The sequence below is a fragment of the Streptomyces sp. S07_1.15 genome (assembly GCF_020739505.1).
GTDB lineage: Bacteria > Actinomycetota > Actinomycetes > Streptomycetales > Streptomycetaceae > Streptomyces > Streptomyces xinghaiensis.
Map to the genome: position 1 here is coordinate 5,226,110 of NZ_JAJBZK010000001.1, position 57,671 is coordinate 5,283,780.

General features: G+C 73.1%; 45 protein-coding genes and 1 tRNA gene (2 of these 46 running past the window's edge). 30 read left to right on the forward strand and 16 right to left on the reverse strand.

The features are described 5' to 3' along the window. Window positions 1–304, reverse strand: partial view of a glycosyltransferase 87 family protein gene (locus LIX60_RS22365; RefSeq protein ID WP_227962870.1) — the start only. The gene continues 1,118 nt to the left of window position 1, outside the view; only the first 304 of its 1,422 coding nucleotides appear in the window; the start codon lies at window positions 302–304; its stop codon lies off the left edge, out of view. A gap of 415 nt (window positions 305–719) precedes the next feature. Here LIX60_RS22365 and LIX60_RS22370 point away from each other — a divergent pair. After that, window positions 720–792 (forward strand) — tRNA-Ala (locus LIX60_RS22370). Window positions 793–979: 187 nt separating this feature from the next. Here LIX60_RS22370 and LIX60_RS22375 read toward each other — a convergent pair. Both LIX60_RS22375 and LIX60_RS22380 read right to left on the reverse strand, forming a co-directional pair. Further along, window positions 980–2,551, reverse strand: a complete 1,572-nt coding sequence (locus LIX60_RS22375) for an NADH-quinone oxidoreductase subunit NuoF family protein (RefSeq protein ID WP_227962871.1) — start codon at window positions 2,549–2,551, stop codon at window positions 980–982. Beyond that, on the reverse strand, window positions 2,548–3,987 hold the full coding sequence (locus LIX60_RS22380; protein WP_227960075.1) for a hypothetical protein: 1,440 nt from the start codon (window positions 3,985–3,987) through the stop codon (window positions 2,548–2,550). The genes LIX60_RS22375 and LIX60_RS22380 overlap by 4 nt, the downstream gene beginning before the upstream one ends. Before the next feature lie 373 nt (window positions 3,988–4,360). Between LIX60_RS22380 and leuS the strand changes: the two genes are divergently transcribed. The 6 genes from leuS to holA all read left to right on the forward strand — a co-directional run bounded on the left by leuS (window position 4,361) and on the right by holA (window position 14,987). Next, window positions 4,361–7,267: a leucine--tRNA ligase gene (leuS, locus tag LIX60_RS22385; RefSeq protein WP_227960076.1), complete on the forward strand. Its 2,907-nt coding sequence runs from the start codon at window positions 4,361–4,363 to the stop codon at window positions 7,265–7,267. Between the two features lie 174 nt (window positions 7,268–7,441). Continuing rightward, a complete protein-coding gene (locus LIX60_RS22390; RefSeq protein ID WP_227960077.1) occupies window positions 7,442–8,260 on the forward strand; it encodes a hypothetical protein in 819 nt (272 codons plus the stop codon). A gap of 252 nt (window positions 8,261–8,512) precedes the next feature. After that, the gene (locus LIX60_RS22395; protein ID WP_125621835.1) at window positions 8,513–9,361 is read left to right on the forward strand and encodes a DegV family protein; all 849 of its coding nucleotides are present in this window, start codon (window positions 8,513–8,515) and stop codon (window positions 9,359–9,361) included. Window positions 9,362–10,261: 900 nt separating this feature from the next. After that, a complete protein-coding gene (locus LIX60_RS31790; protein WP_308101730.1) occupies window positions 10,262–10,744 on the forward strand; it encodes a ComEA family DNA-binding protein in 483 nt (160 codons plus the stop codon). Beyond that, window positions 10,741–13,905 carry a ComEC/Rec2 family competence protein gene (locus LIX60_RS22405; RefSeq protein ID WP_374117895.1) on the forward strand — a complete coding sequence of 1,055 codons (3,165 nt, stop codon included), beginning with the start codon at window positions 10,741–10,743 and terminating at the stop codon, window positions 13,903–13,905. The genes LIX60_RS31790 and LIX60_RS22405 overlap by 4 nt, the downstream gene beginning before the upstream one ends. 86 nt (window positions 13,906–13,991) lie before the next feature. Continuing rightward, window positions 13,992–14,987, forward strand: coding sequence for a DNA polymerase III subunit delta (holA, locus tag LIX60_RS22415; protein WP_227960079.1), 996 nt, complete (start codon window positions 13,992–13,994; stop codon window positions 14,985–14,987). 382 nt (window positions 14,988–15,369) lie between these two features. Here the strand turns inward: holA and rpsT are convergent, their stop codons facing one another. Further along, on the reverse strand, window positions 15,370–15,636 hold the full coding sequence (rpsT, locus tag LIX60_RS22420; RefSeq protein ID WP_227960080.1) for a 30S ribosomal protein S20: 267 nt from the start codon (window positions 15,634–15,636) through the stop codon (window positions 15,370–15,372). Between the two features lie 186 nt (window positions 15,637–15,822). Here rpsT and lepA point away from each other — a divergent pair, with 186 nt between their 5' ends. The 3 genes from lepA (at window position 15,823) to hemW (ending at window position 21,316) form a co-directional block, all read left to right on the forward strand. Beyond that, window positions 15,823–17,697: a translation elongation factor 4 gene (lepA, locus tag LIX60_RS22425; RefSeq protein ID WP_227960081.1), complete on the forward strand. Its 1,875-nt coding sequence runs from the start codon at window positions 15,823–15,825 to the stop codon at window positions 17,695–17,697. Window positions 17,698–17,929: 232 nt separating this feature from the next. Then, window positions 17,930–19,819, forward strand: coding sequence for a long-chain fatty acid--CoA ligase (locus LIX60_RS22430; protein ID WP_227960082.1), 1,890 nt, complete (start codon window positions 17,930–17,932; stop codon window positions 19,817–19,819). A gap of 264 nt (window positions 19,820–20,083) precedes the next feature. Then, complete coding sequence (gene hemW, locus LIX60_RS22435) at window positions 20,084–21,316, forward strand: radical SAM family heme chaperone HemW (RefSeq protein WP_227960083.1); 1,233 nt, start codon at window positions 20,084–20,086, stop codon at window positions 21,314–21,316. Between the two features lie 62 nt (window positions 21,317–21,378). Here the strand turns inward: hemW and LIX60_RS22440 are convergent, their stop codons facing one another. After that, entirely contained in the window at window positions 21,379–22,224 is an 846-nt protein-coding gene (locus tag LIX60_RS22440) for a DUF3097 domain-containing protein (RefSeq protein ID WP_227960084.1), read from the reverse strand. Between the two features lie 35 nt (window positions 22,225–22,259). Beyond that, window positions 22,260–22,982, reverse strand: coding sequence for an MBL fold metallo-hydrolase (locus LIX60_RS22445; RefSeq protein ID WP_227960085.1), 723 nt, complete (start codon window positions 22,980–22,982; stop codon window positions 22,260–22,262). A 193-nt stretch (window positions 22,983–23,175) separates the two neighbouring features. Here LIX60_RS22445 and hrcA point away from each other — a divergent pair, with 193 nt between their 5' ends. From hrcA to LIX60_RS22465, 4 genes are all read left to right on the forward strand, one after another. After that, a complete protein-coding gene (gene hrcA, locus LIX60_RS22450) occupies window positions 23,176–24,192 on the forward strand; it encodes a heat-inducible transcriptional repressor HrcA (RefSeq protein ID WP_227962873.1) in 1,017 nt (338 codons plus the stop codon). Further along, a complete protein-coding gene (dnaJ, locus tag LIX60_RS22455; RefSeq protein ID WP_043460094.1) occupies window positions 24,193–25,329 on the forward strand; it encodes a molecular chaperone DnaJ in 1,137 nt (378 codons plus the stop codon). It abuts the gene before it with no gap. Window positions 25,330–25,472: 143 nt separating this feature from the next. Further along, complete coding sequence (locus LIX60_RS22460; RefSeq protein WP_227960086.1) at window positions 25,473–26,657, forward strand: nitronate monooxygenase; 1,185 nt, start codon at window positions 25,473–25,475, stop codon at window positions 26,655–26,657. Beyond that, window positions 26,654–27,394, forward strand: a complete 741-nt coding sequence (locus LIX60_RS22465; RefSeq protein ID WP_227960087.1) for a 16S rRNA (uracil(1498)-N(3))-methyltransferase — start codon at window positions 26,654–26,656, stop codon at window positions 27,392–27,394. Before LIX60_RS22460 ends, LIX60_RS22465 begins: the two co-directional genes overlap by 4 nt. Before the next feature lie 34 nt (window positions 27,395–27,428). Here LIX60_RS22465 and LIX60_RS22470 read toward each other — a convergent pair whose 3' ends face one another. The 4 genes from LIX60_RS22470 to LIX60_RS22485 all read right to left on the reverse strand — a co-directional run bounded on the left by LIX60_RS22470 (window position 27,429) and on the right by LIX60_RS22485 (window position 32,516). After that, the gene (locus LIX60_RS22470) at window positions 27,429–27,941 is read right to left on the reverse strand and encodes a hypothetical protein (protein ID WP_227960088.1); all 513 of its coding nucleotides are present in this window, start codon (window positions 27,939–27,941) and stop codon (window positions 27,429–27,431) included. A gap of 134 nt (window positions 27,942–28,075) precedes the next feature. Beyond that, window positions 28,076–31,300 carry a S41 family peptidase gene (locus tag LIX60_RS22475; protein ID WP_227960089.1) on the reverse strand — a complete coding sequence of 1,075 codons (3,225 nt, stop codon included), beginning with the start codon at window positions 31,298–31,300 and terminating at the stop codon, window positions 28,076–28,078. A 177-nt stretch (window positions 31,301–31,477) separates the two neighbouring features. Beyond that, entirely contained in the window at window positions 31,478–31,693 is a 216-nt protein-coding gene (locus LIX60_RS22480) for a DUF397 domain-containing protein (protein ID WP_227960090.1), read from the reverse strand. Further along, window positions 31,677–32,516 carry a DUF5753 domain-containing protein gene (locus LIX60_RS22485; RefSeq protein ID WP_227960091.1) on the reverse strand — a complete coding sequence of 280 codons (840 nt, stop codon included), beginning with the start codon at window positions 32,514–32,516 and terminating at the stop codon, window positions 31,677–31,679. The genes LIX60_RS22480 and LIX60_RS22485 overlap by 17 nt, the downstream gene beginning before the upstream one ends. Before the next feature lie 182 nt (window positions 32,517–32,698). On the opposite strand from LIX60_RS22485, the gene LIX60_RS22490 reads away from it, so the two are divergent. From LIX60_RS22490 to LIX60_RS22545, 12 genes are all read left to right on the forward strand, one after another. Further along, complete coding sequence (locus LIX60_RS22490) at window positions 32,699–33,199, forward strand: ATP-binding protein (RefSeq protein ID WP_227960092.1); 501 nt, start codon at window positions 32,699–32,701, stop codon at window positions 33,197–33,199. A 142-nt stretch (window positions 33,200–33,341) separates the two neighbouring features. Beyond that, window positions 33,342–33,701: a histidine triad nucleotide-binding protein gene (locus LIX60_RS22495; protein ID WP_019712119.1), complete on the forward strand. Its 360-nt coding sequence runs from the start codon at window positions 33,342–33,344 to the stop codon at window positions 33,699–33,701. Window positions 33,702–33,706: 5 nt separating this feature from the next. Next, a complete protein-coding gene (locus LIX60_RS22500) occupies window positions 33,707–34,624 on the forward strand; it encodes a ribonuclease Z (protein WP_227960093.1) in 918 nt (305 codons plus the stop codon). A gap of 225 nt (window positions 34,625–34,849) precedes the next feature. Next, the gene (locus LIX60_RS22505) at window positions 34,850–35,914 is read left to right on the forward strand and encodes a PhoH family protein (RefSeq protein WP_227960094.1); all 1,065 of its coding nucleotides are present in this window, start codon (window positions 34,850–34,852) and stop codon (window positions 35,912–35,914) included. A 12-nt stretch (window positions 35,915–35,926) separates the two neighbouring features. Continuing rightward, window positions 35,927–36,424 carry an rRNA maturation RNase YbeY gene (gene ybeY, locus LIX60_RS22510; protein ID WP_043460109.1) on the forward strand — a complete coding sequence of 166 codons (498 nt, stop codon included), beginning with the start codon at window positions 35,927–35,929 and terminating at the stop codon, window positions 36,422–36,424. Then, on the forward strand, window positions 36,421–37,764 hold the full coding sequence (locus LIX60_RS22515) for a hemolysin family protein (RefSeq protein WP_227960095.1): 1,344 nt from the start codon (window positions 36,421–36,423) through the stop codon (window positions 37,762–37,764). The genes ybeY and LIX60_RS22515 overlap by 4 nt, the downstream gene beginning before the upstream one ends. 83 nt (window positions 37,765–37,847) lie before the next feature. Beyond that, the gene (locus tag LIX60_RS22520) at window positions 37,848–38,213 is read left to right on the forward strand and encodes a cytidine deaminase (protein ID WP_227960096.1); all 366 of its coding nucleotides are present in this window, start codon (window positions 37,848–37,850) and stop codon (window positions 38,211–38,213) included. A gap of 123 nt (window positions 38,214–38,336) precedes the next feature. Then, window positions 38,337–39,299 carry a GTPase Era gene (gene era / locus LIX60_RS22525; RefSeq protein WP_227960097.1) on the forward strand — a complete coding sequence of 321 codons (963 nt, stop codon included), beginning with the start codon at window positions 38,337–38,339 and terminating at the stop codon, window positions 39,297–39,299. A 328-nt stretch (window positions 39,300–39,627) separates the two neighbouring features. Further along, entirely contained in the window at window positions 39,628–41,415 is a 1,788-nt protein-coding gene (gene leuA / locus LIX60_RS22530) for a 2-isopropylmalate synthase (RefSeq protein ID WP_227960098.1), read from the forward strand. Window positions 41,416–41,798: 383 nt separating this feature from the next. Next, window positions 41,799–42,473, forward strand: a complete 675-nt coding sequence (locus LIX60_RS22535) for a TerB family tellurite resistance protein (RefSeq protein WP_227960099.1) — start codon at window positions 41,799–41,801, stop codon at window positions 42,471–42,473. A 76-nt stretch (window positions 42,474–42,549) separates the two neighbouring features. Beyond that, entirely contained in the window at window positions 42,550–43,296 is a 747-nt protein-coding gene (gene recO, locus LIX60_RS22540; protein ID WP_019712126.1) for a DNA repair protein RecO, read from the forward strand. Between the two features lie 14 nt (window positions 43,297–43,310). Beyond that, on the forward strand, window positions 43,311–44,150 hold the full coding sequence (locus LIX60_RS22545) for an isoprenyl transferase (protein ID WP_095757408.1): 840 nt from the start codon (window positions 43,311–43,313) through the stop codon (window positions 44,148–44,150). Between the two features lie 87 nt (window positions 44,151–44,237). Here the strand turns inward: LIX60_RS22545 and LIX60_RS22550 are convergent, their stop codons facing one another. From LIX60_RS22550 to LIX60_RS22565, 4 genes are all read right to left on the reverse strand, one after another. Beyond that, the gene (locus tag LIX60_RS22550) at window positions 44,238–44,690 is read right to left on the reverse strand and encodes a Fur family transcriptional regulator (protein WP_125621786.1); all 453 of its coding nucleotides are present in this window, start codon (window positions 44,688–44,690) and stop codon (window positions 44,238–44,240) included. Between the two features lie 84 nt (window positions 44,691–44,774). Continuing rightward, on the reverse strand, window positions 44,775–45,671 hold the full coding sequence (locus LIX60_RS22555; protein WP_227960100.1) for a metal ABC transporter permease: 897 nt from the start codon (window positions 45,669–45,671) through the stop codon (window positions 44,775–44,777). Then, window positions 45,671–46,441 carry a metal ABC transporter ATP-binding protein gene (locus LIX60_RS22560; protein WP_227960101.1) on the reverse strand — a complete coding sequence of 257 codons (771 nt, stop codon included), beginning with the start codon at window positions 46,439–46,441 and terminating at the stop codon, window positions 45,671–45,673. Before LIX60_RS22560 ends, LIX60_RS22555 begins: the two co-directional genes overlap by 1 nt. Before the next feature lie 104 nt (window positions 46,442–46,545). After that, entirely contained in the window at window positions 46,546–47,535 is a 990-nt protein-coding gene (locus tag LIX60_RS22565; RefSeq protein WP_227960102.1) for a metal ABC transporter substrate-binding protein, read from the reverse strand. 175 nt (window positions 47,536–47,710) lie between these two features. On the opposite strand from LIX60_RS22565, the gene LIX60_RS22570 reads away from it, so the two are divergent. Beyond that, complete coding sequence (locus tag LIX60_RS22570; protein ID WP_227960103.1) at window positions 47,711–49,093, forward strand: glycine--tRNA ligase; 1,383 nt, start codon at window positions 47,711–47,713, stop codon at window positions 49,091–49,093. A gap of 219 nt (window positions 49,094–49,312) precedes the next feature. After that, complete coding sequence (gene dusB / locus LIX60_RS22575) at window positions 49,313–50,440, forward strand: tRNA dihydrouridine synthase DusB (RefSeq protein WP_227960104.1); 1,128 nt, start codon at window positions 49,313–49,315, stop codon at window positions 50,438–50,440. 66 nt (window positions 50,441–50,506) lie between these two features. Here dusB and LIX60_RS22580 read toward each other — a convergent pair whose 3' ends face one another. Further along, window positions 50,507–52,000, reverse strand: coding sequence for a trehalase family glycosidase (locus tag LIX60_RS22580; protein WP_227962874.1), 1,494 nt, complete (start codon window positions 51,998–52,000; stop codon window positions 50,507–50,509). A gap of 618 nt (window positions 52,001–52,618) precedes the next feature. Between LIX60_RS22580 and ppdK the strand changes: the two genes are divergently transcribed. After that, window positions 52,619–55,369, forward strand: coding sequence for a pyruvate, phosphate dikinase (ppdK, locus tag LIX60_RS22585; protein ID WP_227960105.1), 2,751 nt, complete (start codon window positions 52,619–52,621; stop codon window positions 55,367–55,369). Between the two features lie 765 nt (window positions 55,370–56,134). Continuing rightward, window positions 56,135–57,190 carry a helix-turn-helix transcriptional regulator gene (locus LIX60_RS22590; protein WP_227960106.1) on the forward strand — a complete coding sequence of 352 codons (1,056 nt, stop codon included), beginning with the start codon at window positions 56,135–56,137 and terminating at the stop codon, window positions 57,188–57,190. Here LIX60_RS22590 and LIX60_RS22595 read toward each other — a convergent pair. Further along, window positions 57,168–57,671: the final stretch of an alkaline phosphatase PhoX gene (locus LIX60_RS22595; protein ID WP_227960107.1), read on the reverse strand. 654 nt of this gene lie beyond the right edge of the window; the window shows 504 of its 1,158 coding nt (coding positions 655–1,158); its start codon lies off the right edge, out of view; it ends in the stop codon at window positions 57,168–57,170. The two genes, LIX60_RS22590 and LIX60_RS22595, sit on opposite strands and share 23 nt — an antisense overlap.

Genomic DNA, 57,671 nt, shown 5'->3' on the forward strand with positions numbered 1-57,671 from the left:
GATGGACGAGCACCACCAGCAGCGCCAGGTTCCCCGCGGTCGCCAGCGCCCGCATCTCCTCCACCCCGAGCAGGGTGAGCGGCATGAACAGCAGCGCCGCGAACGGCGGGTACGTGTTCGGCAGCCGCGACTCGGTGGCGCGCATCGCGTACAGATCCGCCCCGGCGCGCGCGGCCCAGCCCTCGGCCCGGTAGACCATGAGGTCGATCATCGTGACGTTCGCCAGGCGCTGGGCGCACCAGAAGAGCGCGAAGGAGAGAAGGCAGCACGCCAGGGTGGTGAGCAGCGGCCGCCCCCGGATCAGTTCACGCGTCGCCGGGGGAAGGGAGGGGGCGAGGGCCTTGTCGGCCGACTCCGTAGCGGTCACGCTGCGGGGCTCCAGTCGGGTTCGGGGGACGGACCCGGCCGTGCTCCGGGTGCGGGGACCGATGCTAAGGGGTGTCCCGTAATCCCCGGTGGGCGCGCGACGCCGGCTACGGCACCTCGCCGCGTTGTCGGAACGTCCGCATACATCCAGTATGCGGACGCCCCTCCGCCTTGCGATGCACCGCATCCGACGCCGCGCGCTGCTCCACCGCGGATTACGGGACACCCCTTGGCCAGACGGTTACCCCGGCAGGGCCCGCGGATGATCCGCCCGCGGGAGAATGATTTGGCGCCGAGCGGTGGAGTCCGTGTAATGTTGGCGCAGCCGCCACGGGGAACCGGGGCGGGAGCGCGGGGCTATAGCTCAGTTGGTAGAGCGCCTGCATGGCATGCAGGAGGTCAGGAGTTCAATTCTCCTTAGCTCCACAGTGAACAGAGCGGGCCGTCCGATCGGACGGCCCGCTCTGTCGTTTCCGAAAGCGTCGTTCCCGCGGTGTCGTTCCCGCTGTCCGTGGGCTTGCCGGCGCCGGGTGCACGGGCGCCCGGCGCGCGGCGCCCCGCCCGCGTCACCGGGACGCGGGCGGGGCACCGGCGGTGGCCGTGACGGCCCGGCTCAGCCGCCGCCGCGCGGAAGCGCCTTGCGGCCGCCCGAGGGCGGTATGGCGTTGCGCGGGGCCGGGGCCTCCTCCAGCCGCAGTGCCAGCTCGGGACAGCGGCGGACGGCCCGCTGCGCCTCGCCCTGCAGATGCAGCGGCACGGGTGTGTCGGCCAGCACCGGGTAGCCGTCCGGGCCCTGCCGGACCAGTTCGGGCAGCACCCCCACGCAGATCAACTGGCCCTTGCAGAGGGTCCAGTCCACCATCAGCTTCTGCCCGCTGGGGATGCCCTCCTCCTGGTAGCCGGGCGACGGGAGGGGCAGCACGCCGTGGGTGGGCCGGCCGCAGCCGCCCTGGAGCGCGTGCGCCGCGAGGTCGTCGGTGAAGGCGCTCAGCGAGGAGGTGAGGAAGCGCACGGAGCCGTCCGGGTGGGCACAGGCGCCGCGGCCCTTCACCGACTGGGTGACCTGCCGGAGCGCCTCCAGCGCCGTACGGCCGCCGCCTCCCAGCACCTCCGCGAGCCCGGCCGCCGCCGCGGGCAGGCCGAGCTTGCAGGGGCCGCACTGCCCTGCCGTCTCCGCGGCCAGCCAGTTGGCGACCCGCAGGCACTCGCCCAGCGGGCAGGTGTCCGGGCTGAGGGGCAGCAGCGCGCCGGCGCCGAGAGCGCCGCCCGCCGCGTCCATCGAGGCCCGGGAGATGGTGGCGCCGTGCGCCGACATCCCGTCCATCCACTTCCCGTGGTAGCCGCCGGAGAGCACGCCCTGCGGCATCGGCGGGGCCCCGGCCAGCTCCAGGACGTACCGCAGCGGCACCCCGCTGGGCACCTCCATGACCAGCGGCCGCGGCACGGAACCGGAGACCGTGAGCATGACGGTGCCGGGCTCGGTGCTCAGGCCGATGCTGCCGTAGCGGTCGGCGCCGAGCCGTGCGGCCACGGCGAGTTGGGAGAACGTCTCGCAGTTGGACAGCAGCGTGGGCGCGTTGGCCACCCCCGAGTCGGAGGCGCGGACCTTGCGGCCGGGCGGCAGCGACGGCCCCCCGTTCGCCGCCCGGATCACCGCCGAGGACTCGCCGGAGACCATCCGCTCGGGCGTGCGCACGACCCGCGCGCGCAGCGGCTGCCCCCGGCGGTCCGAGAGCCCCCGCTCGGCCAGGGCCTGCCGCATGGACGCCTCGGTGGAGTCCCGGGTGACGGCGACGACGAGGGTGCGGGCGCCCAGCGCCTCGGCCGCCAGCAGGGCCCCGTCCAGCGGCAGATGGGGGGCCCGGTTCATGATCAGGGTGTCCTTGCGGCAGTTGGGCTCCCCCTCACTGCCGTTGATGACGACGACGGGGCGGACCCCGCGGCGTATCGCGGACTTGGCCACCGCCCGCAGCTTCTTGCCGAAGGGGAAGCCGGCACCGCCCTTGCCCTTCAGCGAGATGAGCTCGGCCAGTTCGGCCAGGCGCTCCCCGGGCATGGGCTGGAGTGGCCCGTGCACCTTCAGGTGCATGTCGAGATCCAGGCGGTGGGCGAGGTCCAGGCCGGCGGTCAGCTGGGGGGCTCCCACGACCCGGAGATCGAGTACGTCGGGCAGCTCGGCGTTTATGGTCGGCCTCCTGCGGTCTCTTGCCAGGGTTCACCGGGCGGGGGCGGATACGAGAATCCGGTCGAGGTGTCGGTCAGCGGGTCCGGCTGGGGCGCGGGCCTGATGTTCTCGGCCGGTGCGGGCGGCGGCGGGGACGGCGTCGGCCAGCGCTCGGATGATGCCAGATGGGTCACGCCGGAGAACGGCTCGGTCAGCGGATCGCGCAGCGGGTCCGGGCCGCGTCCGGCCGACGGGTCGCCCATCTGCCGCGGGAAGGGCTCCGTCAGCGGGTCGCCCTGGCCCGTCACCGAGCCGGTCAGCGGCTGGCCCACCTGGCCGGCCCCACCCCAGCCGCCGTAGCCGTCCGTCCCGCCGTAGCCGTCCGATCCGCCGTAGCCGCCCGTCCCGCCGTAGCCGCCGGTCCCGCCGTAGCCGCCCGTCCCGCCGCCGGAGTCCGTGAAGGCCGGCACCTGCCGGGTGGGCGCCTCGGCGAAGCCCTGGCCGGCCGGCGCCGACAGCGGGCTCCCCGGCCCGCCGGACGTCTGGTCGGACATCGCGCGGTAGCCCGCCGAGAGACCGGATCCCAGACCGCTGCCGATCGGCACCGCGCGGGTCGAGTCGAGCGGTGGCCGCATGTCGTCGCGGCCGCCGGCGGAGGCGGGCGCGGACGCTGCCGCGCTGCGCGGCCTGGTCCCCGCGCCCGGCAGCGGGGAGACCGAGGTGTCGCGGCGGGCGCCCTCCTCGGCCGCCGCCGCGCGGCCGCGTCCGGTGCCGGCGGCGTCCGGCTGCATCACCGACAGCACCAGCTGTGCGATCCTCCGCCGCTGCGGCGGGGGCAGCAGCCGCGCCGCCACCGCCAGCCCGACGGCCAGCAGGGACAGCCCGTACATGACGGTCACCCAGCCCGCGGCGGGACGACCCGCGTAGAGGCCGTGCATCACGGCGAAGCACCACGACGGGTAGGCCACGGCGTGGATGGCGCGCCAGCGGCCCGCGACCTCCCGGTTGGGCACGAAGGTGCTGCGCAGCGCGCCGGTGGAACCCGCGATCACCATGAGGTAGGCCGCCATCGAGCCCATCCCGATCAGCCCGCCCGTACCGGTGATCCCCAGGCTGAAGGGGATCAGCGCGGCGATCAGCGGAGCGTGGTCCAGCGAGACCTTGACCGCGACGTGCACCACCATGAATCCGAGTGAGGCGACGGCGACGGCGCGGTGGACCCCCTGCGCCAGCAGCCGGTCCCGCGGGTTCAGCAGCAGCCGGTGGGCCGCGATCAGGCCCCACACCACCGACGCGGTGAGAGTGAGGAGCGACAGAACGCCGGCACCGAAGTCCAGGAAGGCGCGGAAACGCTCACCCGTGGCCAGGGCCAGGATGAGCGGGATCACGATCAGGAGTGCGACCGACGCGGCGAAGACCTTCGTCTGCGACGCGGCTGGCTTGGGTAGGGAGGACATGTTCCGTGGAACCTTGCGGTGAGGTTTCATGCGAGGCGACTCCTGTGGTGCGAAGAAGGGGTCCCGGCTCCGCATGCTAAGTGGCCTGTCCGGCAACGTCCGGGCGAGTTGGATATTTGCTCGAACGACCAATACGGAGCGGGAGCGCCCGGCGTTCAATCGGCGGCTCGGTGCGTCGGCCGGGACCGCTGCGGTACCCTGACACGCATGCGTGCCGTACGCCTTCTGCTTAGCGAGCCGCGCTGATCAGTCCCGGCCGGTGGACGAACCACCAGGCCGGAATCGGCGCGGCGTCCCCTCCTGTGTGAGGGGTTTTTCCGTTTCCGGAACATGCCTCGCAGACGGCAGAGACGATCGATGGAGCTTTGAGACGATGAGCGACACCCATTCCGCCCCCGGGCCGGCCGCGGCGCCCTTCCGGTACGAGGCGGCCCTGGCAGCCGACATCGAGGCACGCTGGCAGGACTTCTGGGACGCCGAGGGCGTCTACGAGGCCCCCAACCCCACCGGTGACCTGGCCGCGGACGGCGGCGCTGGCGCGGCGGACCGGCCGAAGAAGTACGTCATGGACATGTTCCCGTACCCCTCCGGCGCGGGACTGCACGTGGGCCACCCGCTGGGCTATATCGCCACCGACGTCTACGCCCGCTTCAGCCGGATGACCGGCCACAACGTCCTGCACACCCTGGGCTTCGACGCCTTCGGCCTGCCCGCCGAGCAGTACGCCGTGCAGACCGGCACGCACCCGCGGGCCAGCACCGAGGCGAACATCGAGAACATGAAGGCCCAGCTGCGCCGGCTGGGCCTGGGCCACGACAAGCGCCGGTCGTTCGCCACGATCGACCCGGACTACTACAAGTGGACCCAGTGGATCTTCCTGCAGATCTTCAACTCCTGGTACGACGAGGCGGCGGACAAGGCCCGCCCCATCGCCACCCTGGTCGAGCAGTTCGAGAGCGGGGAGCGCGACACCCCCGCCGGATGGCGCCCCTGGAGCGAGCTGGACGCGGCCGGGCGGGCCGGTCTGCTGGGCGAGTACCGTCTGGCCTACGCCTCCGACGCGCCGGTCAACTGGTGCCCCGGCCTGGGCACCGTGCTGGCCAACGAGGAGGTCACCGCCGAGGGCCGGTCCGAGCGCGGCAACTTCCCGGTCTTCAAGGCCAAGCTGCGCCAGTGGAACATGCGCATCACGGCCTACGCCGACCGGCTGCTGAACGACCTGGACGCGCTGGACTGGCCGGAGGCCATCAAGCTGCAGCAGCGCAACTGGATCGGCCGCAGCGAAGGCGCCCGTGTCGACTTCCCGGTGCGCACGGCCGCCGGCGGTGAGCGCGCGATCACCGTCTTCACGACCCGGCAGGACACTCTGTTCGGTGCCACCTACATGGTGCTGGCCCCGGAGCACGAACTGGTCTCCGGCGACGACTCGATCGTCCCGGCCGCCTGGCCCGAGGACACCCACGCCGTCTGGACGGGCGGGCACGCGACCCCGGCCGAGGCCGTCGCCGAGTACCGCAAGCAGGCCGCGTCGAAGTCCGATGTCGAGCGGCAGGCCGAGGCCAAGGAGAAGACCGGCGTCTTCACCGGCGCGTACGCCGTCAACCCGGTCAGCGGCGAGCGCGTGCCCGTCTTCATCGCCGACTACGTCCTGATGGGGTACGGCACCGGCGCCATCATGGCCGTACCGGCGCACGACAGCCGTGACTTCGCCTTCGCGCGCGCTTTCGAGCTGCCGATGCGCTGCGTCGTCGAGCCGTCCGACGGCCGCGGCACCGACCCGGCCGGCTGGGACGACGCCTTCGCCTCGTACGACGCGCGGATCGTCAACTCGGCGGGCGAGGACGTGTCGCTGGACGGACTGACCGTCACCGAGGCCAAGGCCCGGATCACCGACTGGCTGACCGAGCGCGGCATCGGCGAGGGCACCGTCAACTTCCGCCTGCGCGACTGGCTGTTCAGCCGCCAGCGCTACTGGGGCGAGCCCTTCCCCATCGTCTACGACGAGGACGGCGTCGCCCACGCGCTGCCCGAGTCGATGCTGCCGCTGGAGCTGCCCGAGGTCGACGACTACTCCCCGCGCACCTTCGACTCGGACGACGCCGACACCTCCCCGGAGACCCCGCTGTCCCGGAACGAGGAGTGGGTGAACGTGCGTCTGGACCTGGGCGACGGGCGCGGCCCCCGGATGTACCGCCGCGAGACCAACACCATGCCCAACTGGGCCGGTTCCTGCTGGTACGAACTGCGCTACCTGGACCCGCACAACAGCGAGAAGCTGGTCGATCCCGAGATCGAGCGCTACTGGATGGGCCCGCGCGAGGGGCAGCCGCACGGCGGTGTCGACCTGTACGTGGGCGGCGCGGAGCACGCCGTGCTGCATCTGCTGTACGCCCGCTTCTGGTCCAAGGTGCTGTACGACCTGGGGCACGTCTCCTCCGCCGAGCCCTTCCACAAGCTGTACAACCAGGGCATGATCCAGGCCTACGTCTACCGCGACAGCCGCGGCATCGCGGTCCCGGCGGCCGAGGTCGAGGAGCGTGACGGCGCCTTCTGGTACCGGGGCGAAAAGGTCACGCGGCTGCTGGGCAAGATGGGCAAGTCCCTGAAGAACGCCGTCACGCCCGACGAGATCTGCGCCGAGTACGGCGCGGACACCCTGCGCCTGTACGAGATGGCGATGGGCCCGCTGGATGTCTCCCGGCCCTGGGACACCCGCGCGGTCGTCGGCCAGTACCGGCTGCTGCAGCGCCTGTGGCGCAACGTCGTCGACGAGAACACCGGCGAGGTGACCGTCACCGACGCCGAACCCGGCGAGGCCGCCCTGCGCGCCCTGCACAAGGCGATCGACGGGGTCACCCAGGACATGTCCGCGCTGCGCTTCAACACGGCGATCGCCAAGGTCACCGAGTTGAACAACCATCTGACCAAGGCGGGCCGCCCGGTGCCCCGGACCGTCGCCGAGCGGCTGGTGCTGCTGGTCGCGCCGCTGGCTCCGCACATCGCGGAGGAGCTGTGGCACCGGCTGGGCCACACCACCTCGGTGGTCCACGAGCCCTTCCCGGTCGCCGACCCGGCCTACGTCCAGGACGAGACCGTCACCTGCGTCGTCCAGGTCAAGGGGAAGGTCAAGGCCCGGCTGGAGGTGGCGCCGTCCATCGCCGAGGACGAACTGGAGGCGCTGGCCCTGGCACAGGACGCGGTACGGGCCGCGCTGGGCGGCGCGGACATCCGCAAGGTGATCGTGCGGGCCCCGAAGCTGGTCAACATCGTCCCGGCGTGACCGGCGGCCCGTAGGGGTTTCTCAGGGTTTTTCCCGGGCGGGCCCGGGGGTCGTACGGAACCCCCGGCCCGCCCCGGGCGTTTACCGTGGAGGGATGGGGCGCGCGGTGCCCCACTGTGCGGGCGACGGTTCCGGATGCCGCACCGGTGCTCGGAAGGCTACGAGGGAGTTTTCATGGAAGCCGCGATTCTGGTGGTGGTCCTCTTCTTCGTGCTCTTCGTCGCGGGCGGGGTCTATGCGACGGCCAAGGCCGTGGGAGCCGCCAAACGCGGTGTCGACCGCACGGTCGCGCAGGCCCGCCGCACCGTCGAGGACACCACGCTCAAGGCCCGGCAGCTGACCCTGCCCGGGGCGGCCGGCGAGGTGGCCCAACTCCGGCTCTCGCTCCGCACCTCCATGCGGGCCACCCAGGAAACGCTGCGGGCGGCCGCGCCGGAGGACACCTCGCTCGGAGAGGCGCTCGGCCTCTTCGACCGGCTCAGCGCGCACGGCAGGGAACTGGACGCCGAGCTGAAGCGCCTGGAGAGCGAGCCCGACAAGGGCCGGGTCGCCGCACACCTCCCCGAACTGCGGGAACGCGCCGAGCGGATCGTGCACGCGGCCGACTCCCTGCGCTGGGCCGCACAGGACCGCGCCCGCCAGTTCGCCGACGACGACCTCGGCGACCTCACCGGGCAGATCCAGATGGAGGCGGGCGCCCTGCGGCACTGGACACCGGCCGAAACCCCGGGCCGGATGCCGGCCGGCGCTGACGCGGGGCCGGCGGACGCCGCAGGCCCCGCAGGGCCGGGACCGGTTCGCTCGCACTCCGCCGGACGGGACTCCACCGGACGGGACTTGGCCGGGCCGGACTCCACCCGGCCGGAGGCCCGCCCCGGGCAGTCCGGAGCGCCGGAGGCCCCCCGGACACCGCCCGCCATCACGGCCCGCGACTCCCGGCTGCGCACCGGTTTCCCCTGGGAGAAGACCCGGCGCCCCGAGAGCACCACATGAGCCTCCCGCCCCGCGTGAGCCGTCCGCGCGGTGGCGCGTCCGCCGCAGCCGCTGCCGCAGGGCCGGCGACGGCCGTCGGTCCCACCGGACCGGAGGCCGTACCGGCGGCGTCCGGCCGGAGAGTGCCGGTCCTCCGCACCCCGGCTCGGGGCCTGCCGACCCGGTTCCTGCCGGCGCCGCGCTCCGGGTCCGGTGGCCGGCAGGCCGCCCCCGTGCTGTCCGCGCATGTCATCCCCGGATAACCTCCCCTTCATGTCCCGCCATGTCGCGATCGTCACCGATTCCACGGCCTATCTGCCGCCGCAGGCGATGGAACGGCACGCCATCAGGGCCGTACCACTGACCGTGGTCCTCGGTGACCGGGCCCTGGAGGAGGGCACCGAGGTCTCGGCACGGTCGGTCGCCCAGGCGCTGCGGAGCCGGACCCCGGTGACCACCTCCCGGCCGAGCCCGGAGATGTTCGCCGCCACCTACCGTGAGGCGGCCGCGGCCGGGGCGACCGGGATCGTCTCCCTCCATCTGTCGGCGGAGATGTCCGGTACCTATGACGCGGCGGTGCTCGCCGCACGCGAGGCGCCGGTGCCGGTGCGGGTCGTGGACACCGGCATGGTCGCGATGGCCCTCGGTTTCTGCGCCCTGACCGCCGCCGAGACCGCGGAGGCGGGCGGCACGCTGGACGAGGCGGTGGCCGCGGCCGAGAAGCGGGCGGAGGGCACCACGGCCTACTTCTATGTGGACACCCTCGACTACCTGCGGCGCGGCGGCCGGATCGGCGCCGCGCAGGCTCTGCTCGGTTCGGCTCTGGCGGTGAAGCCGCTGCTGAGGCTGGGCGGCGGGCGGATCGAGCCGCTGGAGAAGGTGCGCACGGCGTCGAAGGCCATCGCGCGGCTGGAGGAGATCGTCGTGGAACGGGCCGCTGCGGGCCCGGTGGACATCGCGGTGCACCATCTCGCGGCGGCGGAACGGGCGGAGGCCCTGGCGGACCGGCTGCGGCGGCGGGTGCCCGGGCTGGCCGAACTTCTGGTCAGCGAGGTGGGCGCGGTGATCGGCGCCCACACCGGACCCGGGCTGCTGGGCGTGGTGCTGTCGCCGCGGATCTGACCGCGCGCGGCCCGCGGTCCGCGCCGGACTCTCCGTACCGCGGGAAAGCGGGGCCGCGGGAACCCTGCCCGGCGCCGCCGGCGGACGCGGCGGCCCGGTGAGGACGGCGAGCGGAGCGACGGGCCACCCGGTGCGGCGGATCCGGAAGCAGCGCGCCAGGAGGGCGCGGAGACGGGGCAGCGGCAAGGCGGGAAGACGGAAACGGCTCATGCCTCGCAGTGAAGCGGCAGATGGGTCGAATTGGCGGCCTGAGAGCGGACATTCATCCGAAACGGGCACGGAGTTTTCCACAACCCGCGAGTTATCCACCGAAATACGGTCTGTTCCGCCGAGGGCGGCCGCCCGGCCTACCGTCACCGCATGGACATCCGATCACACTCCGTGACGACCGGGTCGGGTCCGGGCCGTGGCGCCACGCGCGGCCCCGGAAGGCCCGGGGCGGATCACCGCGCCCGGCGCCGGCACCGGTCTCGTCGTACGACGCCTCAGTACCGCCGGGACGCACCGGAGGGAACGAGGGCGCGCGCGACGGCCCTTTTCGGTGGCCTTCCGGCCCGGGAGCCGGTCGTCCCCGAACCGGAGCCGCCGGCCGAACCCGGGCCCGCACCGGGGAGCGCCCCGGACACGCCGGGGCGGAGCGGGGCGCGGGAGCGTCCGCTGCCGTGGCCCGCCCGATGGCGGCTCGCCCTCGGTGAACGGCTTCCGTTGTGGGTGAGCCTGCGCTGCGGAGCCGACCCGAGGACGCTCGCCGCGCTCGCCGTCCTGCTCGTGGCCGCGGTCGGCTTCGCGGGCCACCACTTCTGGACCGGACGCCCCGAGACAGTACGGGTTCCCTCGGCAGAGCCGGCCGGCGCGGCCGGTCCGGCAGCACTTCCGAGCACGACCGGGGAGCCGGATCCGGTGCCTCCTGTCCCCGGGGCGGCGCAGTCGGCCGGTGACCGCGCCGTCGTGGTGGACGTGGCCGGCAAGGTCCGCGATCCGGGGATCCACCGGCTCCCCGCGGGGTCGCGGGTCGAGGACGCTCTGAAAGCGGCGGGCGGTGTCCGTCCCGGGACGGACACCGCCGGGCTCAACCGGGCCCGGCTTCTCCTGGACGGTGAGCAGATCGTGGTGGGCGGTCCCGCACCGGCGGCCGCCGCCGGAGGGGGAGCGGCGGGCACGCCCGGTCCGGCACCGGGGGGCGCGGCCGCCGGCCCGGTCAGTCTCAGTACCGCCACCCTCGAACAGCTCGACGGCCTTCCCGGTGTCGGACCGGTCCTGGCCCGGCGCATCCTCGAACACCGCGACCGCCAAGGGGGTTTCACCTCCGTCGACCAGCTCCGCGAGGTGAACGGGATCGGCGACCGCCGGTTCGCGGACCTCCAGCCCCTGGTGCGGCCATGACCGGGGCGGTCGTTCCCGCCGTCTCCCCCGGGCGGAGCGCGGCCTCTCCGCGCCCGCGTCCGGAGGGTCCGGACCTGCGGCTGCTGCCGTGCGCTCTGGCCGCCTGGGCTGCTGCCGCCGTGGCGGTCGGCGTCCGGCCCTCCGTCGCGGCGGTCGGCGCGGTCTGCTGTGCGGCGGTGGGCCTGGCGCTGCTGCTCGCAGCCCTCGCCCACGGCCCCGGAGCGCGCGGCCGGAGCCGGGCTCCCGGCCGGCCGGCGGGCGAGCCGCGCGGAACGGGTCCGGAGGCGGGGACGGCCGTGCCCCGGCGCCGGGGCAGCGCCCGGGTCGCGCTCGCGATGGCTCTCTTCTGCGCCGCGGCCGCGGCGGGCTCGGGGGCTCTGCACGCCGCCGATCTGTACCGGGGGCCGCTGCCCGGCCTGGCACGGCAGTCGGCCGAGATCACGGCCGAGGTGACGGTCACGGGCGATCCGCGGCTCACCCGTCCGCGGGTGAACGGTCCGCGCAGCAGTCCGCCGGCCGTGGTGCTGGCGGCGGAGGCCCGGCGGGTCACGGCTGCGGACGGTGCGGCCACCGAGGTCCGCACCCCGGTGCTCCTCATCGTTCCGCTCCGGGCCGACACGGGAGGCCGGGGCGGAGAGCGCGCGGGGGAGCGGGCGGCGTGGCTGAGGTTGCTGCCGAGCACGCGGCTGCGGCTGGAGGCGCGGGCCGTGCCGTCGCAGGGCGGAGGAGACCGGATGGCCGCCGTGCTGCGGGTCAGCGGTAAGGGCCCGCCGGTGGTGGTGCGGGGACCAACCGCCGTGCAGCGGGCGGCCGGTGAGCTGCGGGCGGGGCTGCGGGAGGCGTCCGACGGGCTGCCGGCCGACGCCCGGGCGCTGCTCCCCGGACTGGTGGTGGGCGACACCTCCCGGGTGCCGGCCGATCTGGACCGGGCTTTCCACGCCACCGACCTGGTGCATCTGCTCTCCGTGAGCGGAGCCAACCTCACGATCGTGCTGGCCCTGCTGATCGGGCCACCACATCTGGCACTCCGGGCCGAACGGCGTGGTCTGGCGCCCCGGTTCGGGATCCCACTGCGCGGTACGGCCCTGCTCGGCGGGCTGCTCACCCTGGGCTTCGTCATCGTGTGCCGACCGGAGCCGAGTGTCCTGCGGGCCGCGGCCTGCGGTGGGATCGCCCTGCTGGCCATCGCCACCGGCCGGCGGAGATCACTGCTGCCCGCGCTGGCCGCCGCGGTGCTGCTGCTCGTCCTGTACGACCCGTGGCTGGCCCGTTCCTACGGCTTCCTGCTCTCGGTTCTGGCGACCGGTGCCCTGCTGACCATCGCTCCGCGCTGGAGCGCGGCCCTCCAGCGGCGGCGGGTGCCGGGCCGGCTCGCCGAGGTGCTGGCGGCCGCCGCGGCGGCGCAGGCCGTGTGCGCGCCGGTGGTCGCGGTGCTGGCGGCGCGGGTGAGCCTGGTCGCGGTCCCGTGCAATCTGTTCGCCGAACTCGCCGTGGCCCCGGCCACGGTGCTCGGCTTCGCCGCGCTCGCGACCGCTCCGTTCGCCATGCCGGCCGCCGAGGCGCTGGCCCGGCTCGCCGCCTGGCCGGTGGAGTGGATCGCGGCCGTGGCCCGTACCGGTGCGGCGCTGCCGGGCGCGGAGCTGGACTGGCCCGGCGGCTGGACCGGCGGGTTGCTGCTCGCCGCCCTCACGGCGCTGCTGGTGCCGGTGGCGCCGCGGCTGGCCCGCCACCCGTGGCTCTGCGCCGCCTGTGCCCTGGTCCTGCTGGCGGTCGTGCTGCGCCCGGGCCCGCTGCCGCGGTTCGTCACCGGCTGGCCTCCGCCGGGGTGGCGGCTCGCCGTCTGCGATGTGGGCCAGGGAGAGGCCCTGGTGCTCGCGGCGGGCGGGGACCGTGCCCTGGTCGTCGACGCCGGGCCGGAGCCGGAGGCGGTGGACCGTTGTCTGCGGAGCCTCGGCGTCCGGCACGTCCCGCTTCTGGTCCTGACCCATTTCCACGCGGACCATGTGGCGGGTCTGCCCGGTGTGCTGCGGGGCCGGGCGGTCGGCGCCATCGAGACGACGACACTCGAAGAGCCGCCGGGGCAGGCCGCGTTCGTGCGCCGGACAGCGGCAGCGGCGGGAGTGCGGGTGCTGCGGACCACGCCGGGGGAGCGCCGGCTGGGCCCGGTCGCCTGGCGGGTCCTCTGGCCGCTGCCGGGCCGGACCGCGGTCACCGGTGCCAACGACGCCAGTGTCACCATGCTGGTCCGCACCGCGGGACTGACCCTGCTCCTGCTCGGCGATCTGGAACCGCCCGCGCAGCAACGCCTGGCGTCCACCGTCCCGTTGCCGCCCGTCGACGTCCTCAAGGTTGCCCACCACGGCTCCGCCCGCCAGGACCACGGGCTGCTGGCCCGGCTGCGGCCGCGGATCGCCGTCATCTCCTGCGGAGCCGGCAACGACTACGGGCATCCGGCTCCGCGCACGGTCGCCGCCCTCCGCGCCGGGGGCGCCGTCGTGCTGCGGACGGACACGGACGGGGCCATCGCGGTGACCGGCCCGCCCGCTCGGCCGGGCGCCGCCGTCACGGCCGGCGGAGCGAGTCCGGCGGGGAGCCGCGGCCGGCGCAGGGCACGTGGCCGTGGGAACGCACCGGGTTCTCGGCGGTGTCGCTGTGAGACGGGCCGGGAACTCGGCGGTGAGACCGCCGTCCCGGAGAGTGCCGTGGGTGTGGACGTACCCGACCGTCCGGTACGGGTGGCGGCCCTGCTCCACCGGTTCGCTGTCGGGCTGGTCCATCGGGGGCTGTCCGGGACCGGCCCTTCCTCGGCACAGGCTCCATCCCCGCCCCGGCCGGCCCTCGCGCTCCCGGCGTCACTCCGACTCCAGCCAGCCGTCGTACTCGGCGGCGAGCGCGTCCAGGGCCGCCGGGTCCAGATCGGGGGCCGGCTCCTCGATCACCACCAGCCACTGGGCGTCCTCGGCGTCGTCCTCACCGGCGAGCGCCTCCCGTACCAGTTCCGGTTCCCTGTCGAGGCGGAAACGCTCCACGGCCTCGGCGGCCGCTTCCTCGGCCGCGTCCCGGTCGGGCAGCACCAGCAGATGGTGCACGGCTTCCGCCCCGGCCGGGGCGGGCTCGTCGGGGCGGCGGTGTGCTCGGTTCATCCGCACATTGTGCGATAGCCGCGGCTGCGGCCCGGGCCGCGGGGGCGGGCATGGGCGGTCCGCCCGGCGAGCGCTGTCGGCGCCCCGTGGGATGCTGGACCGCGATGGCCAGAAAGACGACGACCGACGACCCGCTCGCCCCCGTCACGCTCGCCGTGGGCCAGGAGGAACTGCTCCTGGAACGCGCCGTGCGGGAGGTGATCGCCGCGGCGCGCGCCGCCGACGCCGACACCGACGTGCGCGACCTCACGCCCGACGTCCTGCAGCCCGGCACCCTGGCCGAGCTGACCAGTCCGTCGCTCTTCGCCGAGCGCAAGGTCGTGGTGGTACGGAACGCCCAGGACCTCTCGGCCGACACGGTCAAGGACGTCAAGGCCTATCTGGGCTCGCCCGCCGAGGAGATCACCCTCGTGCTCGTGCACGCCGGTGGCGCCAAGGGCAAAGGGCTGCTGGACGCGGCGCGCAAGGCGGGGGCCAGGGAGGTCTCCTGTCCCAGGATGACGAAGCCCGCCGACCGGCTGTCCTTCGTCCGGGGCGAGTTCCGTGCCGCGGGGCGGTCGGCGACCCCGGAGGCGTGCCAGGCCCTGGTGGACGCCCTGGGCAGCGATCTGCGGGAGCTGGCGAGCGCCTGCTCGCAGCTCGCCGCCGATGTCGACGGCCCGATCGACGACGCCGTCGTGGCGCGCTACTACACGGGCCGCGCGGAGGCGTCCAGCTTCACGGTCGCCGACCGGGCGGTCGAGGGCCGGGCCGCCGAGGCCCTGGAGGCACTCCGCTGGTCGCTGTCCACCGGTGTCGCCCCGGTGCTGATCACCAGCGCGCTGGCCCAGGGTGTCCGGGCCATCGGCAAGCTGGCGTCCGCCCCGCGCGGGGCCCGGCCCGGCGATCTCGCCCGGGATCTGGGCATGCCGCCCTGGAAGATCGACCGGGTACGGCAGCAGATGCGCGGCTGGTCGGCCGACGGGGTGTCCGACGCGCTGCGGGCCGTCGCCGAGGCGGACGGTGCCGTCAAGGGCGGTGGCGCCGACCCCGGTTACGCCCTGGAGAAAGCCGTGGTGGCGGTGGCCCGCGCGGCCCGTCCGGCGACCCGGCGTCCCTGACCCGGCTCGGCCGCGCACTCCCTCGGCCGCCACCGGTATCTCCGGCCGCTCCACGCCGTTCCTGCCGTTCTGCCGTTCCTGCCGTTCACGGGCCCGGCAACGCCGAAGGCCCCGCGCCAACCCCGGGGAAGGGTGGCGCGGGGCCTTGCGGTCCGAGCTGGGTGCGCCGCACCCGCGTGGCGAACGCAGGCCGCGTGCGGCGCGGTTCCGCGGCGGGGCCGCGGAGGAGTGGTGCCGGTTCGGAGCGGTTGAGAGGGCCCGCTGGGTCCGGACCGGCGGTTACCGGGAGCGAGATCCCGGGTCGGGCGAGTGCCGTACGGCCTTCCGCGGCGTGCCGCCGGCGGGTCGGTTCCGTACCGCGAATGGAGCGGAGGGGCGGAGGTCAGCCCTTGAGGGAGGCGACCCGCTGGGCCAGCGCCGACTTCTTGTTGGCGGCGGCGTTCTTGTGGATCACGCCCTTGCTGGCGGCCTTGTCCAGCTTCTTGGCGGCCTCGCGGACGGCGACGGTGGCCTTCTCCAGGTCACCGGCCTCGACGGCCTCGCGGGTCTTGCGGATCGCGGTCTTCAGCGAGGACTTGACGGCCTTGTTGCGCTGGCGCGCCTTCTCGTTGGTCTTGTTCCGCTTGATCTGGGACTTGATGTTCGCCACGTAAAGAGCCTTTGCAGCTTCGTCGGATTCTCGGGTGCGCCGTGCGAAGAGGGCACGAGACGCGATGGACCAGGCTACCAGCAGGCCCGAGGCCTCCCAAACCGGACCGGGCGCCGCGGGCGTGGGACGATGGGGGCACTGTCACAGAACCGACCAAGCTGCGTCTCATCACCGAATGGACCCTGCGTGCCCGCGACCCCTACCCCCGTGCCGGAGCCGAGCCGTACCGATCCGGCGCTGATCCGCAACTTCTGCATCATCGCGCACATCGACCACGGGAAGTCGACGCTCGCCGACCGGATGCTCCAGCTGACCGGTGTGGTCGAGCAGCGTCAGATGCGCGCCCAGTACCTCGACCGCATGGACATCGAGCGCGAGCGCGGCATCACGATCAAGTCCCAGGCGGTGCGGCTGCCCTGGGCGCCCGGAGAGGGCGAGAGCCGGGGCACCACCCATGTGCTCAACATGATCGACACCCCCGGCCACGTCGACTTCACCTACGAGGTCTCCCGTTCCCTGGCCGCCTGCGAGGGCTGCATCCTGCTGGTGGACGCGGCCCAGGGCATCGAGGCCCAGACTCTCGCCAACCTGTATCTGGCGATGGAGAACGACCTCACGATCATCCCGGTGCTGAACAAGATCGACCTGCCGGCCGCCCAGCCCGAGAAGTTCGCCGCCGAACTGGCGCATCTCATCGGGTGCGACCCGTCCGACGTGCTGAAGGTCTCGGCGAAGACCGGCGAGGGCGTCGAGGCGCTGCTCGACAAGGTCGTCGCCGAGGTCCCGGCGCCGGTCGGCGACGCCGCCGCCCCCGCCCGCGCCATGATCTTCGACTCCGTGTACGACGCCTACCGCGGCGTGGTGACCTATGTGAAGGTCGTCGACGGCCACCTCGCCAAGCGCGAGCGGATCCGGATGATGTCCACCGGCGCCACCCACGAACTGCTGGAGATCGGCGTCTCCTCGCCCGAGATGACACCTTCCGACGGCCTGGGCGTCGGCGAGGTCGGCTATCTCATCACCGGGGTGAAGGACGTCCGCCAGTCCAAGGTCGGTGACACCGTCACGCTGCTCAACAAGGGCGCCGCCGAGCCGCTGGGCGGCTACAAGGACCCCAAGCCGATGGTGTTCTCCGGCCTTTATCCGCTGGACGGCTCGGACTACCCGGAACTCCGTGACGCCCTCGACAAGCTCCAGCTCAACGATGCCGCCCTGGTGTATGAGCCGGAGACCTCCGCGGCGCTCGGTTTCGGCTTCCGCGTCGGCTTCCTGGGCCTGCTCCACCTGGACGTGATCCGCGAGCGGCTGGAGCGCGAGTTCGGCCTCGATCTGATCGCCACCGCACCCAACGTGATCTACCGCGTGATCATGGAGGACGGCACCGAGCACACCGTCACCAACCCCAGTGAGTTCCCCACCGGCAAGATCGCCGAGGTCCACGAGCCGGTCGTCCGGGCCACTCTCCTCGCGCCCAGCGAGTTCATCGGGGCGATCATGGAGCTCTGCCAGACCCGCCGCGGCACCCTCCTGGGCATGGACTACCTCTCCGAGGACCGTGTCGAGCTCCGCTACACCCTGCCGCTGGCCGAGATCGTCTTCGACTTCTTCGACGCCCTGAAGTCCAAGACCCGCGGTTACGCCTCGCTCGACTACGAGCCCACCGGCGAGCAGACCGCCGATCTGGTCAAGGTGGACATCCTGCTCCACGGCGACAAGGTGGACGCCTTCTCGGCGATCACCCACAAGGAGAAGGCGTACGCGTACGGGGTGCGGCTCGTGGCCAAGCTGCGCGAGCTCATCCCGCGGCAGAACTTCGAGGTGCCGATCCAGGCCGCCATCGGCAGCCGGGTCATCGCCCGCGAGACCGTCCGCGCCATCCGCAAGGACGTCCTCGCCAAGTGCTACGGCGGTGACATCTCCCGGAAGCGGAAGCTGCTGGAGAAGCAGAAGGAGGGCAAGAAGCGGATGAAGATGGTCGGCAGCGTGGAGGTGCCGCAGGAGGCGTTCATCGCGGTGCTGTCCTCGGACTCCGCCGCCGGCGAGAGCAAGGGCAAGAAGTAGCCCGCGGCTCCCGGGCCCTCCGAGGCCACGCCGCCCAAGGCGCCCGTCCCCGCCGGACGGGCGCCTTTGTGCTGGCCACAACCCTCGGGAGGGGTAAGTTCCGCTTCGTCAACGAGTGGCTCTCAGACCCTTACAAACGGGCCGGTCGCCCTCTACTCTGGGCCTGCCTGAAGGTTACTCGCCGGTTAAACAAGTTCCGTTTCAGCACCACAGCGGGGCACGGAGGATTGTCGTGAGCGACACGCAGACGTTGATTGAGAACAGGCCGCCCTCCGTGGCGACTCTTTTCCTCGACCGGGTCGAGTCGACCCCGGACCGGGAGGCGTACCGCTATCCGGTCCCGCCTGCCTCGGGCAAGGGCCCCGACGAGTGGCGCTCCTACACCTGGGGAGAGGCGGCCGAGCGGGTCTTCGCCGCGGCCGCCGGCCTGATCGAGCTCGGTGTGGAGGCCGAGCAGCGGGTCGCCATCGCCTCCAACACCCGGGTCGAGTGGATCCTCGCGGACCTGGGCATCCTCTGCGCGGGCGCCGCGACCACCACGGTCTACCCCAGCACGAACGCCGAGGAGACGGCCTACATCCTCGCCGACTCCGGCAGCCGGGTGCTGATCGCCGAGGACGCCACACAGCTCGCCAAGGTCCGTGAGCGGCGTGGAGAGCTCCCCGAGCTGGCGCATGTCGTGGTGCTCGACGAGACGGCCGCCGCACCCGCCGAGGGCGACCCGGAGGGCTGGGTCCTCTCCCTCGCGGAGCTGGAGCGGCGCGGCGCGGCCCGGCTGGAGAAGGAGCCGGACCTCATCCGCAAGCGGGTCGCCGCGATCACCGCCGACCAGCTCGCCACCCTCATCTACACCTCGGGTACCACGGGCAAGCCCAAGGGTGTGCGGCTCCAGCACGACTGCTGGTCGTACATGGCCCGGGCGATCGAGGCCAGCGGGCTGGTCACCGGTGAGGACGTGCAGTACCTCTGGCTGCCGCTCGCCCACGTGTTCGGCAAGGTGCTCACGGCCGGCCAGATCGGCGTCGGGCACGTCACCGCGGTCGACGGCCGCATCGACAAGATCATCGAGAATCTGCCGGTCGTGAAGCCGACCTACATGGCCGCCGTGCCGCGGATCTTCGAGAAGGTCTACAACGGGGTGGCGGCCAAGGCCCGGGCCGGCGGCGGCGCCAAGTACAAGATCTTCCAGTGGGCGGCGGGGATCGCCCGCGAGTACGCCCGCGTGTCCCAGGACAACTACCGCCGCACCGGCAAGGCGGACGCCCCGGCCGGCCTGACGATCAAGCACGCCATCGCCGACAAGCTCGTCTACGCCAAGCTGCGCGAAGCCTTCGGCGGCAATCTGCGGGCGGCCATCTCCGGCTCCGCGGCCCTCGCCCCCGACATCGGCTTCTTCTTCTCCGGCGCCGGCATCCACATCCTGGAGGGCTACGGCCTCACCGAGTCCAGCGCCGCCAGCTTCGTCAACCCCGGCGAGGCCTACCGCACCGGCACGGTCGGCAAGCCCATGCCCGGCACCGAGGTGCGCATCGCCGACGACGGCGAGATCCTGCTCCGCGGCCCCGGCATCATGCAGGGCTACCACGGGCTGCCGGAGAAGACCGCCGAGGTCCTGGAGGACGACGGCTGGTTCCACACCGGGGACATCGGCGAGCTCTCCGCCGACGGCTACCTGCGGATCACCGACCGCAAGAAGGACCTGATCAAGACCTCGGGCGGCAAGTACATCGCCCCGGCCGAGGTCGAGGGCCAGTTCAAGGCCGTCTGCCCGTTCGTCTCCAACATCCTGGTGCACGGCGCCGACCGGAACTTCTGCACCGCCCTGATCGCCCTCGACGAGCCGACGGTGACGGGCTGGGCCGAGGAGAACGGCATGGCCGGCAAGCCGTACGCCGAGGTCGTCGCCTCCCCGGAGATGCACCAGCTCATCGAGGGCTATGTGCAGCGCCTCAACGAGGGTCTGCAGCGCTGGCAGACGATCAAGAAGTTCCGCATCCTGCCCCGGGACCTCGACGTCGAGCACGGCGAGCTCACCCCGAGCCTCAAGCTCAAGCGTCCGGTCGTGGAGCGCGAGTACAAGCACCTCATCGACGAGATGTACGCGGGGTCGCGCGAGGCGTGACGTGCGGGGCGGTGGCTGCCCGGGGGTACGGGGGGTGGCTCCCCGGGTGGTTGCCGCCGAGCACCTCATCGACGAGATGTACGCGGGGTCGCGCGAGGCGTAGCTCCTGGAACGGCTCGAATGGCTCGGGGCCCGGTACGGACGTGATCCGTACCGGGCCCCGAGCCGCGGCCGCCCGGCCGCACCGGGCGGCCCGTCCGCCTGACTGCCCGCCTCTCCGTCCGCCAGGCGGGGGACCCGCGGGGATGACGGACAATGGCCGGTATGCCCTCCGTACTGCCCGACGGCGAACCCGTGCCCGACGACGGGGCGCTGCCCGCCCACGCCCTCCACGGCGCCGCGGAGCGGCCCCTCGGCTTCTATCTCCACGTGCCCTACTGCGCCACGCGCTGCGGTTACTGCGATTTCAACACCTACACCGCCGCTGAGCTGCGCGGCTCCGGCGGCGCCCTCGCCTCGCGCGAGAACTACGCCGAGACGCTGGCCGAGGAGGTGCGGCTGGCGCGCAAGGTGCTCGGCGACGACCCGCGTCCGGTGGAGACCGTCTTCGTCGGCGGCGGTACGCCGACCCTGCTGCCCGCCGCCGGTCTGTCGCGGATGCTGGGCGCGATCCGGGACGAGTTCGGGCTGGCGGAGGGGGCGGAGATCACCACCGAGGCCAATCCCGAGTCGGTGGACCCCCGGTACCTCGACGGGCTGCTGGACGGGGGGTTCAACCGGATCTCCTTCGGGATGCAGAGCGCGCGGCAGCACGTCCTGCGGGTGCTGGACCGCACGCACACCCCCGGCCGCCCCGAGCGCTGCGTCGCCGAGGCGCGCGCGGCCGGCTTCGAGCACGTCAACCTCGACCTCATCTACGGCACGCCGGGTGAGAGCGACGACGACTGGCGCGCCTCGCTGGACGCGGCGATCGGCGCGGGCCCGGACCATGTCTCCGCCTATGCGCTGATCGTCGAGGAGGGCACACAGCTCGCCCGGCGCATCCGGCGCGGCGAGGTGCCGATGACCGATGACGACGTGCACGCGGACCGCTATCTGATCGCCGAGGAACGGCTGTCGGCGGCCGGTTTCCACTGGTACGAGGTGTCGAACTGGGCGACCACCGAGGCCGCCCGCTGCCGCCACAACGAGCTGTACTGGCGCGGCGCCGACTGGTGGGGCGCGGGCCCCGGCGCGCACAGCCACGTCGGCGGGGTGCGCTGGTGGAATGTGAAGCACCCCGGGGCGTACGCCCAGGCGCTCGCCGAGGGCCGCGCGCCCGGTGCCGGGCGCGAGGTGCTGACGGCCGAGGACCGGCGCGTCGAGCGGATCCTCCTCGAACTGCGGCTCTTCGACGGCTGCCCGCTGGAGCTGCTGGCCCCGGCCGGCCTGCGCGCGGCGGCCCGCGCCGTGGCGGACGGCCTGCTCCGGCCCGGGCCGTACGAGCACGGCCGGGCGGCTCTGACGCTGCGCGGGCGGCTGCTCGCCGACGCGGTGGTCCGCGACCTGGTGGACTGACCCAAGGGCCGGGGCCGGGAGCGGGACCCGGGCTCCGGGACCCGAGGGCCGGTGACCGGCGGCTACGGCGCCGTCACATGATCGATGAGCTCCTCCACCCGCCCGAGCAGCTCCGGCTCCAGGTCCCGGAAGCTGTGCACGGAGGAGAGGATGCGCTGCCAGGCCGCACCGGTGTTCTCCGGCCAGCCCAGCGCCCGGCAGACGCCCGTCTTCCAGTCCTGGCCCCGGGGCACCGAGGGCCAGGCGGGGATGCCGGCGGAGGCCGGTTTCACGGCCTCCCAGATGTCGATGTACGGGTGGCCGACGACGAGGACGTGCTCGCCCAGGGTCCCGTCCGCCATGACCTCCGCCGCGATCCGCGACTCCTTGGAGCCGGGCACCAGGTGGTCGACGAGCACCCCGAGCCGCGCGTCCGCCGACGGCCCGAACTCCCGTACTACCGCCGGGAGATCGTCGATGCCCTCCAGATACTCGACCACCACGCCCTCGATGCGCAGATCGTCGCCCCAGACCCGCTCGACGAGTTCGGCGTCGTGCCGTCCCTCCACGTAGATCCGCCCGGCGCGCGCGACCCGTGCCCGCGCCTCCGGGACGGCGACCGACCCCGAGGCGGTGCGGGCCGGGCGGTGCGGGGCGGCGGGCGCGGCGGCCGCGGGGCGCACCAGCGTGACCGTGCGCCCCTCCAGCAGGAAGCCGCGCGACTCCATCGGGAACACCCGGTGCTTGCCGAAGCGGTCCTCCAGGGTCACCACGGGCCCCTGTGCCGTCTTCTCGCAGCGGATCACCGCGCCGCAGAACCCGGTGGCGGCCTCCTCCACGACGAGACCGGGCTCGGCCGCCACCTCGGGCGCCGGCCGGGTCTTCTTCCACGGCGGGGTCAGATCGGGCCCGTACTGTCTGCTGCGCATGGGCACAGACGATACGAATGGCGGACCGGCGCCGGTCACGACACGCCGAACCGCCCCGCCAGCGCGTCGCGTTGGGCCCGTACGAAGCGGGCGTCCACCACCGCTCCGTGACCGGGCACGTACAGCGCGTCCTCGCCGCCGAGTTCCACCAGCCGGTCCAGCGCGGCCGGCCAGCGCCCGGGCACGGCGTCCGGGCCGGCCTGGGGCTCCCCCGACTGCTCCACCAGATCGCCGCAGAAGACGACACAGGGGTCGCCCGGCACCAGCACCGCCAGATCGTGCGGGGTGTGCCCGGGCCCGACGTTGACGAGCACGGCCTCCCGGCCCCCGCCGAGGGCCAGCGTCATCTCGCCGGAGACCGGGTGCCCCGGGCGGACCAGCAGATCGGCGGCCTCGGCAGCGTCCCCGGCGTCCAGTCCGTGGCGGACGGCGTCGGCGGCCACCGCCTCCCGCCCGGCGCCGAGCAGCCGGTCCAGGCCCACTGCCGCGTACGTCCGGGCGCCGGCGAAGGCCGCCGCGCCCAGCACATGGTCGAAATGCCCGTGCGTGAATGCGAGATGGGTCACGTCGCGCCCCGCCAGGCGCCGGGCCCACCGGCGGATGTCCGCCCCCTCGGCGAGGCTCGCCCCCGCGTCCACGACCAGGGCCGCGTCCGGCCCGTACACCAGTCCCGTGGTGGCGTCCCAGCCCGGCAGGCGGCGGCGTGCGACGCCGCGCGCCAGTTGCTCCCAGTCCGCCTCTTCCCAACCGCGCTCCATACGATGACGCTAGTCGCAGGCGGGTCGCCGTGTCCGCCCGAGGTGCCGTCCACCGGCCGCGTATCCGCCCCGTAACCGGTCCGGCCTTGCCCTTGCCGTACCACACCGCCGTACACTTGGCCGGGGAAACTGGCACTCGCGCGGATCGAGTGCCAGAGACCGGACCAGAGGGACCGACTGGGAGGTGAGCGCGATGCTGAGCGAACGCAGACTCGAAGTGCTGCGCGCCATCGTCCAGGACTACGTCGGCACCGAGGAGCCGGTCGGCTCCAAGGCGCTCACGGAGCGCCACCGCCTCGGCGTGTCGCCCGCCACCGTGCGCAACGACATGGCCGCGCTGGAGGACGAGGGCTTCATCGCCCAGCCGCACACCAGTGCCGGTCGCATCCCCACGGACAAGGGCTACCGGCTGTTCGTCGACAAGCTCGCCGGTGTGAAACCGCTCTCCACGGCGGAGCGCCGGGCCATCCAGAACTTCCTGGACGGCGCCGTCGACCTGGACGACGTGGTGGGGCGTACGGTGCGGCTGCTCGCGCAGCTGACCCGGCAGGTGGCGGTGGTGCAGTATCCGTCGCTCACCCGCTCGACCGTGCGCCATGTCGAACTGCTGTCCATGGCGCCCGCGCGGCTCATGCTCGTCCTGATCACCGACACCGGCCGGGTCGAACAGCGCATGGTGGACTGCCCCGCGCCGTTCGGGGAGACCTCGCTGGCCGATCTGCGGGCCCGCCTCAACAGCGCGGTTTCCGGCCACCGTTTCGCGGATGTGCCGCGCTTGGTGCAGGATCTTCCGGAGTCCTTCGAGACGGAGGACCGCGGGACGGTCTCCACGGTGCTCGCCACCCTCATGGAGACCCTCGTCGAGGAGACCGAGGAGCGGCTGATGATCGGCGGTACCGCCAATCTCACCCGTTTCCGCCACGACTTCCCGCTGACCATCCGGCCCGTGCTGGAGGCTCTGGAGGAGCAGGTCGTGCTGCTGAAGCTGCTCGGCGCCTCCGAGGAGCCCGGGATGACGGTGCGCATCGGGCACGAGAACGCCCATGAGGGCCTGACATCCACCTCCGTCGTCGCCGTCGGCTACGGTTCGGGCGACGAGGCGGTGGCGAAACTCGGCGTGGTCGGACCGACCCGCATGGATTACCCCGGAACGATGGGAGCGGTACGCGCAGTGGCACGTTACGTCGGACAGATCCTGGCGGAGTCGTAAGTGGCCACCGACTACTACGCCGTACTGGGCGTGAGCCGGGACGCTGGACAGGACGAGATCAAGAAGGCGTTCCGCCGTCTCGCACGCGAGCTGCACCCGGACGTCAATCCGGACCCCAAGACGCAGGAGCGGTTCAAGGAGATCAACGCCGCCTACGAGGTGCTGTCGGACCCGCAGAAGAAGCAGGTCTACGACCTCGGCGGGGACCCGATGTCGGGCGCCGGCGGCGGCGCGGGCCCCGGCTTCGGCGGGGCCGGCTTCGGCAACTTCTCCGACATCATGGACGCGTTCTTCGGCACCGCCTCGCAGCGCGGCCCGAGATCCCGCACCCGGCGCGGCCAGGACGCGATGATCCGGCTCGAAGTCGAGCTGGACGAGGCCGCGTTCGGCACCACCAAGGACATCCAGGTCGACACGGCCGTCGTCTGCAACACCTGCAGCGGCGAGGGCGCCGCCCCCGGCACCTCCGCCCAGACCTGCGACATGTGCCGCGGCCGCGGTGAGGTCTCCCAGGTGACGCGGTCCTTCCTGGGCCAGGTCATGACCTCCCGCCCCTGCCCGCAGTGCCAGGGCTTCGGCACCGTCGTGCCGACCCCGTGCCCGGAGTGCGCCGGTGACGGCCGCATCCGCTCGCGGCGCACCCTGACCGTCAAGATCCCGGCGGGTGTGGACAACGGCACCCGGATCCAGCTCGCGGGCGAGGGCGAGGTCGGCCCCGGCGGCGGCCCGCCCGGTGATCTCTACGTCGAGATCCACGAGGTGCCGCACCCGGTCTTCCAGCGGCGCGGCGACGATCTGCACTGCACGGTCACCATCCCGATGACGGCGGCGGCCCTCGGCACCCAGTGCCCGCTGGAGACGCTGGACGGCATGGAGGAGGTCGACATCCGGCCCGGCACCCAGTCCGGCCAGTCGATCCCGCTCCACCAGCGCGGCATCACACATTTGCGCGGCGGCGGGCGCGGCGACCTGATCGTCCACGTCGAGGTGCAGACGCCGACCAAGCTCGACCCCCAGCAGGAGGACCTGCTGCGGCAGCTCGCCAAGCTCCGCGGAGAGGAGCGCCCGGCCGGCCACTTCCAGCCCGGTCAGCAGGGTCTCTTCTCCCGGCTGAAGGACGCCTTCAACGGCCGCTGAGCCGGCGGGCCCCGACGCCTGCCCACGTGCACGGACCGGCCCCGGCGGATTCCCGCCGGGGCCGCGCCGTGCCGCCGTCCGCCCGCCGGAAAGAACAGCGGGAAGGGTCCGCCCGCACAGTGCTCCGTGACACCATGTGCCACATGGCTGCAGCAACGGGGAGCGTCCCCGCGGTGACGGACCTCTTCCGGTATCCCATCGTCCAGGCGCCCATGGCGGGCGGGGCCTCCCGTCCGGAGCTGGCCGCCGCCGTGTGCCGGGCCGGCGGGCTCGGCTTCCTCGCGGCCGGCCTCAAGACACCCGAGGCCATGTACCAGGAGATCCGGGTGGCGCGCGGGCTGACCGACCGCCCCTTCGGGGTCAACCTCTTCCTGCCGCAGCGGCCCGTCGCCGACGCCGCCGCGGTCGCCGTCTACCGCGAGCAGCTCGCCGGGGAATCCTCCTGGTACGCCGCCCCGCTCGGCGACACGGACACCGGCGGCGGAGACGACGGCGACGACGGCTACGAGGGCAAGCTCGCCGTCCTCACCGAAACCCCCGTGGCCGTGGTCTCCTTCACCTTCGGCTGCCCCGACGCCGGTGTGCTCGGGGCCCTCGCCCGCGCGGGGACCGTCACCGTCGTCACCGTCACCTCCGTGGCCGAGGCGCGGACGGCCGAAGCGGCCGGTGCCGCGGCGGTGTGCGTGCAGGGCGTCGAGGCCGGGGGGCACCGGGGGACGCACCGGGACGATCCGTACGCCGACCGGGGCTCACCCGGACTCGGGCTGCTGACGCTGCTCGCCCAGGTCCGCGAGGCCGTGGACCTTCCGCTGATCGCCGCCGGCGGGCTGATGCGGGGCGCGCAGATCGCCGCCGTGCTGGCGGCCGGAGCGGTCGCCGCCCAGCTCGGCACGGCCTTCCTCGTCTGCCCGGAGTCGGGCGCCGACCCCCTCCACAAGCGGGCGCTGACCGACCCGCTCTTCCCGCACACCGAACTGACCCGGGCCTTCACGGGACGCCCGGCGCGCGGGCTCGTCAACCGCTTCCTGCGGGAGCACGGCCCGTACGCCCCGGCCGCGTATCCGCAGGTGCACCGGATGACCGCCGGGCTGCGCCGGGCGGCGGCCCGCGCGGGCGATCCGCAGGGCATGGCGCTCTGGGCCGGCCAGGGGCACCGGATGGCGCGGACGCTCTCCGCGGAGCGGCTGGTACGGACCCTGGCCGCCGAACTGGACGAGGCCCGCGCGGCCCTTCTGGCCGGCCCGGGCGGCACCGCTGCCGCGGCGCCCGGAACGGCGAACGCGGCGGGCCCGCCGGCCGCACCACCGCAGAAAGGGGAGCCCGCATGACGGCCCCGGTGTTCCTGACCGACCCCGAGCGCCCGCCGGCCCCCGGCCGGTTCGTCCTCGACGGGCCCGAGGGGCGGCACGCCGTCTCCGTACGGCGGCTGCGCGCGGGCGAGGAGATCGTGCTGACGGACGGCCGGGGGACCGGCGGATACGGCACCGTGGCGGCCGTCGAGGGCAAGGACCGCCTGGAGGCCGAGATCACCGAGGTCCGCCACGAGCCGGAACCCAGCCCCCGGATCACCGTCGTGCAGGCGCTCCCCAAGGGCGACCGCGGCGAACTCGCCGTCGAGACCATGACGGAGACCGGCGTGGACGCCGTCGTGCCCTGGCCCGCGTCCCGCTGCATCACGCAGTGGAAGGGCGAGCGGGGCGTCAAGGCGCTCGGCAAGTGGCGGGCCACCGCCCGGGAGGCCGGCAAGCAGGCCCGCCGCCTCCGGCTCCCCGAGGTGCCCGGCCCGATGAGCACCCGCGAGGTCGCCGGACTGCTCGCGGACGCCGCCTTCGCCGCCGTGCTCCACGAGGAGGCCGCCGAACCGCTCGCCACCGCCGTGCTGCCCGAGAGCGGCGGCATCGTGCTGGTGGTCGGCCCGGAGGGCGGCGTCTCGCCGGACGAACTGGCGGCGTTCACCGCCGCGGGCGCGAAGCCGTACCGGCTGGGCCCGACCGTCCTGCGCACCTCCACGGCCGGAACGGCCGCCGCCGCGCTGCTGCTGGGGCGCACGGGCCGCTGGTCCTGACGCGCCGGGCCGCACGGCTGTGCGAGGACGGTGGCTACGGCCGCCAGGAGCCGAGCAGTTGGAGCACCTCGTTCAGCGGCCTCCGCAGTGAGGTGCTGTCCGCCACCACCGTGCGCCCCTGGGCTTCGAACTCGTACACGAAGGCGTCGGTGGTGGGCCGGTTGAAGGTCCGCCCGGGCAGCCGCGCGTAGCGCTCGCTCGCCAGAAGGTCGCGCAGCGCGGACACCTGTTCGTCGCGCATCCGCCCGGACCTCGACGTACCGCTGCGCCGGACCGTCTCGACGGTGCCGTCCGCCTCCACCGTCACCCGGCTGGTGTGCCCGGCCACACCGCCGCTGACGGTGAGCGCCAGCAGCTGCCCCTCGGCGACCGCGGACGGACGGGAGGAACCCGGTGCCGGCGCCGCGCGGTCCGGGGCGCCGGACTGCGCACAGGCCGTGAGGGACAGGAGCACCGCCGCGGCGGCTCCGGCGGTCGCCGCCCGGCGCGGCGTCCGGCGGCGGGGGACGCGGCGCGTGGGGGTGTCCGTGGCCCGGGCGGGACTCATGACTGCCTCCTCCTGGCGGTGATGGCCGCCAGTATGGTCCGGTACCGCGAGGTTGGGGAGCCCCTCCGGCGAGGCCGGACGGCCCCGGCGCCCGCCCCCGGAGCCCCGTGCCCGCCGGACGGCCGGACGACCCGTCAGAGCGGCGGGAGTTCCGGCGGGGTCTTCGCCGGGTTCTCCGCCAGGGCCGCCAGCGCGATCCGCACCGCCTCGTCGAGCTGCGGGTCGCGGCCGGCCGCGGAGTCCTGCGGGGTGTGCACCACCTCGACGTCCGGATCGACGCCGTGGTTCTCCACGCCCCAGCCGTACCCCTCCATCCAGGTGGCGTACTTGGGCTGGGTGACGCCCGTGCCGTCCACCAGGTCGTAACGGCTGTCGATGCCGATGACGCCGCCCCAGGTGCGGGTGCCGACGACCGGGCCGATGCCCAGCGCCTTGATCGCGGCGTTCACGATGTCGCCGTCGGAGCCGGAGAACTCGTTCGCGACCGCGACGACGGGCCCGCGCGGCGCGTCCTGCGGATAGCTGAACGGCCGCATGCCGCGCGGCAGATCCCAGCCGACGATGCGGCGGGCCAGCTTCTCCACGACGAGCTGTGAGGTGTGCCCGCCGCGGTTCTCCCGGACGTCCACGATCAGGCCGTCCCGTGTTACCTCCACCCGCAGGTCGCGGTGGAGCTGCGCCCAGCCGGAGCCCACCATGTCCGGCACGTGGAGATAGCCGAGCCGGCCGCCGGACGTCTCGTGCACATGGGCGCGCCGCCCGGCGACCCAGTCGTGGTAGCGCAGCGGCTCCTCGTCGGCGATGGGGACGACGACGGGGTGCCGGGGGGAGCCGCCGCCGGCCGGGCCGACCGTCAGTTCGACGGGCTTGCCGGCCGCGCCGACGAGCAGCGGGCCGGGACCCAGCAGCGGATCGACGGGGCGGCCGTCCACGGCGAGGATCGCGTCCCCGGCGCGCACCGCGACACCGGGCGCGGCGAGCGGGGAGCGGGCCTGGGGGTCGGAGGACTCGGAGGGCAGCACGCGCGTCACACGCCACGCGCCTTCCTCGTCCCGGGCCAGATCGGCCCCGAGCAGGCCCTGCCGGTGCGTGGAGTCGGTCCAGCCGCCGGAGGGACTGACATAGGCGTGCGAGGTGCCCAGCTCGCCCTGGACCTCCCAGAGCAGGTCGATCAGGTCGCTGTGCGTGGCCACCCGGTCCAGCACCGGGCGGTAGCGCTCCAGGACCCCGTCCCAGTCGACGCCGCCGAGGTCGGCCCGCCAGAAGTTGTCCCGCATCAGCCGGCCGGCCTCCGCGTACATCTGCCGCCACTCGGCGGCCGGGTCGACCGTGAGGCGGACCCGGGAGAGGTCGACGGTGATGTTGTCGTCGCTGTCGTCGTCGCCCGGCTTGCTGTCGGCCGGCACCACGCGGAGCTTCGTGCCGGTGGAGAGCAGAACCCGCTTGCCGTCGCCGGTGACCGCGTAGTCGTCGGCGTCGTCGGCCAGATGTTCGAGCCGCTGCTGGACGAGGTCGTAGCGGTCCAGGGCGGTGGACGGCCCGGAGGCGTCCGGGGCCAGGGCGGAGCCGAGCACACCGCGCAGCGGGTGGCGCAGCCACAGGACGCCGCCCTCCGCGGCCCGCAGGGTGGAATAGCGGGCGGCCTCGACGGGGAACGGCACGATGCGGTCGGCGAGTCCGTCCAGATCGACCCGGGTGACGGGTACCGAGGACGAGCCGGACGAGGAGGCCGCGCGGCCCTCGCCCTCCTCGCCGTCGTTGCGCTCGGGTGTGGGCGGGCGGCCGTGGCGCTGCGGGCCGAAGGGCGAGGGCGTGGAGGCGGCGAGCGTGATCAGATGCGGCCGGCAGGCGCCCACGAACGCCAGGTCGAAGACATGGACGTCATATATCGGGTCGAAGGCGCGTTCGGAGAGGAAGGCCAGATGCCGGCCGTCGGTGGTGAAGGCGGGCGAGAAGTCGCGGAAGCGCAGCGGGGTGGCCTCGGACACGGAGAGATCGGCCGTGTTGGCGATCTTGAGCTGGCGGAGCGCCCCCGGTCCGGGGTGCGACCAGGCCAGCCAGCCGGAGTCCGGGGAGAAGACCAGGCCGTCGGCGTCACCGTCCTCGCTCCGGTCCACCTCGCGGATCTCACCGGACTCGCGCTCCACGAGCAGCACCCGCCCGTCGTGCGAGGCGACGGCGATCCGGCCGCCGTCCGGGGCGACGGCGAGGTCCAGCACCCGGCCGAGCCGCCCGGCGCCGATACGGCGCGGTCCGCTGCCGGGCTCGGCGCCGGAGGCCGGGGCGATGGCCAGGGCGTCCTCGCCCTCCGCGTCGGTGACCCAGACGACGTGCTCGGCGCCGTCCACGCGGAACGCGCGCGGCAGCCGCGCCCGCTGCCCGGGTTCGGCGGCGAGCGCCCGGGCGGGGCCCTCCCGGTGGGTGACCCAGTGGACCGTGCCGCGCACCTCCACGGCGCTGCCGCGGCCGGTGTGGTCGGGGCCCACCTCGCCGAGGTGGTGCGCGGCGCGCACCGGGTGCGGCTGGAGGTCGGCGCGGGAGCCGCCGAGGCGGACGTCGAGGCGGCGCGGCTCGGCGCCGTCGAGGCCGTCCAGAAGCCAGAGTTCGCCGGCCGAGGCGTAGGCGACGCGGGTGCCGTCGCCGGTGGCCTGCCGGGCGTAGAAGCCGTCGAGGGGGGAGTGCCGGCGCAGATCGCCGCCGTCGGGCAGCGAGGAGTACAGGGCGCCGGTGCCCTCGTGGTCGGAGAGGAACGCGATCCGGCCGCCCGCCCACAGGGGCTGCTCGATGTTGCCGTCGAGACCGGCGTGGATCCGTTCGAACTCCCCGTCGCCGGACGCGTCCAGCCAGAGTTTGCCGGCCGTGCCGCCCCGGTAGCGCTTCCAGGAGGAGGCGTCGCGCCCCATGGTCGCGGAGAGCAGCAGCACGGCGCCCTCGGGCCCGTACGCCACATCGCCGACCGGCCCGTACGGCAGGGTGCGCGCGGGGCCGCCGTCCAGCGGCACGGCCCGCGCCCAGGTGCGGCGCAGGGAGGCCTGGCCCGCGGCGGTGACCGCCAGCACCTCCCCCTCGGGGGTCCAGCCGCGCACGGCGGTCCGGGCGTTGCCCCAGTACGTCAGCCGCCGGGACGGACCGCCGTCGACGGGGGCCACATGGACCTCCGGCGACCCGTCGCGCGTGGAGGTCCAGGCGATGTGCCGGCCGTCCGGGGATATCCGCGGATGCGAGACCGGCATGTTGTCGGCGCTCACACGCCAGGCACGGCCGCCGTCGAGCGGTGCCGCCCAGACGTCGTCCTCGGCGGTGAAGGCGATCAACTCACCGTGCGGATGCGGGTAGCGGAGGTACGAAGGCTGCGTCACAACTGCAACCCTATTCACCCATTACCGGCCCGAACAGGGGGCACCGGCGGTTCCACGCCAGGACGGGGCCTTCCGGCCCCAACGCACCGGTGCCGCGGGACCGTTGCGGCGGGGCCGCCCGCCCGGCGGGCCGTGCCCGTACGGCAGCGGCGCCGCCGCCCGGTCGTGGCCCGGGGCTCAGGCCCGGAGGTCACCGTCCTTGACGGCGGCGACGAACGCGGACCAGCGATCCGCCGTGAAGACCAGCGCGGGTCCGTGGGGCTCCTTGCTGTCACGGACGGGGATGCGTCCGGGATGGCCGTCGGAGACCTCGATACATCCGCCTCCTCCGTTGTCGCTGTAGCTCGACTTGCGCCAAGAGTCCAGAGCGGAGGCATCAGGAATCACAGTCATCCTCGTACTCTTTCAGGTAATCGGAGATCAAGTCGATGGAGGCGTCCTCCGCCAGGGCCAGGGATCGGGCCAAGTCGAAACGGTCGGTGAGATCGACCACCCTGCGCGTCGAATCCACTGCTTCTCCGGAGTCGAAACTCTCGACGAGGGCAATGGTCCTGCCCTCTTTCAAGGTCATGAGAGTCAAGCCTCCCCCCAGCATGGGGTGTGCCCCCTCGGCGAACGGAAGGATTTGTACCGTGATGCGAGGCCGGGACGCCACGTTCAGCAGGTGGCGGAGTTGTGCGGCCATGCGCCCTGTGTCGCCCACCGGGCGTCTCAGTGCTGCTTCGTCCATGATTGACCAGTAATACGGAGGATTCTCTTGGCGGAGAATTCGCTGCCGACGCAATCGAACGGTGACGCGCGCATTCCGATCCTCCTCGGATTCGCCGGGAAGCGACCTGCGGAATAGTTCGCGCGCGTATTCCTCGGTCTGGAGAAGTCCTGGAACGAGACTGCTCGTGAATACCTGGATTCTCTCCGCCTCGGGTTCCTTGCTCACGACAGTGCGGCTGTAGTCGGCGATGACCGATGCGTGGGCGATCTCCAGCAGCTCGCACAGCACACCGTCGGTGTCGAAGAAGCTGTCCAGCGAGTTCACCAGGGCCTCGGAGGGGAGCTGTTCCCCCAGCTCCACCCGGCCGAGATAACTGTGCGAATATCCGCCCACCTGTTCGGACAGTTGCCGCAGCGACAGTTCCTTCCGCTCCCGCATCCGGCGCAGCCGGCGCCCCAGCCTGACCCGTGGCGTGAGCTGGTCGGATTCATTGTTCAGTTCCACTTCGACCGAACCTTCTTTCGCGCAACTGGCCGTCCACACAGCTCTTTTGGTGACGGCTCCGATATGTACCTCAGTGTGCCCGGAGCGTGATGGTGGTGTGGTCACTCCCGCCATTCCGGTTGCACGAATACGCATTTCTGTTCGCGGCCGGGGCGTGGTCACCGCATCAAGGAGCGTCAGCAATGCCCGGCTTTGCCAGCCGTCCCGACCCCGCGTCCCCGGACCGCTCGTGTCCGCCGTCCGAAAGCCGGCCGGCGGAACACGCCGGCCGCCCCGTCGTGCTGCGCTGGAGCCGTCATCCCAGTTGTGTCGGCCTGGCGCGACTGGAGTTGCGCAAGGCGCTGGCCGGCTGGGGGCTGGCCGCGCTGGAGGAATCGGCCACGCTGGTCCTCTCGGAGCTCCTCACCAACGCCGGGCGGCACGCCCGGGTCTCGCCGGGGCGGCAGATCGAGACCCGCTACGTCCCGGAGTTGCCGAGCGGCCTGCGGATCGAGGTCCACGACGCCTCGCCCGTCCGGCCCGAACCGTGCGTGCCGGACGCGGACGCGTGCGGAGGCCGGGGCCTGCTCCTCGTGGCCGCCCTCGCCGACGCCTGGGGAATCGGCGACCGGGACGGCCCCGGAAAGGTGGTGTGGGCGCACCTGTCGCTTCCGCCGGGGGATGCGGGTGACGCACCATCGTGACGGCGTACCTCGCCCGGCGGCGCGGGCGCGGTGGCCGAAGATCCGGCCGGTAGCATGCGGCCAGACCGGCCGGGGTGCCGACCGGCCGCCACCGGTCGACCACCGGTCAGCCACCGAACGAACGTGCCGAGGAGGTCCGCTGATGGCGGGAGAGCCGCAGGCCGACTGTCTGTTCTGCAAGATCGTGGCGGGGGAGGTGCCGGCCACGCTGGTCCGCGAGAGCGAGACCACGGTCGCCTTCCGCGACATAAACCCCCAGGCCCCGACGCACGTCCTCGTCATCCCCCGGGCGCACCACCCCGACGCGGCCTCCGTCGCGGCGGCCGATCCGCAGCTCGCCGCGGACATCCTCCGCGAGGCGGGCGCCGTCGCCGCCGACGAACACATCGACGACTCCGGCTACCGCATCGTCCTCAACACCGGCGCCGGCGCGGGGCAGACCGTCTTCCACGTCCACGCGCACGTCCTCGGCGGACGCGGCCTCAACTGGCCCCCCGGGTAGTCCCCTTGACCCGCGAGCTCATCGTCCTCGGCACGGCCAGCCAGGTCCCCACCCGGCAGCGCAACCACCACGGCTGCATACTGCGCTGGGACGGCGAGGGCATTCTGTTCGATCCCGGCGAGGGCACCCAGCGCCAGATGCTCTACGCGGGCGCGGCCGTCCACGACATCACCCGCATCTGCGTCACGCACTTCCACGGCGACCACTCGCTGGGCCTCGCCGGCGTCATCCAGCGCATCAACCTCGACCGGGTGCCCCACCCCGTCACCGCGCACTACCCGGCCAGTGGCGCCCACTATTTCGAACGGCTCCGCTACGCCACCGCCTACTACGAGGCCGTGGAGCTGGTCGAACACCCGGTGCACGGGGACGGGGTCATCGCCGAGACCGAACCGTTCACCCTGGAGACCCGGCGGCTCTCCCACCCCGTCGAGGCCTTCGGCTACAAGCTGACCGAACCGGACGGGCGCCACATGCTCCCCGAGCGGCTGGCCGCGTACGGCATCTCCGGCCCGGACGTCGGCCGGCTGATCCGTGAGGGCAGCCTGGAGACGGAGGAGCACGGCACCGTCCACGTCGAGCAGGTGAGCGAGGTGCGGTGCGGACAGCGCTTCGCGTTCGTGATGGACACCCGGCTCTGCGAGGGTGCGGAGGCGCTCGCCGAGGGCTGCGACATGCTCGTCACCGAGTCCACCTTCCTGGACGAGGACGAGCGGCTGGCGGCCGAGGCCGGCCACCTCACCGCCGGGCAGGCCGCCCGGCTGGCCACCGCCGCCGGCGTGCGGCACCTGGTGCTCACCCACTTCTCCCAGCGGTACACCGACGCGGAGGAGTTCGGGCGGCAGGCCCGCGCCGCGGGCTTCGGCGGTGAGCTGACGGTGGCGCGGGACCTCATGCGGGTCCCGGTGCCGAAACGCCACTGACCCCCGTCGTCCCCGCGCCGGCCGCGACAGGCCGCGACAGGCCGCGACAGGCCGCGACAGGCCGCGACAGGCCGCGACAGGCCCCGACAGGCCCCGACAGGCCAGGGAAAACCACTCGGGCCCTGTCGGCCCCCCGTCGTACCCTGGACCACGAGAGAAACCGCACGGCACAGTTGCGGTGTACCGAACAGAGAAGGCGGGATCAGCAGGCCCCAGAGCCGGCCCATGACGCAGACACCTTCAGCACAGAACCCCGACGAGGGGCAGGCGCGCGCCCGCTTCACCGTCCCGGCCAACCACCCGATGGTGACGGTCCTGGGCTCCGGAGACTCCCTGCTGCGCGTGATCGAGAAGTCCTTTCCCCGCACGGACATCCACGTCCGGGGCAACGAGGTCAGCGCGGTCGGTGACCCGGCGGAAGTCGCCCTGGTCCAACGCCTGTTCGACGAGATGATGCTGGTGCTGCGCACCGGCCAGCCGATGACGGAGGACGCCGTGGAGCGCTCGATCGCCATGCTCCGCGCCCCCGGGAACGGCGAGGCGGAGGCCGAGACCCCGGCCCAGGTGCTCACGCAGAACATCCTCTCCAACCGCGGCCGCACCATCCGCCCGAAGACGCTCAACCAGAAGCGCTACGTCGACGCCATCGACCGGCACACCATCGTCTTCGGCATCGGCCCGGCCGGCACCGGCAAGACGTATCTGGCCATGGCCAAGGCGGTTCAGGCCCTGCAGTCCAAGCAGGTCAACCGGATCATCCTGACCCGGCCCGCGGTCGAGGCGGGGGAGCGGCTCGGCTTCCTGCCCGGCACGCTCTACGAGAAGATCGACCCGTATCTCCGCCCGCTCTACGACGCGCTGCACGACATGCTCGACCCCGATTCCATCCCCCGCCTGATGGCGGCCGGGACGATCGAGGTGGCCCCGCTGGCGTACATGCGCGGACGGACGCTCAACGACGCCTTCATCATCCTCGACGAGGCGCAGAACACCAGCGCCGAGCAGATGAAGATGTTCCTCACCCGGCTCGGCTTCGACTCCAAGATCGTGATCACCGGTGACGTCACCCAGGTGGACCTCCCCGGCGGCACCAAGAGCGGTCTGCGCCAGGTGCAGGAGATCCTCCACAATGTGGAGGACGTCCACTTCGCCCGGCTGACCAGCACCGACGTCGTCCGCCACAAGCTGGTGGGCCGGATCGTCGACGCCTACGACCGCTACGACAGCCGGGAAGACGGCCACGACGGCGCCCGCGGGCACGGCCGGGGCCACGGCCACCCCGGGAAGTAGACTCACCGCACCATGTCGATCGACGTCAACAACGAGTCCGGTACCGCAGTGGACGAGCAGGCGCTGCTGGATGTCGCCCGCTACGCCCTCGCCCGGATGCGCATTCATCCGCTCGCCGAGCTCTCCGTGATCGTCGTCGACAGCGACGCCATGGAGCAGCTCCACCGCCAGTGGATGGACCTCCCGGGCCCCACGGACGTCATGTCCTTCCCGATGGACGAGCTCCGCCCGCCGGCCAAGGACGACGAGGACCCCCCGCAGGGGCTGCTCGGCGACATCGTGCTCTGCCCCGAGGTCGCCCGGCGGCAGGGGGAGGAGGCGCCGACGGCGCACTCGATGGACGAGGAGCTGCAGCTCCTCACCGTCCACGGCGTCCTCCACCTGCTCGGCTACGACCACGAGGAGCCGGAGGACAAGGTCGAGATGTTCGGCCTGCAGAAGGCGATCGTCGACGGCTGGCGCGCCGAGCGCGGCGTCGAGGGCCCCTCGCCGGCGCCCACCACCCGGTGACCGGCCAACTGATCGCCGCGGCCGTCCTGCTGGTCGTGGTGGCCTGGCTCGCCGCCTGCGCCGAGACCGGACTGGCCCGGACGACCCGGTTCCGCGCCGAGGAGGCCGTGCGCTCCGGCCGCCGCGGCAGCGCCAAGCTCATGGTGGTCGCCGAGGACCCCAGCCGCTATCTCAACCTGGCCCTGCTGGTCCGGGTGGCCTGCGAGATGGCGGCGGGGGTGCTCGTCACCTTCGCCGCCGTACGGGAGTTCGAGGAGACCTGGGAGGCCCTGGTCCTCGCCACCGGCGTGATGGTCCTCGTCTCCTACGTCGCCGTCGGCGTCTCCCCGCGCACCATCGGCCGCCAGCACCCGCTGAACACCGCCACCGCCGCCGCGTACGTCCTGCTGCCGCTGGCCCGGATCATGGGCCCGGTCCCGCAGCTGCTGATCCTCCTCGGCAACGCCCTCACCCCGGGCAAGGGTTTCCGCAAGGGCCCGTTCGCTTCCGAGGCGGAACTGCGGGCCATGGTGGACCTGGCCGAGCAGGAACAGCTGATCGAGGCCGACGAACGGAAGATGGTGCACTCCGTCTTCGAACTGGGCGACACCCTCGTCCGCGAGGTGATGGTGCCCCGCACCGACCTCGTGGTCATCGAACGCGGCAAGACCGTCCGGCAGGCCCTCACCCTCGCGCTGCGCTCCGGCTTCTCCCGGATCCCGGTGGTCGGGGAGAGCGAGGACGACGTGGTCGGCATCGTCTACCTCAAGGACCTCGCGCGGAAGACGCACATCAACCGGGAGTCGGAGAACGACCTGGTCTCCACGGCCATGCGCCCGGCCGCCTTCGTCCCCGACACCAAGAACGCCGGGGACCTGCTGCGCGAGATGCAGCAGCGGCGCAACCACGTCGCGGTCGTCGTCGACGAGTACGGCGGCACCGCCGGCATCGTCACCATCGAGGACATCCTGGAGGAGATCGTCGGCGAGATCACCGACGAGTACGACCGGGAGCTGCCGCCGGTCGAGGAGCTGGGCGGGGGCCGCTACCGCGTCACCGCCCGCCTCGACATCGGCGACCTGGGAGACCTGTACGAGCTCGACCTGGACGACGAGGACGTGGAGACGGTCGGCGGGCTGCTCGCCAAGCTGCTGGGCCGGGTGCCGATCGCGGGGGCGACCGCCGTGGTGGACCTCGCCGACTACGTCACCGACCCGGAGCCGCCGGCCCTGCGGCTCACCGCCGAGTCCCCGGCCGGCCGCCGCAACCGCATCGTCACGGTGCTGGTCGAGCCGGTCCCCGTGGAGCGGAACGCATCGACCGGGGACGGCCACGGTGGACGGCGGGCCGAGCGAGCGTAGGCCCGTCCCGCCGTCCCGTCGGGCCCCCGGCCCGGCCCACCCGGTGGCCGCCGCGCGCCCGGGCGGTCCTTATCCTCGTAGCCATGACGGACACCACGGACAGCGCTCCCGCCCTCGACGCCGAAGACGCCAAGCTCGTCACCCTGGCCCGCTCCACCCGGGCCCGCAACGGTGTGCCGGAGGGCGCCGCCGTGCGCGACGAGACGGGCAGGACCTATGTCGCCGGGACCGTCGCCCTGGCGTCGCTGGAGCTCAGCGCCGTGCGCACGGCCGTCGCCATGGCTGTGGCCAGCGGCGCCCGGTCGCTGGAGGCGGCCGTCGTGGTGTCGTCCGCCGGGTCCGTGGCGGAGGAGGACCGCGCGGCCGTGCGCGACCTCGGCGGCCCGGACACCCCCGTCCTGCTCGCCGGCCCGGACGGCATCCTCCGGACGACCGTCAGCGCCGGCTGAGCGGCACGGAACGGCACGGCACGCGGGCCGGGCCGGCCGGACCGGGGCCCGGCCGCGGCCGTGCGGCGCCCGCCCCGAGACCGCCCGGTCCGGTGGTCGGGGGCGGTGCGCCGATCGGGGAGAATGGCCGCCATGAGCGATCGTTCCCCGTCCCAGCCCCGGCCGCAGGCCGCCCCGCACCGCTCGGGCTTCGCCTGCTTCGTCGGCCGCCCCAACGCGGGCAAGTCGACCCTGACCAACGCGCTGGTGGGGACGAAGGTGGCGATCACCTCCAGCCGGCCGCAGACCACCCGCCACACCGTGCGCGGCATCGTGCACCGGCCCGACGCCCAGCTCGTGCTGGTCGACACCCCGGGGCTGCACAAGCCGCGCACCCTGCTCGGCGAGCGGCTCAACGACGTCGTGCGGACCACCTGGGCCGAGGTCGACGTCATCGGCTTCTGTCTGCCCGCCGACCAGAAGCTGGGCCCGGGGGACCGCTTCATCGCCGGGGAGCTGGCCAAGGCCGGGAAGACGCCGAAGGTCGCCGTCGTCACCAAGACCGATCTGGTGGACTCCAAGCAGCTCGCCGAGCAGCTGATCGCGGTGGACCGGCTCGGGCAGGAGCTGGGACTGGACTGGGCGGAGATCGTCCCGGTGTCGGCCGTCGCCGGCCAGCAGGTGTCCCTGCTGGCCGATCTGCTGGTGCCGCTGCTGCCGGAGGGCCCGCCGCTCTACCCGGAGGGCGATCTCACCGACGAGCCGGAGCAGGTCATGGTCGCGGAGCTGATCCGCGAGGCCGCGCTGGAGGGCGTACGGGACGAGCTGCCGCACTCGATCGCCGTCGTGGTGGAGGAGATGATCCCCCGCGAGGGACGCCCCGAGGGCAAGCCGCTGCTGGACATCCACGCCAACCTCTACATCGAGCGGCCCAGCCAGAAGGGCATCGTCATCGGGCCCAAGGGCGCCCGGCTGAAGGATGTCGGCATGAAGTCCCGCCGGCACATCGAGGCGCTCCTCGGCACCCCGGTCTTCCTGGACCTCCATGTGAAGGTCGCCAAGGACTGGCAGCGGGACCCCCGGCAGCTGCGCAAGCTGGGCTTCTGACCGCCCTCCCGCCGGTACGGGGCGGACGGCGGGGAAGGCGTCCCGGGAGCCCCGCCCCGGGACGCCCGCCCCGGCGTCCGGAAGGCCGGAAGCGCCCGGAATGAGGGGTGCGTCACGATCTCTCCCGCCGCTCCCGCCCGTCCCGCATACTGGACTCACCCCCCACGTCACGGCTCTGCTCGGCTAAGCTGCTGTGCACCATGCGTTTCGGGCTGCTTCTCCTTAGCCGCCGCGGCGAGGGCCTGTAGTCGAGGCCGACCCCCTCCCCGCGGAGTTCGGTGATGCCACCGTCGGCCGTCGAGAACTCTTCGGCAGGAGCCCCGCGCAGATGTCTTCCTCCCAGCACGTCACCGGTCACCGCCCCGTCGGCCGTACCACCCCCGTCACCGCCGCCACGGTCTCCCAGCGGCCCTCCGGGATGCCGGTCCACAAGTACGGCCCCTACGAGGCCGTGGCGATCCCCGACCGCACCTGGCCCGAGAACCGGATCACCCGGGCCCCCCGCTGGCTGTCCACGGATCTGCGGGACGGCAACCAGGCGCTGATCGACCCGATGTCCCCGGCCCGCAAGCGGGCGATGTTCGACCTGCTGGTCTCCATGGGCTACAAGGAGATCGAGGTCGGCTTCCCCTCCTCCGGCCAGACCGATTTCGACTTCGTACGGTCGATCATCGAAGAGGGCGCGATCCCCGAGGACGTGACGATCTCCGTCCTGACCCAGGCCCGCGAGGAGCTGATCGAGCGCACGGTCGAGGCGCTGCGCGGCGCCCCCCGCGCGACCGTCCATCTGTACAACGCCACCGCCCCGGTCTTCCGGCGCGTCGTCTTCCGCGGCAGCCGCGAGCAGGTCAGGCAGATCGCCGTCGACGGCACCCGGCTGGTCATGGAGTACGCCGAGAAGCTGCTGGACGCGGAGACCCTGTTCGGCTACCAGTACAGCCCGGAGATCTTCACCGACACCGAGCTGGACTTCGCCCTGGAGGTCTGCGAGAGCGTCATGGACGTCTGGCAGCCCGAGGACGGCCGCGAGATCATCCTCAATCTGCCCGCCACCGTGGAGCGTTCGACGCCCAGCACCCACGCCGACCGCTTCGAGTGGATGTCGCGGAACCTCTCCCGCCGCGAGTTCGTCTGCCTGTCCGCGCACCCGCACAACGACCGCGGCACCGCTGTCGCCGCCGCCGAGCTGGCCGTCATGGCCGGTGCCGACCGGGTCGAGGGCTGCCTGTTCGGGCAGGGCGAGCGCACCGGCAACGTCGACCTGGTCACCCTGGGGATGAACCTGTTCTCCCAGGGCATCGACCCGATGATCGACTTCTCCCGGATCGACGAGATCCGCCGCACCGCCGAGTACTGCAACCAGATGGAGGTCCACCCGCGCCACCCCTACGCGGGCGACCTGGTCTACACGTCCTTCTCCGGCTCCCACCAGGACGCCATCAAGAAGGGCTTCGAGGACATGGACGCCCGGGCCGCCGCGGCCGGGAAGACGGTGGACGACATCGAGTGGGCCGTGCCGTACCTGCCCATCGACCCCAAGGACGTCGGCCGCTCCTACGAGGCCGTCATCCGGGTCAACTCGCAGTCCGGCAAGGGCGGTGTGGCCTACGTCCTCAAGAACGACCACAAGCTGGACCTGCCGCGCCGGATGCAGATCGAGTTCTCGAAGATCATCCAGATGAAGACCGACAGCGAGGGCGGCGAGGTCACCCCGGCCCAGATCTGGTCCGTCTTCCAGGACGAGTACCTGCCCACCACCGACGCCCCCTGGGGCCGGATCGCGCTGCGCTCCACCCAGACCTCGACCACCGGCGAGGGCGGCGACGCGCTCACCGTCGAGGCGGTCGTCGACGGGCAGGACACCGTGCTGACCGGCAGCGGGAACGGCCCCATCGCCGCCTTCATCAACGCCCTGGGCTCGATCGGGGTGGACGTACGGGTGCTGGACTACGCCGAGCACGCCCTGAGCGAGGGCGCCGGCGCCCGGGCCGCCGCCTACGTCGAGTGCGCCGTGGACGGCAAGGTCCTGTGGGGCGTCGGCATGGACCCGAACACGGTCCGCGCCTCCCTGAAGGCCGTGGTCTCCGCGGTCAACCGCTCGGCCCGCGCCACCTGACCTCTCACCTCCCCCCTCTCCCGCGCCGCGCGAGGCGCGCCCGCGCCGCCGCTCCGGATCCGGGGCGGCGGCACGGCTGTTCCACCGCCTCCCGCCTCTCCTCCCTGGTGGGTTTTTCTGCCGGAACCGGACGTCCCGGTCCGGCCGGGAGCGGGCACGCCGCGAGCGCCGCGCCGCAGGTCGGAGCACGTGTACGGGGCCCGAACGGCCGTTCCCGGCCACCGTCGGCCGCCGCCGGACCCCCGCCTCCCCCGTCCGGGGTGCTGACGCCACCGGTCCGCTGTGGTTAACATCACGTCCATACGGCACCGTTGCCGCACGATGACAATCCGGCGGCGCGCGGTGCCCCGATGTTTCGGGATGAGCCGCCGGAGGTGCGCGAGATGCGCGTGTGGGGAGTGTGCGCCAGCTGGCACACGGTCGGCGACGGCGAGTTCTTCTGCCCCGACTGCGGCGGCGACCGCAACTACCGGCGCCGCACCGGGCGCCGCCGGTTCACCTTCCTCGGCATCCCGGTCCTGCCCCGTGGCACGGCGGGCCCGGTCGTCGAGTGCTCCTCCTGCCGGGGCCACTTCGGCACGGAGACCCTGGACCACCCCACCACCGTCCGCTTCTCGGCGATGCTCCGCGACGCCGTGCACACCGTCGCGCTCGCCGTCCTCGCCGCGGGCGGCACCGAGGCCCGGCCGACCCGGGAGGCGGCCGTCTCCGTGGTGCGCGCCGCGGGGTTCACCGACTGCACCGAGGGGCAGCTCCTCACCCTCGTCGAGGCGCTGGCCGCCGACGCCGGCCGGCTTCCCGGCTGGGCCGAGGACTTCGGCGACCGCAGCGGCACGGCGCTGACCATAGAACTCCACGAGGCCCTGGGCCCGCTGGCCCCGCATCTCGCCCCGGCCGGGCGGGAGAGCATCCTGCTCCAGGGCGCCCGGATCGCCCTCGCGGACGGGCAGTACCGCCCCGCCGAGCGGGAGGCGCTCTCCGCCGTCGGCGCGGCCCTCACCATCCGCCGCGAGGAGACCGAGCGGCTTCTCGCCGCCGCGGCCCGCACGCCCTCCTGAGCCGCGTCCCGGAGGTGCGCGGGCCGTCCGACGCCCCCGCGCCCGGCGGCGCTCTCCGTGCGGGACAATGGCCCGCATGACTCTGTTCCGCGACGACGGCATCGTGCTGCGCACCCAGAAGCTGGGTGAGGCGGACCGGATCATCACCCTGCTCACCCGGGGCCACGGCCGGGTGCGGGCGGTGGCGCGCGGGGTGCGGCGCACCAAGTCGAAGTTCGGGGCCCGGCTGGAGCCCTTCTCCCATGTGGACGTGCAGTTCTTCTCGCGGGGCGGCGAGCTCGTCGGCCGCGGCCTGCCGCTGTGCACCCAGAGCGAGACCATCGCTCCGTACGGCGGTGCCATCGCCACCGACTACGACCGCTACACCGCGGGCACGGCCATGCTGGAGACCGCCGAGCGGTTCACCGACCACGAGGGGGAGCCGGCCGTCCAGCAGTATCTGCTGCTGGTCGGGGCGCTGCGGACGCTCGCGGGCGGTGAGCACGAGCCGCGGCTGGTGCTCGACGCCTTCCTGCTCCGCTCGCTGGCCGTCAACGGCTACGCGCCCAGCTTCGCCGCCTGCGCCCGGTGCGGGCTGCCGGGCCCGAACCGTTTCTTCTCGGTGTCGGCGGGCGGCGTGGTGTGCGGGGACTGCCGGGTGCCGGGGAGCGTCGTGCCCTCGGGGGAGGCGCTGGCCCTGCTCGGAGCGCTGCTGACGGGCGACTGGGAGACGGCGGACGCGTGCGAGGCGCGGTACGTCAGGGAGGGCAGCGGGCTCGTGGCAGCCTATCTGCACTGGCACCTGGAGCGCGGACTGCGTTCCCTCAGGTATGTGGAGAAATAGGAGACGTGGACCGCATGGCACGACGCGGGATTCTGGGCCGTACCCGCCGCGAGTACCAGCAGCCGGAGCCGCACCCCAGCGGTGCGCGCCCGCCCGAGATCCCCGGCGAGCTGATCCCGAAGCACGTGGCGGTCGTCATGGACGGCAACGGGCGCTGGGCGAAGGAGCGCGGGCTGCCGCGCACCGAGGGGCACAAGGTCGGTGAGGGCGTCGTCCTGGACGTGCTCAAGGGCTGCCTGGAGATGGGCGTCAAGAACCTCTCCCTGTACGCGTTCTCCACGGAGAACTGGAAGCGCTCGCCCGAGGAGGTGCGCTTCCTGATGAACTTCAACCGGGACGTGATCCGCCGCCGCCGGGACGAGATGGACGCCCTGGGCATCCGCATCCGCTGGGTGGGGCGGATGCCGAAGCTGTGGAAGTCCGTGGTGCAGGAGCTGCAGATAGCGCAGGAGCAGACCAGGGACAACGACGCCATGACGCTCTACTTCTGCGTCAACTACGGCGGCCGCGCCGAGATCGCCGACGCCGCGGCGGCCATCGCGGCCGATGTGCGGGCCGGGAAGCTCGATCCGTCCAAGGTCACCGAGAAGACGGTCCAGCAGTACCTGTACTACCCGGACATGCCGGACGTGGATCTCTTCGTCCGGCCGTCGGGGGAGCAGCGCACCTCCAACTACCTGATATGGCAGAGCGCCTACGCCGAGATGGTCTTCCAGGACGTGCTGTGGCCGGACTTCGACCGCCGCGACCTGTGGCGGGCCTGCCTGGAGTTCGCCCGGCGCGACCGCCGCTTCGGCGGTGCGGAGCCGAACCCGGCGCAGCCGGGCGAGGGGGCGGCCGGGGCGTCCGCCTGACGCTCTCCCCGGGCACGGAGCGGCCCCGGCCGGGTGTTCCCCGGCCGGGGCCGCTTTCTCCGTCCGTCCGCCCGCGGGCGGGTCCCGTCAGCGCTTGCCGCCGCCCGCCGCGGCCTTCGCCGCGCAGTCGCCGCAGGTGCCGAAGATCTCGATGGTGTGGGCGACGTCGACGAAGCCGTGCTCGGCCGCGATCTGGTCGGCCCAGGTCTCCACCGCCGGGCCCTCCACCTCGACCGCCTTGCCGCAGCCCCGGCAGACCAGGTGGTGGTGATGGTCGTCGGTGCTGCACCGGCGGTAGACGGCCTCGCCCTCGTCGGTGCGCAGGACGTCCACCTCGCCCGCGTCGGCCAGCGACTGCAGGGTGCGGTAGACGGTCGTCAGGCCGACGGAGTCGCCCCGGTGCTTGAGGACGTCGTGCAGCTCCTGGGCGCTGCGGAACTCGTCCACCTCGTCCAGGGCCGCGGCCACGGCCGCGCGCTGCCGCGTCGACCGGCCGCGCACCGGCGCCGTGCTCGTTCCGCCGCTCCCCGCTGTGGCCACGTTGCCTCCTCCTCGCCGGCCCGCACATCCGACTGGCCATTGTGCCAGTCCGTACGGGCGCCCTCGCCGGTCCCGTCCGGGGCCTCAGACCTTCACGTCGTCGGCCGCCGTGCGCTCCCCGGCCGTCTCCCGTGCGCAGGTCCCGCCCTCGCCCGCCGCGGCCCGGCGGGCCCGCCTGCGGGCCAGTGGCGCGGTCACGGCCGCGAAGGCCAGGAAGACGGCGATGGCCAGCAGGACGATCGCGGCGCCCGAGGGCGCGTCCACGTAGTACGTGGTCACCGTACCGGTCAGCGAGACGGTGACGCCGATCCCCATCGCGATGGCCAGGGTCGCCGCGAAGCCGCGGGTGACCCGCTGGGCGGCGGCGACCGGGATCACCATCATCGCGCTGACCAGCAGCAGCCCGACGATGCGCATGGCGACGGTGACGGTCAGCGCGGCCGTGACCGCGAGCAGCAGGTTCAGCAGCCGCACCGGCAGCCCGGTGACCCGCGCGAACTCCTCGTCCTGGCAGACGGCGAAGAGCTGCCGGCGCAGTCCGAGGGTGATCGCGATCACGAAGGCGGCGAGCAGGCAGATCGCCACCACGTCCTCGGGGGCGACCGTGGTGATCGAGCCGAAGAGATAGGTGGAGAGATTGGCGGTGGAGCCCCCCGGCGCCAGGTTGATGATCATGACACCGCCGGCCATGCCGCCGTAGAAGAGCAGGGCGAGCGCGACGTCTCCGCTGGTGCGGCCGCGGGAGCGGATCAGCTCCATGCCGACCGAGCCGGCCACCGCGACCAGGGTCGCCATCCACACCGGGCTGGTGTTCAGCAGAAAGCCGAGGGCGACACCGGTCATGGCGACGTGGCCGATGCCGTCCCCCATGATCGCCTGGCGGCGCTGGACGAGGTAGATGCCGATGGCCGGCGCGGTGACGCCGACGAGCACGGCGGCGAGCAGGGCCCGCTGCATGAAGGCGTAGTTCAGGATCTCCATCAGGTCAGCAGCCCCGTCCGGATCGGTTCCGCCGCCGGGCCGGCGTGCGGATGGACATGGTCGTGGCCGGGCAGCGCGTGCTGGCCCACGGCCTCGGGCGGCGGCCCGTCGTAGACCACGCAGCCGTCGCGGAGGACGGCCGCGCGGTCGATCAGCGGCTCCAGCGGGCCCAGTTCGTGCAGGACGAGGAGGACGGTGGCGCCGGCGGCGACCTGGGCGCGCAGGATGTCCGCGAGGACCTCCTGTCCGGCGAGGTCGACGCCCGCCATCGGCTCGTCCATGATCAGCAGTTCGGGTTCGGAGGCCAGCGCACGGGCGATCAGCACCCGCTGGTGCTGGCCGCCGGAGAGCGCGTTGACGGAATCCCCGGCGCGGTGGTCCATGCCGACCAGCTCCAGCGCCCGGCCGACGGCGGCCCGGTCGGCCCTCCGCCGCGGGCGCAGCCCCGTCCGGGCCAGCCGGCCGGAGGCGACGACCTCGCGCACCGTCGCGGGCACGCCGCTCGCGGCGGTGGTCCGCTGCGGTACGTAGCCGATGCGGGCCCAGTCCCGGAAGCGGCGCAGCGGGGTGCCGAACAGCTCCAGGGAGCCCTCCTCCAGCTCCACCTGGCCGACGACGGCCCGTACGGCGGTGGACTTGCCCGAGCCGTTGGCGCCGAGCAGGGCGACGACCTCGCCCCGGCCGACGGTCAGGTCGATGCCGCGCAGGACGGTGCGCGCGCCGAGCCGGGCGGTGGCCCCGCGCAGGGAGACAACGGGGGGTACGGCCATGGTCCGGGCCTTTCGGTGACGGTCGTGAGGTGGAGGGGGTGGAGGGGGCGGATGGGGCGGCGGGGCGTGCGGGGTGCGGGCGGGGGAGGTGCCGGGCGGTGGGGTCACCCGGAGCCGAGGGCCTTGCGCAGCGCGTCCAGGTTGGCGCGCATGACCTCGAAGTAGTCATCGCCCGCGGACCGGTCGGTGATTCCCTCGAGGGGGTCGAGCACGTCCGTCCGCAGGCCGGTGTCCGCCGCCAGGGTCTTCGCGGTGGCGTCGCTGACCAGCGTCTCGAAGAAGACGGTGGTCACCTTCTCACGCTCCGCGATGGTGTGCAGTTCCCGCATCCGGGCGGGGCTCGGCTCGGCCTCGGGGTCCAGGCCGCCGATCGCCTCCTGCTCCAGGCCGTACCGGGAGGCGAGGTGGCCGAAGGCGGCGTGGGTGGTGATGAAGGTGTCGGTGGTGCGGTTGCGCAGGCCGTCCGCGAAGTCCTCGTCGAGCGCCTCGAGCTTCTTCACCAGGGCGCCGGCGTTCTTCTCGTACGCGGCGGCGTGGTCGGGGTCGGCCTCGGCGAGGGTCTTGGCGAAGCCCTCGGCGACCTCGGCGTACTGGGTGGGGTCGAGCCAGAGGTGCGGGTCGGACGCGCCGCCGGAGTGGTCGTGGCCGTCTCCGTCGCCGCCGGATTCGGGCTCCCCGGCGTGCTCGCCGGTGTGCTCCTCGCCGTGCTCTCCGGTGCCGAGTTCCGCGGCGTCCACGGCCTTCTTCACGCCGGACTGGGCCACGGCGGCGTCCACGGCGGGCTGGAGCCCCTTGAGGTAGAAGGCCACGTCGGCCTCGCTCAGCTCGGCCGTCTGGCGGGGCTTGATCTCCAGGTCGTGCGGCTCCACCCCGGGCTTCGTCAGCGAGGTGACGGAGACGTGCTCCCCGCCGACCTCCTCGGCGACGAACTCCAGCGGGTAGAAGGAGGCGACGACGTCCACCGTGCCGTCCCCGCCGCCCGCGCCCGCCGTGCCGGTGCCGCAGGCGGTGAGGGTGACGAGGCCGAGGGCGGTGGCCCCGGCGGCGGCCGCGGCGGTTATTCGGGAGGCGTGGCGGTTCCGGCGTACGTTCATGACATCCATTTTCAACAAAGGTGGAAACGATTGTCAATAAAACCGATGAGAGGGCCGCGTCACGGACCCTCCCGGGCGCCGGACGGCCAAAGCCCGGACACCAATTGGTCCCAGGGGACCGCCCGCCGGTAGCCTGAGGCATTCCGCTGTTCGTCGTCATCATGAAGAGAGCACCGTGGCCGCCGACAAGATCGACACCATCGTCAGCCTCAGCAAGCGCCGTGGCTTCGTCTACCCGTGCAGTGAGATCTACGGCGGTCAGCGAGCCGCCTGGGACTACGGGCCGCTGGGTGTGGAGCTCAAGGAGAACATCAAGCGCCAGTGGTGGCGCTCCATGGTCACCGCGCGTGAGGACGTGGTCGGTCTCGACTCGTCGGTGATCCTCGCCCCCGAGGTCTGGGAGGCCTCCGGCCACGTCGCCACCTTCAGCGACCCGCTCACCGAGTGCACCTCCTGCCACAAGCGGTTCCGCGCCGACCACCTGGAAGAGGCGTACGAGGCCAAGCACGGCCGCCTGCCGGCGAACGGCCTCGCCGACCTCAACTGCCCGCACTGCGGCAACAAGGGCGGCTTCACCGAGCCCAAGCAGTTCTCCGGGCTGCTCTCCACCCACCTCGGCCCGGCCCAGGACTCCGCCTCCGTCGCCTACCTCCGGCCCGAGACGGCCCAGGGCATCTTCACCAACTTCGCCGCGGTGCAGCAGACCTCGCGGAAGAAGCCGCCGTTCGGCATCGCCCAGATGGGCAAGTCCTTCCGGAACGAGATCACGCCCGGCAACTTCATCTTCCGGACCCGCGAGTTCGAGCAGATGGAGATGGAGTTCTTCGTCAAGCCCGGCGAGGACGAGAAGTGGCACATCTACTGGATGGAGGAGCGCTGGAACTGGTACCGCGACCTCGGTATCCAGGAGGAGAACATCCGCTGGTACGAGCACCCGGCGGAGAAGCTCTCCCACTACTCCAAGCGCACCGCCGACATCGAGTACCGCTTCAACTTCGGCGGCAGCGAGTTCTCCGAGCTGGAGGGCGTGGCCAACCGCACCGACTTCGACCTCGGCGCCCACTCCAAGGCCTCCGGCCACGACCTGTCGTACTTCGACCAGGAGGCCGGTGAGCGCTGGACCCCGTACGTCATCGAGCCGGCGGCCGGCGTCAACCGCGCCATGCTCGCCTTCATGCTCGACGCCTACGTCGAGGACGAGGCGCCCAACGCCAAGGGCAAGATGGAGCGGCGCGCCGTGCTCCGCCTCGACCCGCGCCTCGCGCCGGTGAAGGCCGCCGTCCTGCCGCTCTCCCGGAACCCGGAGCTGTCGCCGAAGGCCAAGGGCCTCGCCGCCGATCTGCGGAAGAACTGGAATATCGAGTTCGACGACGCGGGCGCCATCGGCCGCCGCTACCGCCGCCAGGACGAGATCGGCACCCCGTTCTGCGTCACCGTCGACTTCGACACCCTCGACGACAACGCGGTGACCGTCCGCGAGCGCGACACCATGAAGCAGGAGCGCGTCTCCCTGGACCAGATCCAGGGCTACCTGGCCTCCCGCCTCCTGGGCTGCTGACCGCGGGGCGGCCCGGCTCCCCGGGCCGGCCGCCCGCCCGGTGAACGCACCGGCGCCCCGGTGCCCGCTACGGCGGGTGCCGGGGCGCAGTGCTGCCCGCCCGCCGTTCCCGTCCGCGGCACGACCGGTCCGGCGGTGCGGGACAATGGGAGGCCGCCCCTTCCGTCACCGCCCCCGTACGGGGCGGCCGGAACCGTACGAACCGAGGAAAGCCGCTCGATGACGCAGTTGCAGATCGGCCCGCACCCCGTGCAGCCGCCGGTGGTGCTCGCGCCCATGGCCGGAATCACCAACGCGCCGTTCCGCACGCTCTGCCGGGAGTTCTCCGGGGGCAAGGGCCTCTTCGTCAGCGAGATGATCACCACCCGGGCGCTGGTTGAGCGAGACGCCAAGACCATGCGGCTGATCCACTTCGACGGCACCGAGAAGCCCCGCTCCGTCCAGCTCTACGGCGTGGACCCGGCGACCGTCGGCAAGGCCGTCCGCATGATCGCCGACGAGGGCCTGGCCGACCACATCGATCTCAACTTCGGCTGCCCCGTGCCCAAGGTGACCCGCAAGGGCGGCGGGTCGGCGCTGCCGTACAAGCGCCCGCTGCTGCGCGCGATCCTGCGCGAGGCCGTCGCCGGCGCGGGCGGGCTGCCGGTCACCATGAAGATGCGCAAGGGCATCGACGACGACCACCTCACCTACCTCGACGCCGGGCGGATCGCCGTCGAGGAGGGGGTCACCGCGATCGCCCTGCACGGCCGGACGGCGGCCCAGCACTACGGCGGCACCGCCGACTGGGAGGCCATCGCCCGCCTCAAGGAGGCCGTCCCGGAGATCCCGGTGCTCGGCAACGGCGACATCTGGTCCGCCGCCGACGCGGTGCGCATGGTGCGCGAGACCGGCTGCGACGGTGTGGTCGTCGGCCGCGGCTGCCTGGGGCGGCCCTGGCTGTTCCGCGATCTGGTGGCGGCCTTCGAGGGCGGCGGCGAGACCGCGGCGCCGTCCTTCGGGGAGGTCGCCGCGGTGATGCGGCGCCACGCCCAGCTGCTGGGGGAGTGGCTGGAGGACGAGGCGCGCGGCGTCATCGACTTCCGCAAGCACATCGCCTGGTACACCAAGGGCTTCTCGGTCGGCTCCGAGCTGCGCCGGCGGCTGGCGACCGCCTCGTCCCTGGCCGAACTGGACGAGCTGCTGGGCCGCCTGGACCCGGACCAGCCCTGGCCGGCCCACGCGGACGGACCGCGCGGGCGCACCTCGGGGCGGAACCGGGTGGTGCTGCCGGACGGCTGGCTGGCCGATCCGTACGACAGCGCGTGCGCCGGAGCCGACGCGGAGCTGGACACCTCGGGCGGCTGACGCCGCCGGGTCTCCGTACGCCGGGTCTCCGTACGCCGTGCGCCGTGCCGGGCGCCGTGCCCCGCGCTATGCCTCGTGCCGCGGTGCCGCTCTCCGCACCAGGCTGACCCGGACCGGCACCGGCTCGCGCTCCCCGGGGGCGGGCTCCGGCCCGCCGCCCTCCGGACCCAGCACCGCGGCCTCGGCCGCGGCGACCACCGGGGACCGCACCGCGCGCGGTGCCGTGACCGGCTCCCCGTCCCCGGCGCGGTCGGCCGCCGTCAGCAGGTCGAGGGTGAGCGCGGCCGTCCAGCCGAAGTCCCGGCTGCCGCGTGCCAGTCCGCTGTGCGGGTCGACGTACTCGGCGAAGCCCGAGGCGTCGGCCGCGGCCAGCGTCGCGGCGCGCAGTTCGTCGGCCCGCTCCACGGCGCCGTACTGCCGCAGCCCGCGCTCCAGCAGCCAGTTGATGTTGAACCAGGCCGGGCCGCGCCAGTAGCGGGACGGATCGAAGACCGCTCCGCGCAGGTCGTAGCTGGGCACCAGCCGCACCGTGCGGCCGAGGCCGAAGTGCGGGCCGGTGGCGGTGGCCAGCAGCCCGGCGACGACCTCGTCGGGCAGCCCGGGCACGGCGAGCGGCAGCAGCCCGGCGGCGCTCAGCCCGTAGAGCGGCTCGCCGCCCACCACGTCGTGGCCCCGGAAGATTCCCGCATCCCGGTCCCACAGGTGTTCGACCAGGGAGCGGGTGAGGCGTTCGGCGCGGGCCCGGTGCTCCGCGGGATCGGCGCCGATGTCCGCCGCGATCCGGGCGAGGGCGTGCTCGGCGGTGATGAGGAGCGCGTTGAGGCCCACGTCCTCCACCGCGAAGGAGTGCGGCGCGTCGTCGCGGTAGCCGTGGTCGCGGTAGTCGGCGGCGAGCCGGACGTAGCGGCCGTAGTCGAGGTCGGTGGGCCGGTCGGCGAGATCGCAGTGGTCGAGGTCCGCGCGCCGGAAGGTGCCGCGGCAGGCGGGTTCGACGCGCTCCAGCGGCGCGTCCCAGCACGGGCTGTTGTCCATTCCCGACTCCCAGGGATGGACGATGGAGACGAGCCCGTGGCCCCGGAGGTCGCGGCGCTCCACCAGATAGCGGTGCCAGGCGGCCAGCCGCGGGTAGAGCCGGGCCAGGAACCCCTCGCGGGCGGAGGACTCCGGGTCGGCCTCGTGGACCAGCCAGGCGGCCAGCGCGTGAACCGGCGGCTGGACGAGGCCGGAGGTCTCGGTGCGGGCGGGAGCCCCGGCGCCCGAACCGGCCCGTGAGGAGCGCCAGAACTCGGGTCCGGGGAAGTAGGCCCCGGCCGGCACCTCCGGGTTGAAGACGATGTGCGGGACGCGGCCGTCCTCCCACTGCGCGTCGAGCAGCGTGGACAGTTCGCGCCGGGCGCGGCCGGGGGAGAGGTGGCGCAGGCCGATGGCGATGAACGCCGAGTCCCAGCTCCACTGGTGCGGATAGAGACCGCGGGAGGGGACGGTCGAGGTGCCGGTCCAGTTGTCCGCCAGGACGCGCTCGGCACCGCGGCGCAGTGCGCCGGGGCCGGGCCGGGGCATCGAGGGTCGCGGGAGGCGCGGCTTGCCTGAGGGGGCGACGCTTTCCACGAGAGGCTCCGGGGCTCCGAATGGGGTGGGTTCCGACGCGAACGAACGTACAGGAGGGTTTTGTCCAGTCACAGGGCAAAAGTCTCACTGTGATGTGCGCCTCAGTCGGGCCCGATACCCTCCTCGCTCATACGAGCGAACGGCCGCCCTCCTGTGTCCATGTCGTGAGATGGGGTACTCGCGGGGTGCGTGATTCTCGCCACTGTGATCGGAGGTTCGCTCAGATGAGCGTTTTGCGGCGGCCTGCACCTCTCAAAGGGTGGCACTGGGTGCCACCCGGCTTGGCTTCAAGAGGTCGCGGAGTGGGTCACGCACCGTGTATCCCCCGTGGCCTCCCGGTGCCTCACCGCCGGTTCCCGGGGTGTGTGAGTTCATTTCCTGAACGCATAACGATTCCGCCAGGAGGCGTAGCTCACTTTCGATCCCGTGGCAGATGCGGGGTTACGACCGGATGACCACCGAGTGGACGTACTCATCAACCTTCGATCTGGGTACGCTCCCCGCCGTCAGGGCAGCCCCTCCCCCGAACCGCTCCGAGGGGGAAACCCACCACGAGGAGTGCGAGATCCCGTGTCGGAAACCACGAACCCCCATGTAGCCGCAGCCGAGCAGCGGAAGTTCGTTTACGACTTCACCGAGGGCAACAAGGATCTCAAGGATCTGCTGGGCGGCAAGGGCGCCAACCTGGCCGAGATGACGAACCTCGGTCTCCCCGTGCCACCGGGGTTCACCATCACCACCGAGGCGTGCAAGGTCTACCTGGAGACCGGTGCCGAGCCCCCCGCCCTGCGCGACGAGGTGAGTGCGCACCTCTCCGCCCTTGAGGCGACGATGGGCAAGAAGCTCGGCCAGGCCGACGACCCGCTGCTGGTCTCCGTCCGCTCCGGCGCCAAGTTCTCCATGCCCGGGATGATGGACACCGTCCTCAACATCGGCCTCTCCGACGCCTCCGTCGCGGGCCTCGCGCAGCAGTCCGGTGACGAGCGCTTCGCCTGGGACTCGTACCGCCGGCTCATCCAGATGTTCGGCAAGACCGTGCTCGGCGTCGACGGCGACCTCTTCGAGGAGGCCATCGAGGAGGCCAAGCGGGCCAAGGGCGTCACCGTCGACATCGACCTCGACGCCGGCGACCTGCGGCGGATCGTCGAGCGCTTCAAGGGCATCGTGGGGGAGGAGACCGGCCGCTCCTTCCCGCAGGACCCGCGCGAGCAGATGGACCTGGCCGTGTGCGCGGTCTTCGACTCGTGGAACACCGACCGGGCCAAGCTGTACCGCCGCCAGGAGCGCATCCCCGGCGACCTCGGCACCGCCGTCAACGTCTGCTCCATGGTCTTCGGCAACCTCGGGCCCGACTCCGGCACCGGCGTCGCCTTCACCCGCGACCCCGCCAGCGGCCAGCAGGGCGTCTACGGCGACTACCTGCAGAACGCGCAGGGCGAGGACGTCGTCGCCGGTATCCGCAACACCGTGCCGCTCGCCGATCTCGAACAGCTGGACAAGAAGTCCTACGACCAGCTGATGGAGATCATGGAGACCCTCGAAACGCACTACAAGGACCTGTGCGACATCGAGTTCACCATCGAGCGCGGCCAGCTGTGGATGCTGCAGACCCGGGTCGGCAAGCGCACGGCCGGTGCCGCCTTCCGGATCGCCACCCAACTCGTCGACCAGGGGCTGATCGACGAGGCGGAGGCGCTGCAGCGCGTCAACGGCGCCCAGCTCGCACAGCTGATGTTCCCGCGCTTCGACGAGTCCGCCGCCTCCGAGCAGCTCGGCCGCGGCATCGCCGCCTCGCCGGGCGCCGCCGTCGGCAAGGCCGTCTTCGACTCGTACACAGCCGTGAAGTGGTCCCGTTCGGGCGAGAAGGTCATCCTCATCCGCCGTGAGACCAACCCGGACGACCTCAACGGCATGATCGCCGCCGAGGGCATCCTGACCTCCCGCGGCGGCAAGACCTCGCACGCCGCCGTCGTCGCCCGCGGCATGGGCAAGACCTGCGTGTGCGGAGCCGAGGAGCTGGAGGTCGACACCAAGAAGCGCTGCCTGACCGCCAAGTCGCCGGACGGCAAGGGCCGGGTCGTCGTCGAGGAGGGCGACGTCATCTCCATCGACGGCTCCAACGGCAAGGTGTACCTCGGTGAGGTCCCGGTCGTGCCGTCCCCGGTCGTGGAGTACTTCGAGGGCCGGATGCACGCCGGCGCGGAGGACGCCGACGACCTGGTCAAGGCGGTGCACCGGATCATGGCCTACGCCGACCGCGTCCGCCGGCTGCGGGTCCGCGCCAACGCCGACAACGCGGAGGACGCCTCCCGCGCCCGCCGCTTCGGCGCCCAGGGCATCGGCCTGTGCCGCACCGAGCACATGTTCCTCGGCGAGCGGCGCGAGCTGGTCGAGCGGCTGATCCTCGCCGACACCGACGAGGAGCGCGAGGAGTCGCTGAACGCGCTGCTGCCGCTCCAGAAGGCCGACTTCGTCGAACTGTTCGAGGCCATGGACGGGCTGCCCGTCACCGTACGGCTGCTCGACCCGCCGCTGCACGAGTTCCTGCCCGACATCACCGAGCTGTCGGTGCGCGTCGCCCTCGCGGAGGCCCGCAAGGACTCCAACGAGAACGACCTCCGGCTGCTCCAGGCCGTCCACAAGCTGCACGAGCAGAACCCGATGCTGGGTCTGCGCGGTGTACGCCTCGGACTCGTCATCCCCGGCCTGTTCGCCATGCAGGTCCGGGCGATCGCCGAGGCCGCGGCGGAGCGCCGGACGGCCAACGGCGACCCGCGCGCCGAGATCATGATCCCGCTGGTGGGCACCGTCCAGGAGCTGGAGTTCGTCCGCGAGGAGGCCGAGCGGGTCATCGCCGAGGTCGAGGCCGCCGCCGGCGCCGACCTCAAGCTGACCATCGGCACCATGATCGAGCTGCCCCGGGCCGCGCTGACCGCCGGACAGATCGCCGAGGCCGCGGAGTTCTTCTCCTTCGGCACCAACGACCTGACCCAGACGGTGTGGGGCTTCTCCCGGGACGACGTGGAGGCCAGCTTCTTCACCGCCTACCTGGAGAAGGGCATCTTCGGCGTCAGCCCGTTCGAGACCATCGACCGCGACGGTGTCGGCTCGCTGGTGCGGAACGCGGTCGAGGCCGGGCGGGCCACCCGTCCCGACATCAAGCTCGGCGTCTGCGGTGAGCACGGCGGCGACCCGGAGTCCGTCCACTTCTTCCACGAGGTGGGCCTGGACTACGTCTCCTGCTCGCCGTTCCGCATCCCCGTCGCCCGCCTGGAGGCGGGCCGCGCGGCGGCGGAGAGCCTGGGCAGCGACAGCCGCTGATCCGGAGCACGGCCGAACCGGAGCCGGCCGCCGCGGCCACGACCCTCACCGGCGGCGGCCGGGCCCGGGATCCCCGGGCGAAGGGGGCGGTGCCTGTGCGGGGCGCCGCCCCCTTCCGCATGCCGGCGCACCCCCGCCCGGAGGCCCGTACCGCCCGCGGCGGCGGGGCGGTACGGGCCGGGAGCGGTTCCGGGGGGTGGTTCCGGAGGCCGTGCTGCCGTGGCGGCGCGCGGGGGACGGGGGCCGGGGCGCAGGCCGTGCCGCGGAGCCGGCGGCTGAGCGGGCGACCGCGGGAGCGGGGTCGGAGGCGGCCGGGGGCGGGCCGGGCGCCCGGCCCGGAGCGATTGCCACCGCTAATTTCTCGCCCCTTTCCGGGGCCGGTTCCATGGCGTGTCCCGGGACGGCGGGAGAAATGTTCTGGAATTCAACCTGACCGGAAAGCGCATTCCGCACCGGTAGCGACGGGCCCGGACGGTGGGCCGAACATAACTGGACTCCCGCGGTCCGGCGAGCTCGAGAATCACCGGACCGCGGTCCTCCACCCCATCGGGCCCATGGGCGGTACCCAGCCGCCCGGAAACGGTTTCCGCACTGCCCCCACGACAGCCTCACAACCGTTTCCCGGTGCCCGACGGGTTCCACCCTTCCGCGGGGCGGCCGTCCCCCGCGACCCGTTTCAACTGTGGCCAAAAGCACGTGGTGACCCAATGTATGCAGGTGCATACTCGTCGGGAAGCCGGACGGGGGGATACTTGTGGGGGTTTGGTGCTACGCATCCATTTCACCGGACGCGACCTCGGGCGCATACGCATAGCCGCGCGCCCGGACGCCTTGTGGGAAACGGTCCTGAGTTTCCACCGGCTGCGCGACAAACGTTCCGCGGCGGTCTTCGGAGAATGGCGGAGGGAGACCCGGGCCCGCTTGAACGGTGAAGGACGGCTGCTCGCCTCCCTGGTGCCCGTGCGCGGCTATTTTCCCGACTTTCTGACACCGCCCGAGGGTATTTGCGGGATGGAGCCCGCCATGGAGGCGCTCCGCGAGACCCCCGAGGAGCGCCTCCGCCGGGACCTCGGGCTGCTCGCCGCCGGCGGCCACGGCCCGCACGGGCCCTCGCCGCGCCACGAGGGACTGGCCGCCGGGCGGCCCCGGGCCCTGGGCGATCTCATCGCGGCGCTGCGCGGCTACCACCGGGCCGCCATCGCCCCGTACTGGCCGCACATCCGCGCGCAGATCGAGGCCGACCGGGCCGCCCGCGGCCGGGCGCTGCTCGACGGCGGCGCCGACCGGCTGCTGGCCTCGCTGCCCCCGGCGATGCGCTGGCGCCCGCCGGTGCTGGAGGCCGACTATCCGGTGGACCGGGACCTCCGCCTGGACGGCCGGGGCCTGCTTCTCCTGCCGTCGTTCTTCTGCCGGGTCACCCCGGTCGCCTTCCACGACCCGGAGCTGGCCCCGGTACTCGTCTATCCGGTGCAGCACTCCGGGGAGAGCGCCGCCCCGGCACCGCTGCGGCCGTACGCGGCCGGAGTCGGCTCGCTGGGCAAGCTGGTCGGCCAGACCCGGTCCGCCGTGCTGCGCACCATCGAAGGCGGGTGCACCACCGGCGAGCTGGCCCGCCGGGTCGGCGTCTCCCCGGCCTCCGCCAGCCAGCACGCCAGCGTGCTGCGCGACGCCGGGCTGGTGGTGACCCTGCGGCACGGCAGCGCCGTACTGCACACCCTGACGCCGCTCGGCGCCGCCCTCCTCCACGGCGGCGCCGATGTGCCCCCGCCCGCGGCGGCCGCGGGCCTCCGGGCCGCCGCTACGAGCGGAACGGGCCGGTGACCTCGTAGGTGATGCCGCCGGAGGAACGGCCGCTGGTGCCGCGCTGGCTGGAGAAGTAGAGCCGGCTGCCGTCGGGGGAGAAGGCCGGTCCGGTGATCTCGGACGAGGGCTGGCCGTCGACGCGCAGGAAGGGCGCCACCACGTTGTCCGGGGTGATGACGCAGATCTCCATATTGCCGCCGTCTTCGGCGACGTAGAGGTCGCCGGAGGCGGTGCGGGTGACGTTGTCGACGCCGGTGAGCGGTGTGCCGCCGCTCACCAGCGAGTCGTCGTAGGCCAGTTCGATGGTCTCGGCGGCCGCGTCGTACTGCCAGACGCGGTTGTCGCCCTTGGTGGTGAACCAGCAGGTGCCGTCGGCGTAGTGGCAGCCCTCGCCGCCGTTGAAGCGCTTGGCGCCGGAGACCTGGTTGCGGGTGGCGGCCGATGCGCCGCTCGGGTCGGGCACGGTGGCCCAGGTGACGGGGCCGGAGGTGCCCGGCCC

Excerpts from the sequence above, each read along its gene's own strand:
- leuA (WP_227960098.1), top strand. The coding sequence starts at position 39,628 with ATGTCTTCCTCCCAGCACGTCACCGGTCACCGCCCCGTCGGCCGTACC.
- LIX60_RS22395 (WP_125621835.1), top strand. The coding sequence starts at position 8,513 with ATGTCCCGCCATGTCGCGATCGTCACCGATTCCACGGCCTATCTGCCG.
- LIX60_RS22535 (WP_227960099.1), top strand. The coding sequence starts at position 41,799 with ATGCGCGTGTGGGGAGTGTGCGCCAGCTGGCACACGGTCGGCGACGGC.
- LIX60_RS22490 (WP_227960092.1), top strand. The coding sequence starts at position 32,699 with ATGCCCGGCTTTGCCAGCCGTCCCGACCCCGCGTCCCCGGACCGCTCG.
- LIX60_RS22560 (WP_227960101.1), bottom strand. The coding sequence starts at position 46,441 with ATGGCCGTACCCCCCGTTGTCTCCCTGCGCGGGGCCACCGCCCGGCTC.
- LIX60_RS22445 (WP_227960085.1), bottom strand. The coding sequence starts at position 22,982 with ATGGAGCGCGGTTGGGAAGAGGCGGACTGGGAGCAACTGGCGCGCGGC.
- leuS (WP_227960076.1), top strand. The coding sequence starts at position 4,361 with ATGAGCGACACCCATTCCGCCCCCGGGCCGGCCGCGGCGCCCTTCCGG.
- LIX60_RS22465 (WP_227960087.1), top strand. The coding sequence starts at position 26,654 with ATGACGGCCCCGGTGTTCCTGACCGACCCCGAGCGCCCGCCGGCCCCC.
- hemW (WP_227960083.1), top strand. The coding sequence starts at position 20,084 with ATGCCCTCCGTACTGCCCGACGGCGAACCCGTGCCCGACGACGGGGCG.
- LIX60_RS22495 (WP_019712119.1), top strand. The coding sequence starts at position 33,342 with ATGGCGGGAGAGCCGCAGGCCGACTGTCTGTTCTGCAAGATCGTGGCG.
- LIX60_RS22390 (WP_227960077.1), top strand. The coding sequence starts at position 7,442 with ATGGAAGCCGCGATTCTGGTGGTGGTCCTCTTCTTCGTGCTCTTCGTC.
- LIX60_RS22440 (WP_227960084.1), bottom strand. The coding sequence starts at position 22,224 with ATGCGCAGCAGACAGTACGGGCCCGATCTGACCCCGCCGTGGAAGAAG.
- LIX60_RS22460 (WP_227960086.1), top strand. The coding sequence starts at position 25,473 with ATGGCTGCAGCAACGGGGAGCGTCCCCGCGGTGACGGACCTCTTCCGG.
- LIX60_RS22480 (WP_227960090.1), bottom strand. The coding sequence starts at position 31,693 with ATGACTGTGATTCCTGATGCCTCCGCTCTGGACTCTTGGCGCAAGTCG.
- dusB (WP_227960104.1), top strand. The coding sequence starts at position 49,313 with ATGACGCAGTTGCAGATCGGCCCGCACCCCGTGCAGCCGCCGGTGGTG.
- holA (WP_227960079.1), top strand. The coding sequence starts at position 13,992 with ATGGCCAGAAAGACGACGACCGACGACCCGCTCGCCCCCGTCACGCTC.
- LIX60_RS22580 (WP_227962874.1), bottom strand. The coding sequence starts at position 52,000 with ATGCCCCGGCCCGGCCCCGGCGCACTGCGCCGCGGTGCCGAGCGCGTC.
- LIX60_RS22565 (WP_227960102.1), bottom strand. The coding sequence starts at position 47,535 with ATGAACGTACGCCGGAACCGCCACGCCTCCCGAATAACCGCCGCGGCC.
- LIX60_RS22555 (WP_227960100.1), bottom strand. The coding sequence starts at position 45,671 with ATGGAGATCCTGAACTACGCCTTCATGCAGCGGGCCCTGCTCGCCGCC.
- hrcA (WP_227962873.1), top strand. The coding sequence starts at position 23,176 with ATGCTGAGCGAACGCAGACTCGAAGTGCTGCGCGCCATCGTCCAGGAC.
- era (WP_227960097.1), top strand. The coding sequence starts at position 38,337 with ATGGCCGCCATGAGCGATCGTTCCCCGTCCCAGCCCCGGCCGCAGGCC.
- LIX60_RS22520 (WP_227960096.1), top strand. The coding sequence starts at position 37,848 with ATGACGGACACCACGGACAGCGCTCCCGCCCTCGACGCCGAAGACGCC.
- LIX60_RS22470 (WP_227960088.1), bottom strand. The coding sequence starts at position 27,941 with ATGAGTCCCGCCCGGGCCACGGACACCCCCACGCGCCGCGTCCCCCGC.
- LIX60_RS22505 (WP_227960094.1), top strand. The coding sequence starts at position 34,850 with ATGACGCAGACACCTTCAGCACAGAACCCCGACGAGGGGCAGGCGCGC.
- recO (WP_019712126.1), top strand. The coding sequence starts at position 42,550 with ATGACTCTGTTCCGCGACGACGGCATCGTGCTGCGCACCCAGAAGCTG.
- LIX60_RS22405 (WP_374117895.1), top strand. The coding sequence starts at position 10,741 with ATGACCGGGGCGGTCGTTCCCGCCGTCTCCCCCGGGCGGAGCGCGGCC.
- ybeY (WP_043460109.1), top strand. The coding sequence starts at position 35,927 with ATGTCGATCGACGTCAACAACGAGTCCGGTACCGCAGTGGACGAGCAG.
- LIX60_RS22545 (WP_095757408.1), top strand. The coding sequence starts at position 43,311 with ATGGCACGACGCGGGATTCTGGGCCGTACCCGCCGCGAGTACCAGCAG.
- LIX60_RS22380 (WP_227960075.1), bottom strand. The coding sequence starts at position 3,987 with ATGTCCTCCCTACCCAAGCCAGCCGCGTCGCAGACGAAGGTCTTCGCC.